Source organism: Helicobacter mehlei (genome assembly GCF_003660265.1).
In the GTDB taxonomy this organism is placed as follows: Bacteria; Campylobacterota; Campylobacteria; order Campylobacterales; family Helicobacteraceae; genus Helicobacter; species Helicobacter mehlei.
Map to the genome: position 1 here is coordinate 1 of NZ_QXQP01000008.1, position 57,671 is coordinate 57,671.

The following is a 57,671-nucleotide window of genomic DNA, read 5'->3' on the forward strand; positions in this document are numbered from 1 at the left end:
CTCCATCGATACAATTCCTTGCCTGTATTTAGACCCTAAGGACAAGCTCCAAGCACTTCGATCTAAAAATGCCCTTTGTTTGGCGTTGCAAGAACATTTAGAAAGGACTTTTTAAATGCGCTTAATTTTGGTGACTTTATTGCTTGTGGGCTTCATCCACGCATCGCCTGCCAAATGGCTTTCACAAATGGAAGTTTTACAAGCTAAGGTGTTGGAGCGCTACGCCATCTCTAGCGATGTGCTCTCTAGGCACGGATCACGGGGTTTAGAGGAAGAGCCTTTGAAGAGCTCTTTAGAGCAAAAAGCCCAAGAAATCCGCCAGCTAGCCCAAAATTTCATCCAAGAAATGCCCCTTTTAAAGGCTTTGAAACCTAATAAAACCCTCAAGATTTTAAGCCAAGTCCAGCTTTTAGAGTTGCTTAATAGCTCTATGCCAAAAGCCAGAAACAAGGCGGGTAAATACCAAGCCCTCAATAGCCCCCAAGCTAATCTAGCCTTGTTTTTGTCCCTGCTAGAAATCTATAGGCCCTTAGTGGCGTTGCAAGAACAAGGCGTGCATGTTTTAGAGGATTGGCAACATTTACCCCAAAAGCCCAAACCCCAAGATGATTTAGTTATGGAGCTTGCCTTTAAAGTCAATATACTCCGGAACCTAGGCAAGCAAACCATACAAGTGCCCCAATCTCAATTCGTGGCTTATGGACTTAGCGCAGAGTTGTGGGATCATCCTAATAAATTGCAAACATACGCCCCCCACGATCCCAAGCTAGACACTTCTTTAAAGCAAGTCCTAGCTTACCAGTTATCCCGATCTTGGAGCGATATTCAAGATTGGGGCTTTTATATCGATCAGGTCTTTGATGTGGATCGACCAAAAACACCTCAAAAACCCTTAAAATTATCTGCCATTGTGCAAAGACCTAGTGTGTGCTTTCTAGGCGCACTCCTAGACCCTTTGTCCCAACAAACCTGTCTTAATGCGCTTAAAAAGCCTCCAGCCAATCTCTATCACAACCTAAAAAGCTACTTGACAACCCAACGCCTTTTAAATGTGGAGAATACTCCTTGTATGTATTTAAATCTGCAGGACAAGCTCCAAATCTTTAAATCTGACAACGCAACCTGTTTGGTGTTGCAAAAACATTTGGAAAAAGGACTTAAATGATTCGCCTATTCCTCTTGGCTCTTTTGCTCTTAAATCTGCAAGCTAAAGAAGATGTATTGACCATCATGATTCAAATAGACAACCCCAAAGAATCCCAAGATACCCAGGAATTTTTCAAGGCGTTTAAGGCACTCCATACTTACATGCAAAAATCCTCTGTCAAGATAGACGATGACATAGACGACCCCAATAACCCAAATAACCCAGATACAGCATACCTACCCGCTTTGACTTGGGCGATGCGGCATTACACCGATGCCTCTATTCCCCTAGCTAAAGCTGTGGCTAAGCAAGTCCCCTTGTTTAAAGAGTTTAAACCCAAAAATGCAAGAGAGGAGCTTTTTTTAGCCCATGTGAGGGATATGGCCATGTTTAACGCCCTAGACCTCATAGTAGTAGATTTGCTTGAAAAAAAGGAGACATTTATTGCCCGCGAATTTTTACATATCAACGCATGGCTCTATGCCCCGCTTTTCAATGCCCACAAGCTAGGGCTAGATGTGATCGCCTATCTTAAACAACTCCATCGTCTCTTTTCTAAAAATACGGATTTGCGCCGTATAAACAATATCCGTGATTTTAATCGAGCAAGGATATATGAAGCAGACAGAAAAAACATTGTCCCCCATAAGCCTTTTAGAAAACACTTAGCCCAAGATATGCATGAAGCGCATATCCCCATGCAAATCTTTGCCCACCATGCAGACTATAGTTATTGGGTTGCGCTCGTTTTGGACAACCTTTTTGATGGGGGGATAGCTTGGGACCGGGTATCTGACACTTGTGTATTTAGGCGCACATTTTGGGATTTCATGGATAAAAACGCCCAGCGCATAGACCCCGAACATCTCTCTGATCTCTACACAGCACGGGTGATCTCTCTAGAGCGCAACGCCCCTTTTTACGATCTCTTAAGAAATGACGACCCCAAGATTTTAAAAGACACGCTCAAAGCCCACCCCACCATGTGCCTAAGCCCTAAATACTTAAGCCCACAATCTAAGCAAATCTGCCAACAACTCTTTCAAGCCCAAACCTACAACGCTAAAGACATCCAAGAGCAATTACACCTTGTGCGCCTTGTCTCCATTGATGAGAGCCCATGCGTGTATCTCAATTCCAGCGACAAGCTCCAGCTATTTAAAACCACCAACCCCCTATGTTTAGCCTTACAAACCAACCTACAAAAGGATTTACAATGATCCGCCTCCTGCTCTTAGCTCTCATAGGACTCAATTTACACGCCACAGAGTCGCCACAATCCCCAAACGCCCCCTTTTTAAAGGCGGCCACAAGTTTGTATGATTCGCTCGTAAATGCCCATAACAGTGCTCTGCAAGTTGCCCTTAAAGCGGAGTGTGATCCAAGCAAAATGGATCGATCCTTTATGACCCCACAAGTCGTAGCACGGCGTTACAAAACATGGATGAATCTAGCGATTGAAATGATCGACCATGTGCCCTTTATGCAACGCCTAAAAAGTCTCCCGCTTTACCCGCAAATTCGGGGCTTTGAAGCCTTGCACGCCTTTGCGATGGTGCGTGCTAAGATTACTGAAGTGGGTTGTGATGACGCACTATACAATGGCGCACCGCCTATCAAGCCCCTTGAAGCCCAAAAACTCTTCAACGCCTTGCAATACAACCTCAAATTTTTCTACTCCCTTTTAATCAATATCTCCAAACAGGGCTTAGGCCTAGAATCTTTCTTAAACCATTTAATTTGGTTTGGCTCTTCTTTTGATTACCAAAACACCCTGACCTACCACCTAAACTTCTCCTCAAAGGACTATAACACCAACTTCAAAGCCGTAGAAGACATGGTAGCCAAAGGCTCTTCGCCCACTATATTGCACCTTAAAACTCTAATGGCGGGTTTAGATAATTTCTTATTTGATAATGGCGATTATGATATTGCCTCGCAAGAAAAAAGAGCCTACTACAAACAGCTCCAAACCATTTTAGGCGTGAGCCTGTATGACATGCAACTTTTGAAAGATTATTATGCTTACCGCTTTGACATATGGCTAAAAGGTGTCCGCACGCTTAGCCCCTCTCAACCCCCCGCCCCTTTGGATCGCGTGGGTTTCTATGCATGTCTTAAGGACTCTACAACAGACACCCGGGCATGCCAAGCTTTATTGAAGAATCCCGATATGGATTTTTACAATTACTTCCGGCGTGTCCGCCTCATCACCTTTGGGGATGAGCCCTGCCTCTATCTCACCCCCCAAAACACGCTCCAAAATTTCCCCTCCAAAGACCCCCTTTGTAAAACCCTACAGGCAAACCCGCCCCAAATGGGCGTAGTCGTGCCCTCTAATGTGGCTAAAGCCTTTCAAGAGGCACAAGATGCCTTGATCCACATGATCAATGAAGCCCCCCATGACCTCAAGCCCTTTAAAGACCGCCTGCAAGCCATTTTGCAAGCCACGCCCCTAGCCGCCCTGCAAGGCCCTAAATGGCACCATGTGCTTGATTACGAACGCCTCCATCTTTTAGCTCTTTTGAGCGGTTCTTTGAACTTTACAGATTTTGACACGGATACATACTATTCTGGATCCGCTTCCGCCCCCATGTTGGCTTATAATTACCTCCACAGGATTGATTTCTTCTACACCCCCTTAATCAAAGCCGTGCAACTTGGCTTAGACCCTAGCGCGTATTTACACAATCTCAAACAATCCGCCCCACACAGCAACTACCCATGCACAAAAGACGATTCTTGCACACGCCCTAAGAATACCCCCAAGAGCCCATGGCTTGAAGATTTTAGAAGCGCCAAATCAGGCAGTTACTTTTTAAAGAGATATGAGTTTAATCCCTCTTCTCAAGATTTTATCTCTATCGACTGGACTTTGCCCCTATGGACGGCGGCATGGGATGAAAAGCGGGGGTATTTATTTTATGGGGATTTAGCCAAATGGTGGACTCCCAAAGAGGCCCCGCTATGGGATTTGCATTATAAAAAACGCATTGAGGCGTTTTTCACCAACCAAGACATTTACACAGACACGCTATTACACCCCGAAAAAGTCTCTGCCGATCGCTTGCGCACACACCCCACCGCCTGTTTGCAACCCCAGTATTTAAACAAGGAAGCTAAGGCAACTTGCTTGCAAATTTTTCAACAACACACCTACGACCCCAAACCCTTGCAAAAGTATTTAAAATCCTTGCGTTTAATCTCCATTGACAACGCCCCATGCGTGTATCTCAACTCTCAAGACAAACTCCAAGCGTTTGAATCTGATAAGACGATCTGTTTGGCGTTGCAAAAGAATTTAACAAAGGAATAAAAATGATCCGCTTGCTTCTCTTAGCCCTCTTGCTCTTAAATCTGCAGGCTAAAGAAAATGTATTGACCATCATGATTCCCATGGACAAACCCCAAGAATCCAAAAACGCCCCCTTTTTCAAGGCATTTAAAGCCCTCCATGACTACATGGATGAAGGCAATCAAAAAGCCGTAGGTGACCCTGATGCAGATGAGAGATGGGACTACATGAGCATTGCGTGGGGCATTTCAGAGTACATTGAAGGCGTGATCCCCCTAGCCCAAACAGCGGTCCAACAAATGCCCTTAATCCAAGAGTTTAAGCCCAAGAATAAAGCAGAAAGGCGGTTTTTGGCGCATTTGAAACAGCGAGAGATGTTGCGCGCGCTAGATAGTATCGGGGTGTATAATGCCTATGCTAATCACCCTAAAAGTGCCACACTCGCTAAAGTCTTCTTAGACACCGCCAATTTCCTCTATGCCCCACTTTTCAATGCCCAAAGGGCAGGGCTAGATATGATGAGCTACTTAAACCAGCTCCAGCATATCTTGGTCGCTAAAAAACAATGCCACCCCGCCCCCTTTGCCCCCAATGATTATTGCAATGATAGCAGCACTTGTGCGGGCTGTGCTCATGACATCATTGCAACCGCCTATGATGAAAACATTTCTAACGATAAACTCTTACAACAACTGCATACAGACATCAAAAACATGGCCGATGCTTATGGATTTTTCCAACAAAAGATCCATTCGCGCAGTTTGTGGGAACGCCTAACGCTCGCACACATCTTAGGTGATGATAAAGATTTAATCGTCGATGGCAAGCAAGAAGATGTTCCACCCTCCTATTATGTGGATGATGATTCTTATCAAGAGATGTTGCACAAATACCCAAAACGCATAGACCCTAGCCACCTCTCTACCCTCTATCTAGCCCGTCTCCTTGTGCTAAGCTACAACGCCCCCTTCTACACACATTTACAAAACAACCCCACCTCCATTCTAAAAGACCACCCCACCATGTGTTTAAGCCCTAAGTATTTAAGCCCCAAATCCCAGCAAACTTGCCTACAACTCTTTAAAGCCCAAACCTACAACACGAAGGACATTCAAGAGCAATTACACCTTGTGCGTTTAATCTCCATTGATGATAGCCCTTGTGTGTATTTAGACCCTAAGGACAAGCTCCAAATCTTTAAGTCTAATAATGCAATCTGTGTGGCGTTACAAAAACACTTGACAAAGGAGCAAAAATGATCCGCCTACTTTTCTTAGCTCTCTTGGTCTTAAGTCTGCAGGCTAAAACACCTCCAAGCCATAAAGATACCCCCTTTTTCAAGGCAGCTACAAGTTTGTATGACTCGCTACTCAAAGCCCAAAACAGCGCCCTACAAGCTGCCCTAAAAGCCCAGTGTGCGCCTAACGACATGGACCGCGTTGTGATCGCCCCCGAAGTGATCGCACAAAATTATAAAACATGGCTCACCCTAGCTGCTGCAATGATCGACCATGTGCCTTTTATGACCCGTTTAAAAAGCCTCCCCCTTTATGACCAAATCAGGGGTTTTGAGACTTTGCACGCCTTTGGCTTGGTGCGCGCTAAGATTAGTGGTAAAATGGATTGTAAAAAGGCACTCAAGCACGGCACACCCCCTCCAAAGCCCCTACAAGCCAAACAACTCTTAGATGACCTGCAACACAACCTGGAGTTTTACTACCCCTTACTACTCAACGCCTTTAAGCAGGGCCTGCCACTAGAGTCCTTTTTAGATAACTTAGATTGGGGTTTTGATTTCACATTCAGCGCAAAAGACTACCAAAGAACCATGTTAGGACAACTCCGCTTTGACTCTAAGGATGATGATCGCAATCTCAAAACCCTAAAAGATATGTTAAGCAAAGGCAACTCCCCCACTATCTTACGCCTCAAAACCCTAAGAGCGGGGGTGGATAACTTCCTTTTTAACTACTATGATTATGGCCTCGCCTGGCAAGAAGAAAAAGCCTACTACCAATATGCCCCCCAATTTTTAGGTTTGAGCTTGTGGGACATCAGCCGTTGGCGCAAATATTACGCCTATCGTTTCCAAACTTGGCTAGAGGGCATCCGGACTCTAAGCCCCTCTAAGCCGCCCGCCCCTTTGGATTGGGTTGGGTTTTATGGTTGTCTGAATGCCTCTAAGACCGACATTCCCGCCTGCAACGCTTTAATCAAGCAACGCAGTGCGTTTTTTTACTTTTTTTTCCGCGCTACCCGCCTGCTTGCTTTCCACGATCAGCCCTGCCTCTATCTCACCCCCCAAAACACGCTCCAAACCTTCCCCTCCAAAGACCCCCTTTGCCAAATCCTGCAGGCTAACCCGCCCCAAATGGGCGCACCTGTGCCTGCTGATCTCATCAATGCTTTTTACAAGGCACAAGAGAGCTTGATTACCATGATGGACACACCCCCCTATGCTGTTGCACCCTTTAAGCAAAGTCTGCAAGCCATTTTACAAGCCACCCCCCTAGCCACCCTACAAGGTCCCAAGTGGAATCAACTTCTCTCTTACGAACAGCTCCACTTGTTTGCCCTGCTAAGAGGCTCGGTGTATTATTTTCGCGCGAATCTAAACAAACACCGCCCTAAATTCATTTCTATCCCTATGTTAGCCTACCACTACCTCAATCTAATCCACTTTTTTTACGCCCCCTTAATAGAAGCCGCCAAACAGGGCTTAGACCCTAGTGCGTATTTACAAGCCATCCAAAGCACCCAAAAACCCCAAAACTCTTATAAAGAAGTGGGGGACTGCGATGAGCCTACCGACATACCAGAAAGTCCGTGGCTGACCGATTTGAGTATTGCTCAAGTGGGTGCTGACCTCACCAACCGCTATCAACAGGGCAATACGATACCCATGGTCGATTGGGAGCTACCCGCCCATGATGAAAAACACACATTTGCCTTTAATAGCGATTTGGCCAAATGGCTAACCCCTAAATCCGCCCCGCTATGGGATTTGCATTACATCAAACAGGTTGTGGCGTTTTTTTACAATGCAGACATTTACACCGATTCCTTATTGCACCCCCAAAAGCTCTCTATTAATCGCTTGCGTGAAAGCCCCAGTGCCTGCCTGCACCCCAAATACCTTAACAGCGTGGCTCAAGAAACTTGCCTAGATATCTTCCAGCAACGCACCTACGACCCAAAAGACCTACAACAAGCCCTACAATCCATGCGGCTACTCTCCATTGACGAGAGCCCATGCGTGTATTTAGACTCGCAAAACAAGTTGCAAACTTTTAAGTCCAGCAACCCCCTATGCCACGCCTTGCAGACAAATTTAACAAAGGACACCCAATGATCCGCCTACTTCTCTTAGCTCTCTTGGTCGTAACTCTACAAGCTAAAGAACCCCCAAACCAAAATGCCCAATTTTTCAAGGCGTTTAAGGTGCTTAAAACCTACTTTGTTCGCTCCCAAGATCGCATACATAAAGAGTATATGCAGACAAGAACGCCTGATAATATTGTAGGCTATAATGTAAAAGATTTGGCATCCATCACATCGTGTTACACAGATGCCGCCACCCCCCTAGCTAAAGCTGTAGCAGCACAAATACCCTTGTTTAAAGAGTTTAAGCCCAAAAACCAAAGAGAAGAGCTTTTCTTAGTCCATGTTAGGGATATGGAAATGCTCCATGTCCTAAATGTGCTCGATTCTCTCATCAATTGCTACAATTGCAAACCAAAAAAAGCCACAGCCCACATCTTTTTAGATGTGATCGCCTTTCTTTATGCGCCTCTCATTAACGCCCACAGGGCGGGGCTAGATGTGATCGCCTATCTCCAACAACTCCATAAGGAGTTTTCTCAAAAACAGCTCGATGGGAGCATTGACAAGATCAAAGAGTTCAATATGGCAAGACTTGATGAAAAACGAGAAAAACACATGATCCCCCGCAAGCCTTTTAGAAAACGCCTAGTCCAAGATATGGATCATGCAGAGAGACTGATAAGAATTTCTAGGCAAGAGTGGTATTTTTGGGCGCTCTCAGTTTTGGACACAAGATTGGGCGGTAACTTGGATGAAGACCGCGATAATCTTGTGTCCAGTTGTCGAGGAGGGCTAAGCAAGTTTTTAGATCAAAACGCCCAGCGCATAGACCCCGAACATCTCTTTGATCTCTACACAGCACGGGTGATCCCTCTAGAGCGCAATGCCCCTTTTTACGACCGCTTAAGAAATGACAACCCCAAGATTTTAAAAGACACACTCAAGGATCACCCCACCATGTGCCTAAGCCCCAAATATTTAAGCGCACAATCACAGCAAACCTGCCAACAACTCTTTCAAGCCAAAACTTACAACTCTAAAGATATTCAAGAACAATTACACCTTGTGCGCCTTGTCTCCATTGATGAGAGTCCCTGTGTGTATTTAGACCCTAAGGATAAGCTCCAAGCGTTTAAATCTGACAATGCGATCTGTTTGGAACTGCAAACACACCTAACAAAGGATGTTAAATGATCCGCCTACTTCTCCTAGCCCTCTTGGTGTTAAATCTGCAGGCAAAAGAAGATGTATTGACCATCATGATTCAAATAGACAACCCCAAAGAATCCCAAGATACCCAGGAATTTTTCAAGGCGTTTAAGGCACTCCATGCCTATATGCAAAAATCCTACACCAAGATAAAAGATGCGCGCGAAAATGTCCCATTAAATGACAACTACGACTATACTCTGGCTCAGATTATGGCAGGCTACACAGATGCCTCCATCCCCCTAGCCAAAGCTGTGGTTAAGCAAGTCCCCTTGTTTAAAGAGTTTAAGCCCAAAAACCAAAGAGAAGAGCTTTTTTTAACCCATGTTAAAGATATGGCCATGTTCCATGCCCTAGACCTCATAAACATGTCGCTTGAAGAAAAGGCTACATTTGTTGCCCACGAATTTTTACACATCAACGCATGGCTCTATGCCCCGCTTTTCAACGCCCACAAAGCGGGGCTAGATGTGATCGCCTATTTAGAGCAACTCCATCGCATTTTTTCTAAAAATGTTGATCTGCGTCGTATGAGAAATATCTTTGTTTTTCATGAAAAAGGGCTATATGAAGAACAAAGAAAAAACATTGTCCACTATAAGCCTTTTAGAAAACGCCTTATTCAAGATATGCATGAAGTGGATATACCCATGGACATCTTCGCCCTTCGTATAGGCTATCCTTCTTGGGTTGCGCTCGTTATGAACACCATCTTTGAGGGGGGGATATCTGCAAACCGGATACCTGACAGACGCACATTTTGGGACTTCATGGATAAAAACGCCCAACGCATAGACCCCGAACATCTCTTTGATCTCTATCTAGCGCGGGTGTTCCCCCTAAATCGCAACGCCCCCTATTACTACGACAGCTTACAAAATGATGACCCCAAGATTTTAAAAAACATGCTAAAAGACAACCCTACCATGTGTTTAAGCCCCAAATACTTAAGCCCACAATCTAAGCAAATCTGCCAACAACTCTTTCAAGCCCAAACCTACAACGCTAAAGACATCCAAGAGCAATTACACATTGTGCGCCTGATCTCTATTGATGATAGCCCCTGTGTGTATTTAGACTCTAAGGATAAGCTCCAAGTGTTTAAGTCTAGTAATGCGCTATGTGTGGCGTTGCAAGAACACTTAGAAAAGGGGCTTAAATGATTCGCCTGCTCTTTATCAAGATGTAGCTGACTATGTTAGGACATGCCTAGCGTGCTAGAGGCGATGGACTTGGATTGGGTCTAGTTTGCAGAACTCCCATGACTACCAAAGCCACAAAAAAACTCCCCTCAATAAAAAAGTCAAAGGGATCAAACCCGATCCCCAAAACAATATAAAAGCATAACAGACTGAGCAAGAATAGACTAATTAGGGGGTCTTGATCTAAGGTGCGTGCAAATGCACGCCACACCACAACCCAGAGTAATAAGAGTGCAAACAGTCCCAATAATCCCCTATGGGCGAGGGTATTGAAGATTTCATTGTCATAGCGTTCTTTGCAATCAATACTCTTAGGATCGCGATAAGACCGGGCAAGGGTTACGATCTCTGCAATGTGTTTACACTTGGTGCTGATGCTCATGCCAAAAAATGGGGAGAGACGCACAATCACCCATGCTTCTTGCCAACGCGCTAAACGCGATCCAATGCTCGAATCAGGGTTTTTGTCGGCATAAAGCTTGAGATCGTGGCTAAAACTCTCTTGTGCATTTCTGGGACCATGCAAGATTTTTTGATTCTCCAAAATGTGCACGGATACAAACATCCCGGCAAAAAGCGCGCTGATAACAAGCATATAGGGCAGACAACGCCAAGATTTTTGGCGGTATAAAATGAACAAAGAGAGGATTACAAATGTGGTACCAAAGGCGATAGAGGCACTGCGTGTCCCGCTCAACAAGACCACTACAAACCCTAAAAGCATCGCTATACTGAGTAATATCTTTTCTGAGAATTGTTTGGAATGCAACGCATAGATGTAGCAACCAAAAAGTGCGGCAGATGTTAGGGTTACAAAGCCTACAATTGTGCTAAACCCCACAACACGCGCCACATCAAAACCTATGCGTTGCACCAATGCAATCACGCCATTGAGCGTGCAAGCAAGTGCCATGCTATAAAAAAGATATCTCTGGTTTAAACATACCCGAACGCTACTTAAAAATACTAGACTCGCCACGCCTAACATATAGACTAGGGGCATGTTGAGCAGACGCAAATTTTCATGCCAGCTTTTTAAATCGCTTTCCACAAATAGATTAGGTAATGCAACAACTGCCATGAGCAAAAACGCACCTGCTAGCCACTTAGTGGGATTATCAAGCCTTAAGGGGAGTTTGTATTTCCAATAATAGCTGAGTGCCCCCACAGCCAGCACCACCAGCAGAATCTGGGGCATGGGTTTCTTAAAAGAAGCCAAGAAAAACAGCGCAAAAAAAAGCGTGGCGCACTGGCTAAGGGTGTGGGGTTGCATTACAAGCTAGCGGTTTTTGATCCCAAGTGCTTGGATGAGCTCCATGTAGCGATCGTGGTGGGTGCGTTTGAGGTACTGGAGTAGGTTTTTGCGGTGCCCCACGAGTTTTAAAAGTCCCAAACGGCTAGAGTGATCCTTGGGGTTGCTCTTCAAATGGGTGGTTAGATCGGCGATCCTGCGACTCAAAAGCGCAATTTGCACCTCACAAGAACCCGTATCTTGAGCAGAACGCCCAAAGCACCTCATAATCTCTTGTTTTTTCTCCGTATCCAAAGCCATAAGACCTCCTAATAGGAATTTGATAAGGTGGCATTATAACTTAAAACAAGTAAAATTTTACATGAAAAATTGTAAAATGGGCTGTTGGCCCAAAAATTGAAGTAAGGATTGATTGAAGAGGCGTGGCAAGCGATAAGCAAAAGAGCATTCTTAAAAAAACTTTCCCTTTTTTAAGGCAATTGAGCCAATCTAAGGATTTGACGGTTGTTGCCTTTGTGATTGCCATTTTGGGGATTATCATTGTCCCCTTGCCCCCCTTTTTGCTCGATTTTCTACTCACCATTTCGATTGCGCTCTCTGTACTCATCATCTTAATCGGGCTTTACATCACCAAGCCCACCGATTTTAGTGCCTTCCCCACTTTACTCTTAATTGTAACCCTTTATCGCCTCGCGCTCAATGTCGCCACCACGCGCATGATTTTAACACAAGGCTATAAGGGGCCCAGTGCTGTTAGCGACATCATTAGTGCCTTTGGTGAATTTAGCGTGAGTGGGAACTATGTCATTGGAGCGATTGTCTTTAGTATCTTGGTGCTGGTCAATCTTTTAGTGGTAACCAATGGCTCAACCCGTGTAACCGAAGTGCGTGCGCGTTTTGCACTAGATGCGATGCCGGGCAAACAAATGGCGATCGACGCGGATTTAAACTCGGGATTAATTGATAATGAAGAGGCTAAAAAAAGACGCGCAACTCTTAGTCAAGAGGCGGATTTTTATGGTGCCATGGATGGGGCAAGCAAGTTTGTCAAGGGCGATGCGATTGCAGCGATCATCATCACCTTGATCAACATCATTGGGGGCTTTTTGGTGGGGGTCTTCCAAAAAGACATGAGCGTCTCTTATAGTGCCTCCACATTTACCATTTTAACCATTGGCGATGGGCTGGTCGGGCAAATCCCAGCCCTCATCATTGCCACGGCTACGGGTATTGTCGCCACGCGCACCACCCAGCATGAGGAGGAGAATTTTGCTAGCAAACTCATCACACAATTAACAGACAAAAGTAAAACCCTCGTTATCGTGGGCTTTATCCTCTTGCTCTTTGCCAGTGTCCCGGGCCTACCCACATTTTCGCTCGCCTTTGTGGGGAGTTTGTTTTTATTCATCGCATGGCTAATTTCACGCGAGGGCAAGGACAATTTATTTGTCAAATTTGAGAAGTGGTTGAGCCAAAAAACTGGAGTCGATCTGGCCACTAGAGCCACTACTCAAACTGAACAAGCCCCCATCACCCGCCCCCAAAAGAGTGCCGAGGAGATCAAAAAAGAAGAAGAACAAGCTATTAATGAGGTGCTTAAAATTGAGTTTTTAGAGCTGGCTTTGGGCTACCAGCTCATCTCCCTAGCAGACACCAAACAGGGAGGGGATTTGTTAGAGCGCATCCGGGGCATTAGAAAGAAAATTGCCAGTGATTATGGCTTTCTCATGCCCCAAATCCGCATTAGAGATAATCTCCAGCTCCCCCCTACCCACTATGAGATCAAGCTCAAAGGGATTAGTATTGGGGATGGGAGCGTGATGCCCGATCGTTTCTTGGCGATGAATACCGGCTTTGCGGGCAAAGAGATTGAGGGTATCCCCACCAAAGAGCCCGCCTTTGGTATGGACGCACTTTGGATTGAGCCCAAAGACAAAGAGGAGGCGATCATTCAGGGTTATACCATCATTGACCCCTCCACGGTGATTGCCACCCACACGAGCGAATTAGTCAAAAAATACGCTGAGGAGTTCATCACCAAGGATGAGGTCAAATCGCTTTTAGATCGCTTAGCCAATGATTACCCCGCCATCATTGAGGAGGCAAAAAAAATCCCCACAGGGGTTATCCGCTCTGTCTTACAAGAACTCTTGCATGAGAAAATCCCCATTAGGGATATGCTGACTATCTTAGAGACCATTACCGACATTGCCCCTAGCGTGCAAAATGACATCACCATTTTAACCGAGCAGGTGCGCGCGCGCCTCTCAAGAGTCATCACCAATATTTTTAAATCTGAGGATGGGAGCTTAAAATTACTCACTTTAGGCACAGCCACCGAGCAACATTTACTTAACAAACTCAAAGATCAACCCTCTGGTAAGTTCTTGCTTTTAAACGCGACCGAGATGCAACAACTCATTGAGAATATCTCCGCCGAGTCGATGAAAATTTTACAACGTGGGGTTGCTCCGGTGATCCTCATTGTCGATCCCGAGTTGCGCCGCCCGCTCTCCTCTAAGATGGAGCAATTTAAAATTGACATCGTAGTTTTAAGCCACGCCGAATTAGACACCAATGCTAAATACGAAGTGCTAGGCACGATCAACATTAATTTTTAAGGACACTGATGCAGGTTTTTCATTTATCCCACATTGATTTAGATGGCTATGGTTGCCAATTCATTAGCCACCATTTTTTTGAGAACATCACCTACTACAATGCCAATTATGGGCGAGAGGTTTCAGCTAGATTGCATGAAATCGCTGATGCCTTGCAAGCACAAGCCAACCAGCACAAGCAGTTTTTGGTTTTGGTTACAGATTTGAATCTCAGCTTAGGCGAGGCGGAGTTTTTGCAAAAACAAAGCGATGGCTTACGCTCACAGGGTGCTGAGGTGCAACTCTTGCTCTTAGATCACCATATCACTGGCAAGGAGGCTGCTGAGACTTACCATTGGTATCATTTAGATGTGGATCGCAGTGCTTCTAAGATCACTTTTGAAACCCTCAAAGCCCAATATCCCCCCCTGCAAGATTTGACAAGCCTAGAATCGATGGTGGAGATGATCAATTCCATCGATATTTGGAAAGAGGGAGAATTTGGGTTTGAATTAGGCAAGGTGTGTATGCGCATGATTGCTGGGAGTTCTGAGCTTAACCGTTTTATGTTTGACACCGAACACCGCAACTATAAATTTGCCCTCTTGGAGCAAGCCCAAGACTATATTGCCAAGGAAAATGGCGCGGTGATCTTTGATAACGATCTTTTTAGGTTAAAAAAAATCGCCCTAGGGGGCAACCCCGATCAAGAAATCATGGACAACATTGCTTCTAATGCCCAAGTGGCGTTGTTATCCCAAAAAAAAGAGGAGTGTAGCGTTTATTGTGAAGGCAAGCGTGGGTTTTTAAGCTACTCCATGGGCGGGATTAGCGTGTTGGCGAATTTATTTTTGTGCCAAAATAGCGAATTTGACTTTTATATGGATGTCAATCCTAGGGGCAATGTGAGCTTGCGCTCCAATGGCAAATGCGATGTTAGTAACCTAAGTAAGCAATATTTTAATGGTGGCGGGCATAAAAACGCCAGCGGGGGTAGAATCGAAGGATTTAAAGAAAGTTTTAGCTATTATGACATCAAGGAGCAGGTGGAAAAGGCATTGAATAAAACAACGGAAACGGATTATGGCTTTTTTGGCAATCGTTTCCAATTTTAGTCCAATCGATATTCTAAAGGAGTCAATATGAGGTCGTGGTTTGCGTGTTTTTTGCTGACGATAGTTTTAAGTGGGTGTGTGAGCTATCAGATCAAGCCCGAGAATGTCTCCAGTTACAACAATGGGATTCAGGTTTTGACCTCTTCTAAGGCGCGTTCTAAGGTGCAAGTGGAGGTGGCACAAAAAAAACTCAAAGGGATTGATAACCCACCTTTGGTGCTGTATGTGGGGGCTCAGGTGATTGGGGGCGATCCGGTGGATTTTGATACTTCTCATATTTCTGTGAGCGAAAATGGCAAGAGTCTATCAGTCTTAAATTTTAACCAGATGATGCGTTCTAGCTATGACTTTGAGCCTGCCTTGCAGAAATTCAATATCGCCGTGCCCACCTCATCTGCTACAGATGTGATGGCACCCCCCATGTTTTACTACGGGCAGGGCGATTTCTTAGCCTATGACATGATGTTTGGCATGCCCTTTATGATGATGGATGATGCCCAAACGCAAGCCATCGAACAAGAGGAGCGCCAAGCCTTCAAGATCATGGCAATCAACTACCTCAAACGCTCCACCCTCAAGCCCGGAGGCAAAGCTAGAGGCGGGTTTGTTGTGATTAATTCAAAATACATTGTCCCGGGCACTCTTGTGGTGCAAGTCTTGCTAGAAAATGAACTCCATGCCTTTAAGATTGATATTACACAATAGGGATTTTTTTTGCAAACTTTAAAAAATTTACTCACCCAAATCCAAGAGGTTGGCGACCTTAAGGATTTAGAAACCTTGCGCCTCCAAGTCTTAGGCAAAAAGGGGGTGCTCACCCAAGAGTTTAGTGCACTTAAAAAGCTAGAGGGCAAAGAAAAAACCCAAAAGGCCCAAGAGCTCAACACCTTTAAAGAAGCCTTCGTCCGTGTACATGCCAGCAAAAAAAAAGAATTACAGGATTTGGAGCTAGAGGCTAAATTGCGCGCCCAAGCCATCGATCCCACTTTGGCTAATAGCACCTTGGGTTCTAGTCTAGGGCATCCTTTAAGTTACACCAAAGATCGCATCATCACCTATTTTACCCAACAAGGATTCAAACTGCATGTAGGCACGCTGGTAGAAGAGGAGCGGTATAATTTTGACATGCTCAACATGCCCGGCTACCACCCCGCACGCGACATGCAAGACACCTTTTATTTTAAAGATCATAAGTTATTACGCACCCACACCTCGCCCACCCAAATACATGCCATGCAGACCCAAAAACCCCCGATCAAGATGATTGGCGTGGGCCCCACTTTTAGGCGCGATTATGACACCACACACACCCCCATGTTCTCCCAAGTGGAGGGTTTGGTGGTGGATCACGCCCAAAAAGTGCATTTTGGGCACTTAAAGCAGGTTTTAGAGGACTTTTTGCATGATTTTTTTGGGGGTGTCAAGGTGCGTTGGCGTTCTAGCTTTTTTCCCTTCACCGAGCCTAGCGCAGAGGTGGATATTAGTTGTGTGTTTTGTGCCCAAGAGGGTTGTAAGGTGTGCAAACATACCGGCTGGTTGGAAGTGTTGGGGGCAGGCTGTGTACATCCAGCTGTCTTTAAACATGCGGGGTTAGAGAATGTGAGCGGGTATGCCTTTGGACTAGGCATTGAACGCCTCACCATGCTCACTTGTGGGATTAATGATCTTAGAAGTCTGTTTGAAACCGATTTACGCCTCTTGGAGGGCTTTTAATGCTCCTTAACACTGACACTCTACGCGATTTTTTGGAGGGGTCTTTACCCGATGTATCTACTCTGTGTGCGGATTTAAGCTATATTGGCTTGGAGGTAGAAAGTGCAACCCCCTTTAATCTGCCTGATTTGGTGGTGGTGGGTCAAATCTTGGAGTGCACCCAACACTCAGATGCCACCAAGTTACATGTTTGCCAAGTGGATATTGGCTCTAAAGTCTTGCAAATTGTGTGTGGGGCGGGTAATGTGGGTGTGGGGCAGTTTGTGGCTGTGGCACTGATTGGGGCGCATTTACCCGATCTCAGCATACAAGCAAGCAACTTAAGGGGTGTGGAGAGTTTGGGCATGCTCTGCTCGGCTGTGGAACTAGGTTTGCCTAAAACCAATGAGGGGATTTTGATCTTAGATAGCAGTATCAACCATGATAAACCCCTTAGGTTAGGTGCGTCTCTAAAAGACTTGCCCTTTTTTAAAGGCACGCTTTTAGATATTGCGCTCACCCCCAATCGGGGCGATTGCTTGAGCGTGTTAGGATTGGCGCGTGAGATTAGCGCGCTCTATCATTTGCCCCTCAAATCTCCCCCTAAGCTAACTATTGGTGCGTCCTTGGACATCCAAATTGCCTCAAATCTCTCCCCTTGCGCGCTTAATTACGCCTTGCTTGATTTGAAGCCCTCTATGCCTCTAGAGATTGCCCTCAATCTCGCCCTGCAACACAATCTACAGTCTGACCCCCTAGCCAATTTCTTAGAATATGCCACCTATCTTAGTGGCGTGCTCTTACATGCCTACCCCCATGTGCGCCTAGAAGTGGGTATCAATGGCGCGGGTTTTGTGTGCGTGGGCGATCACGCCCAAACCCTCTCTGTGTTGGGCGTTAGCCCCCCTAGCTTACCCACCAGTGCGCCCTATCTTATCGAGGCAAGTTTTATAGACCCTGAGCATGTGTGCCAGAGTCTGCACGCCCACCCTATGGAAAATAGCCCCACGCTGACTTATCGCTCTAAGCGCGGGAGTAATCCACAGGTGTTAGTGGGTTTGGAGTGGCTAGCTTTTTTGCTCCAACGCTTTGCACCCCAAGCTAGCTTGCAAGTGAGCCCCCCTAGCACGCCTACTCTGCCCACTAAAACCCTCAACTTTAGCCCCCAAGACATCGGGGATATTTTGGGGCAAACACCCAGCAAAGAACGCATACAAGAGATTTTAAATGCATTGGGTTTTGAGTTATGCGATCAAGACGATCAATTCCTAGCCACCATCCCCCCCTTTAGGCATGACATCAGCGCAATTCCTGACATCGCCGAAGAGATTTTGCGCATACAAGGCCTAGATGATCTGCCCAAGAGTCCTTTATTCATCTATGAAAGCACGGGGGCCAACCCCCATTACACACGCTATCTCTTTGAGCACCAAATAGCTATCAAAGCCCTAGCATGGGGTTTTAAGGAGGTGGTGCATTATCTTTTTGCTAAAAAAGAGCAATTAGAAGTCCTAGGTTACCCCACCCTGCAAGAAGACCTAGACTTATTCAACCCCATTAATAGCGATCTTGACACCCTACGCACCTCTTTAATCCCCGGACTCTTAGAAGCCTTGGGGCGTAATAAAAATTTGGGTTTTAAAAGTGTGGCGTTGTTTGAATTGGGTAGTGTCTATGACACCCAACGCACCGAACAACCCAGTTTGGCTTTTCTGGCTACTGGTTTGCAAACCCTCCCCCACTACCCCCACCCCAAGGGCTTAGAATGGGATTTTTATAGCTTTACTGCCACGCTTGCACGCATTCTAGGAGTCTTTGAATTGCACCCCATTAGCCCCCAACAACGCCAAGACCAACCCTATTTGAACACCACCTACCACCCCTACCAAAGCGCATGGATATTCCAAGAGGGCGTAAAAATCGGCGTTGTGGGTGCCCTTAACCCGATTTTAGTCCAAAAACATGATTTGCTAGAGGGTTTCATCGCTGAGGTCTTTAGCGCGCATCTAAACCCCAAACCCCACAAAATCCAGGAGTTTTCAAAACTCCCCACCAGCTTTAGAGATTTAACCATTTTAGTGGGCAAAGAATTACACTTCAGCGATCTCAAAAAGAGTATCCAACAAGCCCAAATCCCCCACCTAAAAGAAGTCTTTGCCCTAGATGTCTATTCTCAAAGCCCCCAAGAGATCGCCTTGAGTCTGCGTCTAAAAATCCAATCCCAAGAATCCCTTGTAGATAGCCAATTACAAGAAGTGGTGGATCGCGTGCTCCACATCCTAAGTACACGCTTTAAGGCTAGACTCAAATGATTGCAATTCAGCCAGCCAAGAGTTTTGATCTCAGTCTAGATCAACTCCCCCCAGATAAATCTTTGAGCCACCGCGCTTTTATACTAGCCTTGCTAACCAATAAGCCCTCTGTGGTGCATCACCCCCTATGCGCCAAGGATTGTTTGAGCACTCTAGCCACCAGCAAGGCTCTAGGTTTGGGTGTGCAAAAAAAACGACACACCTTCAAGCTCACCCCGCCCCGAGATTTTTTACGCTTTAGCGAGCCTACCAAGCCTCTAAATTGCCATAACTCGGGCACGACCATGCGCCTTTTTGCAGGACTGTTAAGCTCCAGCCAAACTCTCCGGCAACACTACGTCTTAAGTGGCGATTCCTCGCTCAACAAACGCCCAATGGGGCGTGTGATTGTCCCCTTAACTCAAATGGGCGCGCGCATTGATGGGCGCGCGCAAAATTCCCTAGCCCCTCTAAGCATTTTAAGCACGCCCTTGCATGGGATTAACTACGCAAGCCCCATGCCCTCCGCACAAGTCAAGAGCGCGGTTTTGCTAGCCACCCTGCAGGCGAGTAGTCCGACCACTTTTAGCGAGCCTTTTTTAAGTCGCGATCACAGCGAACGCATGTTAAAAGCACTGGGCGCAAATATCCAAATTAGCGATCAGCGCATCACCCTAGAGCCTTTAAGCAAACCCCTAGAGAGTTTTGAATGGGCTATCCCGGCTGACCCCTCCAGCGCATTTTACTTTGCCCTAGCGGTGGTCTTAGTGCCCCAAAGCCGTGTTTTGCTCCAAAATATCCTACTTAACCCCACCCGCATCGAAGCCTTTAAAGTTTTAGAGAAAATGGGTGCACATGTAGAATTTTACCCCAAAACCCAAGAGATCGAACCTGTGGGGGATATTTATGTGGAACACCGCTCCTTAAAAGCGGTACAAATCCAAGAAAACATCGCCTTTTTGATCGATGAACTGCCTGCTTTGGGCGTGGCTATGGCAGTAGCTAAGGGGGTTAGTGTAGTGCGTAATGCCAAAGAGTTACGCTTTAAAGAGAGCGATCGCATCACTACGACCTTAACCAATTTGCAAAAAATGGGTATTGAGTGCCACGCCCTAGAAGATGGTTTTGAGATCGTGGGTAGTAGTTTAAAGTGCCCCAAAGAGCCCCTAGAGAGTTTTGGCGATCACCGCATCGCTTTAAGTTTTGCCACCGCTTTATTAACCTGTGGTGGTGTACTCAAAAATGCCACCTGCATGGCGATCTCCTTCCCCCAATTTTTAGAAATCTTAGGGCGCATTGTCCCGCTTAAGGTAGCTGATGGAAGTTAAAATGGCTAAAAATTACGGCTTTTGCTTTGGCGTGAAGCGCGCCATTGAGATCGCCCAAAAGAATAAAAATAGCGTCTCTCTAGGACCGCTCATCCACAATCCCAAAGAGATCGAACGCTTGGAGCGCGATTTTAATGTCCGTGTGCAAGAAGATGTGGGTGCGATTAAATCGCAAAAAAGCGTGATTATCCGCACACATGGCATCCCTAAAGATGATTTGGCCTTGTTGCAAGATGAAGGTGTACGCATCATTGATGCGACCTGCCCCTATGTGATCAAACCCCAGCAGATTGTGGAAAAAATGAGCGCACAGGGTTACCAGATCGTGATCTTTGGGGATGCTAACCACCCCGAAGTTAAAGGCGTGATTAGCTACTCAAGTACGCCCCCCCTAGTAGTGGCTTCTTTAGCAGAATTGCAAACCCAAAAGCTAGGCAAAAGGGTCGCCCTCGTGTCCCAAACCACCAAACAAACCCCTAAACTTTTAGAGATTGCCAGCTTTTTGATCACTCATTGTGCCGAAGTGCGCATTTTCAACACCATTTGTAACGCCACCTTTGACAACCAAGAGGCGGTGCGGGACTTGAGCCAAGAGGTAGATATTATGGTGATTGTGGGGGGCAAGAGTTCTTCTAACACCAAGCAACTTTTCAATATTGCCAAAGAGTTTTGCGCTGATAGTTACTTGGTGGAGGATTTTAACGACCTTGATCCCACATGGTTTGTGGGCAAAACCCTCTGTGGTATTAGTGCTGGGGCTTCAACTCCTGATTGGATCATCGCCGATGTGAGGGAGAAGATTTTAGGATTTTAGGGTTGCATGGGTAAAAACCAAAATTGTTATCCAAAAAATTTATTTTAAGTGCCACGACCAGTACACAGGGAGATGAGGCTAAAAACAGAAGTGACTATCTCATAGCGCATCAAAAAATATTGTCCCAAGACTTTTTTATAGGCTTTGTGGATGGTAAAGGTAGGGCTTAATGGAGGTGGGGGAGCGCAAATGGGTCGTAACCGCTTATGACAATTCTATGAATTTAGCGAGCAAGAATCAAGGTCGCAACTCTGACTCTTTTACTAAGGGCGAGACTTTGCCCTTAAACTCTGAGGATAATCCTACATTTTTTGCCAACCCCTAGAATTAGATAACTGAGCCAAAAAAGCGGATTGTTTAAAGATGACCAAAGACCTTGTTTAAATGTGCGGTGTAATTTTTAAAGTATTGTTCTATCTGCGGGTCTTTGATAACATCATGGCAGATGAAGGTGGGTAAAGCCTGCATGCCTAAAAATTGGTTGGCTTTGTGCAAGTGCAAATACACCCCATCCACGCCCACGCCCCCAAAAAATTCCTCTTTGTTGGTGAAAGCCTCAGCAGGGGCGTTCCAAGTGAGTGAAAACATGTATTTTTTGCCCTGAATGAGCCCCCCTGTGCCGTAATTCTTGGTGGGGGCGGTGTGGCTACGCCCATCGTTTTGCCACAATTTCCCATGCCCTGCCATGAAAACCTCATCGATGTATTTTTTCACCACCCACGGCTCACCCATCCACCAACCCGGCATTTGCCAAATCAAGGCATTGGCGTTTAAAATCTTAGCCACTTCCTCCTCTAAGTCATAGCCTTGATCGATGTGGGTTTGCACCACGCTATGCCCCAAATCTTGCAACACCTGTACGGCATGGTTATGCAAAGTGGTGTTTAAACGCCCGTGTGAGTGCCCGAATGCTTTAGCCCCATTGAGCAACAAAATCTGCATGGTGATCCTTAAAAATGTGTTGTGAAGAAGAGTTGGCTAGGCATGTCCCCTCCATGTAGCCTACCTTAGCCCATCCCCTCCAAGAAAAGCCTAATTAGTCCTTATGGGGCAAATCATAGACTGGGCAAGCGGCCACACCCACGCTTGAGCGGGTGAATTTTTCTACATTTTCTTGAGCCTTTTTGGGATCATTGACCCAAGTTTTATAGAACTCAAAAGGGCATTCCACCACACCCTTATTGCCATCACCACTAGCAAAAACCCCGCTATAACCGCGGTGCAAGAGTTTAAAGAGTTGGTTTTGACTCTGATCGTACTTTCTAGCATCGCGGATTTGGTGCACAGAGAGTTGGGCGTATTGGAGTCCATTTTCCTCTTCTCCGCATTCGCCCAGAGTGCGCCCATCAAAACCGATGATGCTAGAGTGCCCAAAATAAGAATACACCCCATCAAAACCGGTCGCGTTTGCCACAGCCACATAACACTGATTAGCCCACGCCATCGCTTTGACCATTGTAATTTGCTGTTCTTTAGCCGGATACATGTAGCCCTGACAGCGCACGATGAGCTCGGCCCCTCTCATCGCACAATCGCGCCAAATCTCCGGATAGTTGCCATCATCACAGATAATCAAAGAAACCTTCAAGCCCTTAGGTCCCTCTACCACATAGGTTTTATCCCCCGGATACCAGCATTCAATAGGACACCAAGGCAAAATCTTGCGGTATTTTTGCACGATCTCGCCCTTGTCATTGATGAGGATCAAGGTGTTATAGGGGTTTTTCTTAGGATCTTCGTGTTTTTCCCCCGTCAAAGAAAACACGCCCCAAACTTTATTTTTCTTACAAGCTTCAGAAAAAATAGCACTCTCTTCCCCCGGAACACTCGCCGCAGTGTCAAACATCTCTTGTTTGTCGTACATAATCCCATGCGTGCTGTATTCGGGGAAAATAATTAGGTCTAGTCCGGGCAAACCTTGTTTGACCCCATGGATCACCTTGGCGATGTTGTGGCAATTCTCTAGTACCTGTGCCTTGGTGTGCAACCTGGGCATCTTATAATTGACCACCGCCACGCCTACAGTATCGGGGCTACTGCTAATATCTCCGTGTCTCATGCAATCTCCTTAGATTTAAATTAAATTAGAGCTTGGCACTCCGAGGGCGCACTCTACACCCCAATCTTAAATGATCTATTAATAAAAAATAATTACCATAACTTCTCCCAAGTTGTGCCCCCCACTTGATCCATCAATAAAATGCCCTGCGTGGCTAGCTCCTCTCTTATGCGATCGGCTAGGGCAAAATTTTTAGCTTGTTTGGCTTGCAAGCGCAACTGGATTTGCGTCTCAATATAGGTTTTAAGTGCCCCATCTACGCCCAGTTGGAAATAAAGCGTGGGGTCTTTGCCCCCTAATCCTAAAAGTGTTTCTACAAAGGCTAAATCTTGCAAAATTTCTTGGGCTTTTTGTTTTTTAATGGTCTTGAGCGCATTGTCCAAGCTTTCATTTAAAAGGCGTAGGTGTTCCTCCAGCACACTTAGAGCCTTAGAAATATTCAAATCATCTTGCATGCACTCTAAGAGGGCGTTGGCAAAGGGACTATGGGCATTATTTAGACTAGGTTGTGCCAACTCTAGAGCACGTTTCTTGAGGCGATAAAGCTTGTCTAGGCGTTTTTTATGCACAAGCAAATCCTCTTCGTTGAAGTGCAAAATCGCGCGGTAATGCGTGCCTAAGAGGTAATTACGCAAAATCTCCCCATCATAGACCTTGAGCGCGTCCTTGATGTAAAAACTATTGCCTAGACTCTTACTCATCTTTTGCCCCGAGATATTGACAAAACCATTGTGCATCCAATACTTGGCCAATTCTTGATCAAAGGCACAACGGGTTTGGCTCGCCTCGTTTTCATGGTGGGGGAAAAATAAGTCCGACCCACCCCCGTGGATGTCAATTTGATAGGGCTGTTGGCTGTAAGCCAAATTGGCAAAGATCATCGCCGAGCATTCAATATGCCAGCCGGGCCGCCCTTTGCCAACCGCGCTTTCATAGCCCACATCGGAGTCGCCCTTGTAAGCTTTCCACAGCGCAAAGTCCTTTTCATGGCGTTTATGGGGGTTATCCTCAATGCGGCTTAAGCTCTCTTGATCCAAACTATGTGCGCTCAAAGCCCCATAATGCGAATCGCGCGTGGTGTCTAAATAGATGTCCCCATTGCTGGTTTTGTAGGCACAACCCTTGTCCAAGAGGGTTTGGATCATCAGGGCCATGCTTTCTAAATGCTGGCTAGCCCGAGGCTCTAAATGGGCGCGTTGCACACCCAAAGCCTGCATGTCCTCTAAATAGCTAGCAATAAAATACTCGCTGAGGGTTTTGATATTGGTTTGTTCTTGGCGGGCTTTGTGGATAATCTTATCATCAATGTCGGTAAAATTTTTGACAATCTGCACGCCATATCCGCTAAGCTCTAGGGTGCGTTTGAGCAGATCAAAGGCGATAGCACTTCTAGCATGCCCTAAGTGAGAATAATCATAGACTGTAGGCCCACAGATGTAAATCTTAACCAAATCGGGCTGGATAGGCTCTAGAGGCACTTTTTGTTGCTGGTGGCTATCATAAATGTAGTAAGTGGGTTTCATGTTTTACCTTTGGATCGTTAAAATAGGAGTTGGAGGGCATCTTGTGTGTGCCAAGCCTCCAAGCACCACAGAAATAAGAGTAATGCTAGAGTTTCTAGGGCTAAAAAGCTGGCTAATTTTAAAAGAGCTTTGGGCGTGATCATGCCCAAAAAGCGCTTAAATCCAAAAGCCTTAATGTTTAAAAAGCAGAGCAAAAAGCCCGCTAGGGAGCTAGAGAGGGCTAGACCGCTAGCCTGCAAATAGGGCATTAAGCTTAAAGAACAAATAGTCCCAAAGATCAGAGAGTAGAGGGAGATTTTGGCGGCTTTGAGTTGCTGGTGGTGTGCGTAGAGCCAAAGTGAAAAGATTTTGGCTAGCCCAAAGGGCAAGAGACCCACCAAATACATTCTAAAAACTGCAGCACTTTGAATCACATCTTGAGCCCCAAATTGCCCACGCTCAAAGAGTAGGGAAATGATCAGCGGGCTTAAGAGCAATCCCCCTAAAGTGCAGAGCAAGAGCATAGCGGTTAAAAAATATAAAGCTTGTTGGAGGTGCTGGATGGCTACATCTTGTTGGGCGTTTTTAATGGCTTTGGCGATGGTGGGGAATAGGGCGGTGGAAATGGCAATGGCAAAGAGAGCTAGGGGGAGTTGGAAAACGCGGTTGGCATAGTAAAGATAGGAAATGCTACCAGTTGCCAAAAAAGAGGCTAAGAGCGTGTCAATAAAAGAGGAAATTTGGCTAGCCGAGTTGCCCAGCACGCTGGGGAAAAATTGCTTGAAAAAGCCCTTGAGATCGCCCTTAAGAGTGGCTTTTTTGCGCGCTTGGCTGGGATTTTTAAAACACAAGTAAATTTGCTCCAAGCCAACCCTAAAGAGTTTGCCAAAACCCAAGACATAGAGGGGGTAAAAATGCACCACCACCTGCCCTATCCCCCCAATCAGCACGCCATAGCTCAAATAATAGACCACTTCTAGCAAGTCTTTATCTTTGCCTAGCAAAAGTGCGGCAATCATGCCCAAATTAAGCAAGATGGTTTGGTATGCGCTCACAAAAAAGTGGTTTTTATATTGCAATAACGCCCCAAAAAAGGTGGCTAGAAAGACCAAGAGCAGGTAATAAAAATTGATCGCCACGATGTTTTGGGCTAGGGTAATGGTGCGTGCATCAAAACCATAGGCTAAAAGTTTGGTGAAAAAGGGCGCATACAAACTCACAAGTAAGGAAAAAAGCATTAAGAGCGCGCTAAAGATCACAAGCACGCTCACACTAAAAGCCCCCTTGTGCTTGCTGGCTATAAAGGCGGGCAAAAAGCTTTGGGTAAAAGCCCCCTCGGCAAAGATTCGCCTAAAAAGGTTGGGGAATTTAAACGCTACAAAGAAAATATCGCTATACAACCCGCTCCCCAAGATGGACGCACTCAATAAATCGCGCACAAATCCGGCAATGCGTGAGCACAAAATCCCCGAGCTGGTGGTCAAAAAGAATTTTTTAAGCAAAAGCACTCCGCTAATTTAATTTGGGGCAACCCTTGATTTGATTAATTACACTTTTAAGAGAATTATACTACAATCGCACACCATAATTGGCGGGATCAAGAGTAACATGAGTAACATAGCGATTTAAGCTAAGGGATTAATTTGGCGGGCGAGTTTTATTCTAAAGTGGTTGAAAATTGTGGGGACATCCAAGCAGAGCTGGAGAAAGTGGCTCAGGCTTATGATTTAGATGTTCATGATTTATGGTTCGATCTCTTAAAAGTGCATACTTTAGTGCGCTTTGAGGCGAAAGCTGAATACAAAGTTTTGGGGGGGGAGAATGCCAAACAAATTGATGATGATGTCTTTTTTGAAAATACTAGGTTAAGCGTAATCCAACGCTACGATATTTGTATTAAAAAAAGACTGTTCCGTTACTTTTTGGATTTGGAGGTTTCTGAGGAGAATGACAAACTCTTTGTTGTCTTTGAGAACCCCTGTTTGATTGTGAATAATGAGGGACTTTTTGATGAAATTTGCGACTACATCGAATCTTGGATGGCCCTCAATAAGATCATATTGCGCCAAATGAGTGCCCAGCACACGGCTTTTAAAAAAGAATTAGCCGATTATGCTACCCAAGACAAACAGCCCGGCACGATTTTACTTAAAAGTGCGCGTTATACTCCTAACAAGCCCGGTCTTCTGTGTTTTATCCTCAAAGAGAATTGGGAACGCAAAAATCAAGAAGAAGCCCCCCTCAATGCTATTTATGGCGCAGGAGAAGGCGAGGTTGTGCTAGAGTATATCAAGCCCGCTCAAGGTGTGAGCGGACGGGACCTCAAAGGGCAGATCGTCGTGGTCAAAGAGCAAGAGATTACCCCCTTTGCGCTGGAATATAGCAACGAAGCCTTTGATGTCCAAGATTTGCCCACCAAAGTGGTCTATTCCTCCAAAATTGCCCAATATGTGGCTTTGGTCGATGACAAACTCAAGAGTTTTACTAAAAACACCTACACCGAGATGAAAAGCACGGGCATGCCCATGTTTTTGGGGGGTGTAGAAAAAGGCCCTTCGCTCCATATTACCGCTAAAAATGAGATTGATAATGCCATCGAAACCAATTTGCGGGTGGAGGCTAAGGAGATTTTTATCAAGGGGAATGTGGGTAAAAATGTCAATTTAGTCGCTCAAAAGGTGGTGATCGAGGGGCAGTTACACGCGGATAGCAGTGTCGAGGCCGATGAGATCACGATCACCAATAATAAGGGTCTGTGCAAAGGCAAAAATGTGCAGTGCAAATATGCTGATAGAGGGACGATCATCGCCCAAAATTGCCAAATAGAGGCCAGTAGTGGTAGCCAAATCTTTGCCAAAGAGATTAACTTAAAACAGGTTAAATCTAACAATGCCTTTTATTTTTCCTCTCTTTGCTCGTTAGAAAATGTGGAAGGGAATGAGAATAAATTTTGTTTTTCAGCCTTTGCTGAACCAGAGAGCAAGCAGATTTTAGAGGAGACCAAAGAGTCGATGGTGATCTACAAAGAAAAGGCACAAAAAGTCATGGCGCAATACCAAAAGCTCAATATTTTTGTGCAAAAGCACCAACCCACTATCGATAAGATCCGGAACGCTGATGTCGCTACGCGCAAAGCCCTCATTGAGGAGGAGTCCATCAAACGGATTTACTACGATTTTATGGACTGCTTAAAAAGAGTTAAAATTTTGCACCTCTACATCTTAAAGATCCAAGACCTTAACCATAAGTTTTTAGATCAGTTGGTGCAAATTGAGGCGGGTATGAAGCAAGCCAAGTTGCATATTGATAGCCCTTGGACGGCTTTTAACACAATTAGTTGCATCAAAACTTACAGCGGGAGAAACCAAAGTATTTTGACCGAAAGTGGCGAGATGACGGATTTTCTCTTAGATGAAGAGGGCGACCGACTGGTAAGGGTCAATAGCCGCCAGCACATCAACAAGTTTTAGCTATGATTGCAGGTTTGGTTGGTAAGGTGTCCTCGCTCGCCCCCACTTTTGTGGAGCTAGAGGTGCAGGGCGTGATCTATGGGGTGCATATCAGTTTGCAAACTAGCCAGCAACTCCAAGAGAATCAAGAAGTGTTTTTACACACCACGCCTATTTTTCGCGAAGATGCACATTGGCTCTTTGGCTTTGCCCAACGCTCTGAGCAAGAAATTTTCCAACGCCTCATCAAAATTAGCGGGGTGGGGCCCAAAGTAGCCCTAGCCATTCTTTCGACTTACGACCCCCTAGAATTTGAAGCCTTGATCCAAGCTAAGGATTTAAAGGCTTTGCAAAAGGTCCCCAGCGTGGGCACAAAACTAGCAGGCAAGATCATGCTCGATCTAGCCGGCTATTTTGTAGAAAACCAACCTAGTCATGCCCCTAGCGCACCTTTAATACAGGCGGTGTTGGCTTTAGAGAGTTTGGGCTTTAAAAAGGGCGAGGCACTAAAAGTGTGCGCCTCCTTGCCTGCTGATTTGAGCACGAGCGAGCGCATCAAGCAAGCCCTCAAGCAACTCAAGTAGATCCTATGCAATGGCAAGTTGATAGTTGGCGCAAATTCCCCATTTTGCAACAACCCACCTATAAAGACTTACAAGCCCTCAAGCAAGTCGAGCAAACCCTCAGAAGCTACCCGCCTCTAGTCTTTGCTAAAGAAATCCGTTCCTTGCAAAGTGCGCTTAAAGAAGCTGGCTGTGGGCGGGCGTTTTTATTGCAAGGGGGGGATTGTGCTGAGAGTTTTAGCAGTTTTAGTGCTGATGGGATTCGCGATCTTTTTAAAATCATCTTGCAAATGAGCGTGGTTTTGGCATTTGGGGGGGGGTGTCCGGTGATTAAGGTAGGACGCGTAGCCGGGCAATTTGCCAAACCTAGAAGCCAAGAGAGCGAGACCATCGGGGGTCAAGAAGTCCCCATTTATCGGGGAGATATGATCAATGGGGTGGATTTGGAGGAGCGAGAAGCCGATGCAACCCGCTTGCTTAGAGCCTACCATCAAAGCGCAGCCACTTTAAACCTCTTGCGCGCCTTTGCTAAGGGGGGGCTAGCCGACTTGGCCGAAGTGCAACGCTGGAATTTGGATTTTGTGAAAAATAACGACTTTGGGCAAAAATACGCTAGCTTGGCGATGCAGATTACCCATGCCCTAGAATTTATGCAAGCTTGTGGGGTTAGCGATGTGCCTACTTTGAGGGAAACCGATTTTTACACCAGCCATGAGGCGTTGTTGCTCAACTATGAAGAGCCCTTAATTCGCCAAGATAGCTTGAGTGGAGGTTGGTATAGTTGCTCGGCACACATGCTTTGGATTGGGGAGCGCACAAGAGGTTTAGATCAAGCCCATGTGGAGTTTTTAAGGGGGGTGGGCAATCCCATCGGGGTTAAGATTGGTCCTAAGACCACTTTAGATCAGATGTTGGGTTTGTGTGAAGTGCTCAATCCGCAAAACCAAATGGGGCGTTTGAGTTTCATTGTGCGCATGGGGGCTAGTGCCCTCCCCCAAGTCTTCCCCCCCTTGTTAGAGGGTGTTTTAAAAGCCCAAAAAGAAGTGGTGTGGGTGTGTGATCCCATGCATGGCAACACGATTAAAACCGCTCAGGGGATTAAAACCCGTTGCTTTGAGGACATTCTCCAAGAGGTTAAGAGCTTTTTTGAGATTCACCAAGAGCATGGTAGCTGTGTTGGTGGGATTCATTTAGAGATGACGGGTCAAAATGTAACAGAATGCGTGGGGGGCTCGCAGGGCTTGAGCGAGGAAGGGTTGCAAAACCACTACTACACCCAATGTGACCCACGCTTGAATGCCACCCAAGCCCTAGAACTGGCTTTTTTACTCGCCCAAATGCTTAAAACTCGTGTGGTGCGCTCCCGCGCATTTTAGGGGTTTTTAACATTACTAGCTTTATAATATCCCCTATTCCCAAACCAAAGGATTGCAGATGAGACTGTGGCTGTTAGCTGGGGTGGTTGTGTTCTTTTTTGCCGCCTGTTCAGAGAGCAGGAGTCAGATTTTAGAGGATGAAAAGGACTACACGCCTTCAGAAAAAACTATCTGGCAACCCGAACAAAAATAAGAGGGGGTTTAAGGGGGCTCTTTGCGTTTAGATCAGTATTTGGTGTCTAAGGGCTTGTGTAATAGCCGCCAAAAGGCACAGGAGTTGATCTTGGAGGGGGGTGTGCGGGTGGCTGGACGCATTTTAAACAAGCCTAGTTTGGAGATCAAGGGGAATCTTCTTTTTGCATTGGAGCAAGATTTAAATCTATCCAAACGCATTTTTGTGAGCCGTGCGGGCAAGAAACTTTGGGCATACTTGGAGCACAATCCTCTAGGTTGTGCTAATAAGGTGATCTTAGATGTGGGATCGAGTGCGGGTGGATTTGCCCAAGTTCTATTGGAAAAGGGTGCGCAAAGGGTGGTGTGCGTAGATGTGGGGAGCAACCAGCTTGATCCTGTCCTCAGAGAGCACCCCCAAATTGAGTTGCACGAACATTGCGATATCCGTTGCTTTAAAACCCAAGAGACTTACGACCTGATCACTTGTGATGTGAGTTTTATTTCCTTGAGCCTAATTTTAAAAAGCCTAATCCCCTTGAGCCGTGCTTATTTATTGCTCTTTAAACCCCAGTTTGAGGTGGGCAGACAAGCTAAACGTAATAAAAAGGGCGTGGTGCTCAATACTGGGGTCACCGCCCAGCGTTTAAAAGCCTTCATTGGTGAGGCACAAGCACTAGGGCTTAGGGTGCAGCACATGCAATTATCCCCCATCAAGGGCAAAGAGGGCAATGCAGAAACTTTTATCTATTTCACACGCTAATATCACCAGTTTAGCGATTGGCAAATTTGATGGCGTGCATGTGGCACACCAGCGGCTATTAAAACGCCTAAGCCCCCCAGCAGGTGTCTTAGTGGTCGCCAGTCAAGAGCCCCAAAAAGTTTTGACCTCTTTGTCTCAACGGGCTTGCTTGCTCCAACAATATGCCCAAGAGGTGTTTTTTTTGCCCCTAGAGCGCGCGCGCGCCTTAGCCCCACAAGATTTTACCCAGCTTTTGGAACAAAAATTCCCTCACTTGCAAAAAATTATCGTGGGCTATGATTTTAAATTTGGCAAAGATCGCATAGGCGATGTCCATACATTGCACTCCCTTTTAAGCCCACACATCACCCTAGAGATCACTCCCGAGATTAAAATTAAGGGCATCTCTTTGCATTCTTACCACATCAAGGAGTGTATCAAACGTGGGGAGGTGGCTCTAGCGCATAAATTCTTGGGACGACCCTTTGTGATTGAGGGTCCAGTGGTGATGGGGCAACAACTCGGGCATAAAAAACTTTACGCTACCCTTAATTTGGCTCTTGAGCCTACGGAGCTCTTGCCTAGTTTTGGGGTGTATGCCACGCGCGTGGAATTTTCCCATGCGTGTTTTTGGGGGGTGAGTTTTTTGGGACACCGCTTGAGCACAGATGGCAAACTCGCCCTAGAAACCCATGTCTTGGATGCACAAATCCCCACCACGCCACACCATTTGCGCGTGATTTTTGTCAAAAAAATCCGCAACAACACCTTTTTTAAAGATTTGGAGAGCTTGAAACACCAAATTAGTTTGGATATGCTAAAGGCTAAGAGTATCTTAAAGTTGCAGTGAAACATGGCACACCTAAGTGATTCTAAAGAGTCTAGCGTGCGGGTTACCTGCCCTCTGCTTCTATGAGCTGGGTATGACTAGAAATCAAGCGAATATGGTACCAAAAGTCGGACTCGAACCGACACGGGGTCGCCCCCACCAGATTTTGAGTCTAGCGTGTCTACCAATTCCACCATTTTGGCACAAAAAACAAGGAACCAAGCCTTGCAACTTTTATGGTGCACTGGGCGAGACTTGAACTCGCACGAGTCGCCTCACCACCCCCTCAAGATGGCGTGTCTACCAATTCCACCACCAGTGCCCTACCCCCCCTCCCTTTCTGATTAAGCTAAGAACGGATTACTGTAAATCGCAATGATCGCAAAGACCAAAGTATAAATGACCTGTGCTTCAATCATCGCCATCGCAATGAACATGGTTGTCAAGAGCTTACCGCCCACGCCCGGATTACGCGCCGTGCCTGTGATGGCAGCTGCTGCGGCATTTCCCATACCAATGGCACCCCCGCAAGCAGCCACCCCCAAGCCCACGACAGCCCCCACGACAGAGTAGGACTTAATCATATCCACTCCGCTAAAATCTGCCCCAAAGGCCAGTCCTGCCATCGCACAAAAGAAAAGCACAAAAAACTTCATCACCAACTCCGATTTATTATTTTCCGTTATTCCAAGTTGTTCTTAGAAAAGGTGATTATCGCATGCTTAAGCTTAATTTTCAAGCCTTTAAGCCAAATCTAGGTCTATTTTATAGGTTTGGGCGTGGATTTTGATAATTTTGCAAGTAACCCCGCTCTCCTTGTGGAGAAAATCCGCACTAAGACCCCTTTGCTCCCAGCAACTCTTGTGTAACAAGCTCTCCCCTCCTCTGGGCAAGCGCACAAAAGCCCCAAAATCCACGATCTTTTTGACCTCTACCTCTACGATCTCGCCAACATAGTAGGGTGGGCTCTGTGGGCTCTCTTGTTGCACCAAGTCTAATATGAAATGTTTAGCCCCTAAAATACCCTCTGCATGCGTGCCCCGGATTTGGATTTGCCCGCTGGTTTTGTCTAAATCTATCTGTACTTGGAAGCGTTCGATGATCTCTTTGATTGTTTTGCCTGAAGGCCCGATCACCAAAGCGATTTTTTTAGGCGTGATGCTAAAGCTTTGTAAAGTGGGCAAGATTTGGGTATTTAACACAATGGACTCTCTAGCCTCTTGCATGCGATCCAAAATGGCAGAGCGTGCACTCTTAGCCTGCTCTAAAATCTCTTGGAGCCAATCTAGGCGGATACCTTGTAATTTAGTGTCCATCTGCATAGCAACAATCCCCTCTAAGCTCCCAGCAATTTTAAAGTCCATATCCCCATGCATGTCCTCTAGGGCACTAATGTCGCTCAAGATCACATGTTCATTGCCCTCTAAAATCAAGCCCATCGCCACGCCCGCAACAAGGGCATGCACGCCAACCCCGCTGGCACACAAAGCCAAAGACCCCCCGCACACACTCGCCATTGAGCTAGACCCGTTGGACTCTAGGATTTCAGAAACTAGCCGAATGGTTTGGTTTTTGTCCATAATGCTACTCTCTAGGGCGCGTTTGGCTAAGTTGCCATGCCCTAATTCGCGGCGGCTGGGCGCACCCAGCGGAGTTGCCTCCCCCACGCTAAAGGGGGGAAAATTATAATGGAACATGAATTTTTCTTTAGTGAGTGCTTTGTCATCTAAATGTTCGCGGATTTTGGCATCTCCTTCTAAGCCTAGTGTGCAAGTTACTAAAGCTTGGGTGTGCCCACGGGTAAAAAGTGCACTCCCATGGCAATTAGGTAGAATATTGGTTTCAATGTTAATGGGGCGGATGGTGTCTAGATCGCGTCCATCGGGGCGCTTGTGTTGCTCTAAAATCTGACTCCTAATGATTTGGGCCACATAGCTATTCAGGGCATTTTGAATCTCTTCGAAAACATAGCCATGCCCTTTTTGTTCTAAATCTAAAGCGATCTCATAGGTGAGCATGGCAAGTTCGGCATGCCGCTCGCTTTTAGCCATTTGGGCAGTGATTTCTAAAACTTGGAGATGAAAATGCTCCTGGATTAGGGCTTGTAATGCCTTGTCTTCTTTGGGCGCAAAACTTAGGGGCATGGTGGGGGGTTTTCTAAAGGGTTCAAAGTTTTGGGTGTATTTTTGGCAACTCTCTTGAATGCGTTGGTGGGCGCATGAAAGCACCTCTAAGAGCTGATCTTCTGGAAGGGAGTGGAGGTGTTGCCCGCATGCTTGCATTTCAATCATCAACAACGCCTCCACACTCCCGCAGACATACAAATCTAGAGTGCTCTCTTTCATAGCTGACACGCTGGGGTTAAAGATATAGTTATTAGCAATTTTACCCACACGCAGGGCACAAAGGGGGGTGTTGATGCCAATGTTAGCCAAATAAAGCGCATTGCTAGCCGCATTGAGCGCGCACACTTGCAAATCGCTTTGTTGATCGTGACTGAGTACTAAAAGGGTGATTTGGGTGGGGTAGGCGTAAGTTTTGGGAAAAAGGGGACGCAAGGAGCGATCGATGATGCGTGAAGTGAGAGTTTCAAATTCGCTCATCTTGCCCTCGCGTTTGCTAAAGCCCCCCGGGAAACGCCCAATGGCATAGGATCTTTGGCTATATTGCACACTTAGGGGTAAAAAATCCGTTGTAGCAGGGGTTTTATCCACCACCACAGCAGCTAAAATGACCGTCCCTTGATGCTTATACCACAGGGAGCTGGTGGCTTGGCGGGCAGTATAATCTGTTTTAAATTCTTCATTTCCAATTTGGATTGTGGGCATGGTTCTCCTTAGTTAATATTTTTCATTGAAGTGTTTAAAATATCTTCGATTTCTTTTTGTGTGATGCCAATGGGGGTTTTGTAGTAATGTTCGATCGAAACAAAATATTCGGGCCGATAGACGCTCACCACACCATCGCAAAGGGTTGCCAAACGCTCGGCAACATCTTTAGAGACAATGGGCGTTAAGACATAAATATTTTTAGATAATTTAGCTGTGCAGGTTTGAATCGCCAAATTAGCCGTAATGCCTGTTTCAATGCCATGATCGACAATGAAGACACTTTTATTCCCCAAAGATTTGATCGTATTGCCTTTTCTAAATTTGTAAATCCTAGATAAAATCTCTTCCTCATAGACTCGTTTAGCCTCGCCATAGACATAATCTAGGGTGATCTCGAAGGAATTGATGAGGTTTTCATTCATGATGATGTCCATGCTCTCGCTCACCAAAGCGATCTCACACTCTCTATTAAGTGGGGCATAAATAGGTGCGCTAAAGAGAAAATCTAGGGCTGTGCCTAATTTTTGGGAGAGCACATGGGCAAACTTGAGCCCGTTTAAGCTAGTGGCTAATACAATGGCATTTTTGGTGTCTAAGTGGCGAATCATCACTTCATTCACCAGTTGCAATAGAGCATCTTCTTGATTAGCAAACATAAAATCATCGACTAAATTTCCCATGTTACCTCTTGAGTTGCCGGTAGGTGATGTTGGTTTTTGTGATGGGGGAGAAGTCTAGGGTCAGCTTGATATAGTTGTTTTCATAGACACGCAAGGGATCATTAGGATTACTGGTTAAAACGGGTCTTCTTTGATTGACAAACTCCAAGCCCACCCCAAAACAACGAATCTTTTTGAAGAGCCCAATGCGCCAATTCAAAATCACATTGTTTTCAATGTCATACCCCACAGATGCATTTAGGGCAAACCATCTAAAATCATTGCTCAAGCCTGCCTTTAAATAGTTGGAAGTGTTTTGGACGATTTTGTTAATCCCATTGTCATTAAAATTTTTTTTCACATAGTAAGAGATGTTAGCACTCAAAAACTTACGGGTGTAGTTTGCGTTGATAGACACCTCATCGACGCTATTATAATACCACGAATAAAACAAAGTCCCGTAAATATCCAAGCCTTTTAAAGGCGAAAAGCCGATTTTGGTTTCCATCGGAGTGCGTGCAATCGAAATTTGATCATCAAAATCAAGGGACTGTGAGATGCGCCAATACAAGAGTTCCTGCCCACCCAAGCCATAGAGGTATTGTGTGAGATTCAAATAAAGTTGCTTGCTGGAGGGGTTACGCGCCACAATACTAGAGGGATTCCACACCGCATCGTAAATTTGTCCGCGGTAGTCATAATCGCTGAGGGTGTGCCCAGAGGCGGTGGCGACAAAGTTATTGCTAGCCTGCGCGCTCAAAACATACATTTGATTATTAAATAGCCCATCAGTATAGGTGTAGTAAGCCCCGCTGAGTATTGCTTGTAGCTGGATGGTGTGTAAAAACTTGTTGTATTCTCTGGCTAGATCGGTGTTCAGATAGAGTGCATAGCCACTTGAAAAATAATTCCCAAATTCTCTAGATACACCCTCAATATGGGGGACATAGCTATGTTTGGTGTTCATGATTGCCACATTCCCCATACTGACATTATTCCACAAGCCTACAGATAAGTATTTTTTAAATAAGGAGAATTGCACTCCTAAGGGCACAGAGATCGAATTTTGCACATACCCATAGCCCACCTGACGCACGATATTATTGAATTGGTAATCCAGGGAGTAAAGGAGATGTTTCCAACCCAAGGGGGCTAAATACTTGTGGTATTGCAAATTGGGTAAAGATTGGAAGGTGGTGTTATTATTGATCTTGTTAAGGTTTAAAAAGTATTTGAGATAAAAGCCGTAAAAGTGATTATTGGTTTGGACATAGTAGTTCCCACGGGACATGTGAGTCGCATCCGTGATGCGTTTATTGACCTTTTCAAAACGCACATAGTCCAGATCATTCATGTAAAGAAAATCCAAATAAAAGGCGTTGTCTAAGGGGTGGTGCAACTTAAAATACTTTTGTAAAGTTTGGCGGCTAGCATTCATAGCTTCAAACCCAAAGACATTTTGGTTTCTGAGATCGTAAAGCCTAGTGTATTTATCGTAGTTGTAAAAATAACGCATGTTGAATAAAAACTTATCTTGGTGGGAATTGATCACTCTGGCTTGGAAGTTGATTCCCAAGCCCCTTTTAGATCGAATCTGGGGGGTGAAAGTCATATCCCACGAATCTTTGGGCGCAACATAAACAGGCTGTAAATAAATAAAGCCGGCTAAATTGGAAGTCCCAAACTCGGGGTATAAAAGCCCGCTAGCACGCTTGGTGCTTGTGGAAACAAAAACATAGGGCAGATAAAGGACCGGAATGTTCCCCAGATAGATTTTTGAATTCCACAGCGATAAATGCGATTTGGTTGAATTAAAATGCCCCGAAGAGGCCCGGACATGCCAAATGGGGTTATCAATGCTACACCCGGAGGTGGTGAGATTTTTAATATGGTATTTGTCATTGTCGGCATGGGCAATGTCGGCACTAATCCAAATTCCGGTAACACTATCTTGTACGTAGAAAGGAAAAATGAGCTCGTATTTTTCATCCAGCCTGATTTTCACATGCTCGCTTTGCACCAAGAGCCCCTCACCCCGATACACGCGCACATGCCCTTCTAAAGTAGCTTCTTTTTTTTTGGTGTCATACACTACTTGATCGGCTAGGATATAGACATCGTAGTTGAGTAAAATCGCATGCCCGCTAGCCGTCACAACATTGTTCTTGGCTTCAACATGGTCGGCCATGAGTTCAAAAATCTTGTGGTTTTTCTTATCAAATTTTTGCACAGCCACTTGTTGCTTACTCTGTGCCAAGACCCACAGCAATACCAGAAAAAGAAAAAAGCGCAACACCACTCATCTAGTCACAATAACAAGGGTTTTGGCATGTTTATCATGGAAAATCCGCCCAAATTTATCTTTGGAAAAAAGGGCAATGGGGTAGAACAAGAACAACTCTTTGAACAACCAACGCTTCAATCTTGCACTCAAGGGGGGTTTATCCCAAGTTCTCAAGGCGACTACACGCAAATGGAACACAAATTTGCCAATGGTCGTACCCAAAAAGCCCATCAAGAGCATCTCATAAAGCCCATGCACCACCACGCATAAAAGTAAAAAACGCAAGGATAAATAAGACTCCAGCAACTGCCCTAAGTGCAACGCAGATAACCAACGCATGTTCAAATCCCATGCCAAAAACCCCACCCATAATAAATCCACCAGAAACGCTCCCACCCTCCAGCCAAAGGGTGCAATCACCAAATGCTCTTTATAGAGCACCTCTTCTATTTTTTGCTCATCCATGGTGATATGCCCATTAAAGTGCGCCAATATCCTCTCTAAATTGCATGCCTTCAAACTGCACTTTTTTAACCAAACCATAGGCATGGTTTTTAGCCTCTGTGAGAGATTTGCCCTTGCCTACACACACGCACACCCGCCCCCCAGAGACCACAAACAAGCCATTTTCTTGAGCGATCCTGCCTAGATCCAAATGCCCGGTTTTTTCATCAAAGGGATCGATGTAAATGCTCTGCCCTTGTGAAATTTTGTAGGGGTAATCTTTAGAGGCTAACACCACACCTAGGGAGTGTTGGTGGTGCAACTCCAAGTGCAAATTTTGTAAAGTGCCCGCAATGGTGGCTTCGCACAAATCTAAAAGAGGGGTTTTGAGCAAGGGTAACAATACACTGCACTCTGGATCGCCAAAACGTACATGGCACTTTAACAAATAAGGCTCTAATTGCCCCTCTGTTGGCACCACCATGATTTCTACAAACAACACACCCACAAAGGGCGTGCCCTGTCTGACCATCTCATCTAAAATGGGTGCAACAATGGTGGAGGCAATTTTTTGCCTGAATGCCTCATCGCAAAAATGAGTGGGGGCAAAGGCTCCCATCCCGCCCGTGCGGGGTCCATCGCCCGAGAGTTGTTTATAATTTTGGCATGGAGGCAATAATAAAAAATCTTGGTGGTGTGCCAAAGCCAAGATCGAGAGCTCAAAGCCCTCCAAAAAATGTTCCACCACAACTCTCGAGTGTTTTTCTTGCACAAAAAAGCGTTCTAAGGCTAGCTGGGCTTCTGGAGCGTTTTTAGCAATGACCATATTTTGGATTAAGTCATCTGGCCCAATTACAAGGGGAAAGTCACAGCTTTGCACCTGTTCTCTGGCTATGTTGTAGTCCTGTGCAATAAAAAAGGGAGAAGTGGGGATATTTAAATTCAAGGCTAAATTCTTGGTAAAACTCTTAGAGGCCTCTAGGATACTGGCTTTTTGACTAGGCCCAAAAACTTTAATTTCTGCTTGAATCAGTGCATCGCTCAGTCCCTCTATTAAAGGTTCTTGAGGTCCAATCACCACCAAGTCAATATGTTTATCTGTAGCAAAACGGATAATTTGAGTGTGATCTTCTAGTGCCACATTTTCGCCAATGCTCTGTGTACCCCCATTGCCCGGAGAAAAATAAATATCGCCTATACGGGCATCTTCTCTAAACTTGCGCCCCAAAGCATACTCTCTAGCACCACCCCCAATGATTAGAATCTTCTTTTTCATTCAGTCCCTATTTTATCAATCCACCCAAACGACCGTTACTATTCTTGCGTAGTTCAAAGAAGCTACAATCTAGGCTAAGAGGGTTCTCTTAGGTGGCAGATTCTACCAAAGAAAATACCAAATCACACAAAAACCACTACAATTAGCCTAATCTAATGAATAAAAGAACTTGCCAATGTTAGAAACACGCATCGCCCAGGCATCTTTACAATGCTAGAGTCCATTATAATTGAAATTTGCTTAAGCTTTCGCCATAAGAAACACGGCTCAAAATAAGACCCTCTGGAGCTAGGGGCATATGGTAGATATGCCTTTTAAGCCCAATTTGATCGCCTAAATCTAATAAGCTCATTTTGCCCAAACTACACGCCAAAGCTGCCCCCACCATCAAACGTACCTGTGCCCTTAAAAAGGCATTAGCCTCCACAACCACCACGACACAGGGTAAATTACAGATCGTATAGCCATAACAATATACCTTGTAAATTGTGCGGATCGTGCTTTTAGGATCGCTACCTTGTTTGCAAAAATACCCAAAATCATGCGTGCCCACAAATAAATCTAGGGCTTTTTGCAAATCATGCAAGCTCCCATGCGGGTGGGGGGCGATGTAGCGGGCCAAAAAGGGGTTAAGCACTTTGGGGGCTAGGACATAGCGGTAAGCTCTTTTGGATGCCCAAAATCTAGGGTGGAAATCCAGCGGGGCGGGGGTGATGGCTTTACAGACAATGTGGGGGGCAAGTTTAGCGGGCAAATAATGGGCTAATTTGGCACAATCTATAGGCAAGTGCGTAGCGAAGGAGATCACTTGGTGGCTGGCATGCACGCCCTTATCGGTGCGCCCCGCAGCTAGAATGGGGCTAGCAATCCCCAAGCTTAAAAGGGCTTGTTCTAGCTTGCCCTCCACACTTGGCAAGCCCTCTTGTTTGGCAAACCCACAAAAGGCACTGCCATCATAGGCGAGCACCACTTTAAAGCGTTGCATCAATAAAAACGCACAATCATGCGTCTATAGAGCGCATACGAACCTAGTAACCACACAAGGGGCAAAATAGCAACAAAAATCAAGGGGGCATCTTGGCTAATGACATGCATGCACAAAAAATAAATCCCCACAGCCAAGAGCACATAAATATAAGAAAGGTTTTTAGAAAAACGGGGGTTGGCAATCCCAAAAGTGAGGATAAGAAAAATGCTGGCTAGGGGGAAGAGCGCGACTAAAATGGCTTGGGTAAAACGCCTTTTTTGGTTTTTGTTTGCATCTTTGCCAAAAGCACTTTTCCAGTAGCCAATGTAATCATGGGAGTGCAAAAAAACTGGATTTTTGTTGCTAGAAGAGGCGATTCTATTTTTTAAGGCGAGCTGGCCAAACTGGACCTTGCGCAATTGATCTTTTTGGGCAAAATAGGCATTCCCGTGTTCGAGTTGGAGTTCAAATACACCTTGTTGGTTTTTGATCTGCCCTTGTTTGGCAATGATAAAACTCTCTAGGGCTAACCCTTTGTGTGAAAATAAAATCACATCATTAAAGAGATTCCCTTGATTGCTCCCAATATAAACCAGCCAATCGCCCAATTTCTGCCCAAATTCGCCCGGGTGGATATTCACATCGATCTTTTCTTTTTTGGACTGAATAAAGGAGTAATACGCGCTCTTAGAAGCGGGAACCAAAATTAAAGAGAAGACGAGCAAAACCAAGCTCACAAACACACACAAAGGTAGAAAGGCTTTCACCAAACTTTTAGGTGAGATACCCAAAGAAAAAAAGACCAAGAGTTCGTGGTCATAGGAGAGTCGTGCTAATCCAATGGCACACGCCCCAAAAAAGGTAATGGGGATGATGAAAAAGATCGTCCCGGGCAAGGAGTAGATGTAAAGTTGCACCAAATCCAAAAAACTCAATTTCACCACGAGAGTTACACTGGCAATGCCAATAAGCATCACAATAGAGGCGATGAAAAAGAGCACCAAAAAGAAAGAGAAAAACACTTGTGAGATGGCATAAAACATATAGGATTTAGCCATCTGCACTAAACACTCCTTGCGGGCTAAAGCCCCCGCTCAATCCCATCTAGAATGGGCACGAATAAGCAACGATCCAGCACCTGATCCACTACCAAAACCCCACCTTTTTTAATAAAACGGGTGATCTTTTGGGCTTGGTTGTCCAAAATGGGAGCCACTAAAATACCCCCTTCTTCAAGTTGATCGTTCAGTGCCGGGGGGATGCTACGCGTGCAGGCAGAAAATAAAATGCGATCATAGGGTCCATACTCACTCCAGCCTAGTTGCCCATCTCCTAGCTTGGTGTGGATATTGGTTGCTCCTAGTTTTCTAAAACGTTTCTTAGCCTCCACCAAGAGCTTTTCAATGCGCTCAATGCTAAAGACTCGCCTAAAGAGTTTGGAGAGCACCATCGCCTGATACCCGCTCCCACACCCAATTTCTAAGACACTATCAGCCCCTTGAGGCTTTAAAAATTGGGTCATCTTAGCCACGGTTAGAGGAGAGCTGATGAATTGATCGGCTCCCATTGGTAAGGCATCCAAACTATAGGCTAATTGCTTAGAGGGGACAAATTCCTCGCGATTGATCGCGCAAATGGCATTCTTGATGGACTCCTCTAGGCTAAAATGTTGGGCAATCGCCTCACACATGTGTGCGTTCTTAATTTGGAACACTAAAACCCTTCAAAACTCAAGCTACCCTTAGAGTAATTGCTCACTCTAGCTTCAAAGAAGTTCGATCGGTGGCTATTAAAATTAGCAAACTGATCCACCCATTTGAGGGGATTTTTGGTGTGATAAAGTTTAGGCAAACCCACAACGGCCAAGCGTGTATCTGCCAAGTATTCGATATATGCCCTAAGTGCCCTAGGGTTGAGATCCAAAATCTCGCCTTGTGTGATATACGCTCCCCAAGCACTCTCCAAATCCACCGCCTCTTTAAACATGGCGACCACCTCTTCAATGAGATCGGGGCTAAACAAATCTGGACGCTCTTTTCTCAAAGAATTGATCATGTTTTGGAATAAGCTCAAATGTGTAACCTCATCTCTTTGGATAAAGCGGATCATCTGTGCTGAGCCTAGCATTTTGCCCCCTCTAGCGAGCGCATAAAAAAAGCTAAACCCGCTGTAAAAATAAATGCCCTCTAAAATTTGGTTGGCAAACAAGACTTTTAACAAATTGCGTTCGGTGTGCGCATGTGCCAAATCCATATAAACTTGCGCCACACAGTCATTTTTATTTTTCAACGCCTCATCGGTGCGCCACATTTCATAAATCTCATCACTATTAGCACTAATGCTCTCCACCATGACCGCATAGCTATGGCTGTGCAACGCCTCTTCAAAGGCTTGGCGTACCAAGCATAAATTGATCTCTGGGCTGGTGATAAAGGGATTAACATTGTCAATTAAATTATTTGTCTGCAAGCTATCCATGAAAATAAGCTGGGCTAGTGCGCGATCGTAGCCGATTTTTTCTTGCTGGGTGAGCTTCAAGTAGTGGTTTTTATCCCCGTGCATGCTCACTTCTTCAGGAAACCAAGTATTGGTCAGCATCGTTTTCCAAAGCTTGGTAGCCCATGGGTATTTGATTTGGTTGAGATCAAACATGCTAGTGGGGTTGCCTCCAAAGATTTGGCGATCCTGTGCTCGCTCTGTGGAGTGGGGGTTATAGATTTTTTTACGGTCCAAGGTCTGTTTTTTCATAGATGCCTCTTATCATAATTTGGAGGAGCGATCATACTTTAAAGTAGCTGATCCCTACATAAATGGATTTTTTCAGTGATTTTTAAACTTGCGGGGGTAGAATAGTGGTTTTTATAAGCGGAAGTGGCGAAATTGGTAGACGCACCAGACTTAGGATCTGACGCCGCAAGGCGTGGAGGTTCGATTCCTCTCTTCCGCACCATCACCCTAAAATCTTTTGGCGCACCACCCAATCATAAAGTCTATCAGGCAAGCATTTTTTAGCCCACACCAATAAATGGGCGTGTTTGCCCACCAAATAACGCGTTTTGGGGCGGGGGGCTTGCAAGGCTTGCAAAATGCATGTGGCGATCACTTGGGGTTTTGTAGCCCTCTGGTAGGTTTGCTTGTAAAAGGTACTGGCTTTTTGGCACTCCACATCATAAGGGCTTTTAGGATCGGGGGTATAGGCGTTCAGCGTGCCCTGATCCCATTTGGTCTCAATCGCCCCGGGCTCAATGAGCACCACCTGCACCCCAAAAGGGATGAGCTCGGCGCGCAAACAATCGCTATAGGCCTCTAGGGCGTATTTGCTGGCATGGTACCAGCCTAAAAAAAGCGTGGTGGATCGCCCTGCACTGGAGGCAACATTGATGATCTTAGGGCTAAGATGGGCATTTTGGCGCAAGGTGGGCAAGAATAAAGAAGTGAGTTGGGCGATGCTAAACAAATTGACTTGAAAAAGAGCTTTGGCTTGCTCTAGGCTATGTTCCTCTAAACTCCCCAACAAACCATAACCGGCATTGTTAATCAACACACTAATTTGGGAGTCTTGATCCAAAATCTTTTGGACCACTTGCCTAACCTGCGCCTCATCACTCAAATCACAATCCAAGCGCACACAATTAGGGTGTTGCAACACCTCTAGGGTGCTCACCCGTCTAGAGATCGCATAGAGTTTATAACCTTTTTCTAGCAATAATAAGGCACATTGCAACCCAATCCCGCTACTCGCCCCGGTCAGCACCACGCTAGCCATGTTGCCTGCCCAAATATTGTTCCCATTCATAGGCACTAGAAACAATGTTTTTTAGGTCATCAAACTGGGGCTTAAAGCCAACCTCTAAGATTTTGGCATTGTCGGCAATCAAAGAGCTTGGATCGCCCACACGCCTAGGCGCGATTTGCACTTTGAAATCCACCCCGGAAACTTCCTTAACTTGCTTGATCACCTCCAGCACGCTATAACCCCGACCATAGCCCACATTGTAGATCGCATTTTTGTGGGTGTCTAGCAAAGTATTAAAAGCCTGCAAATGGGCGAGGGCGAGATCATCAATGTGGATAAAATCGCGGATACAAGTCCCATCGGGTGTGGGGTAGTCATTCCCAAAAATCTGCATAGAGGGGCGTTTGTGGGTGGCGCATTCACAAGCAACCTTGATCAAGTGGGTCGCATTTTGGGCGCGTTGCCCCAAACCAAAGGGGGTTGTGTAGTCATTAAAATGAGTCGCCCCCGCCACATTGAAATAGCGCAAAATCGCACATGAAAAATCCTCTGCTAGGCTGGTATCTAATAAAATGCGCTCCGCCATCATTTTAGAAGCACCATACGGATTGATAGGCTTTAGGGGAGCTTGCTCATTCACGGGATAATCGCTGGGTTCATAAACGGCCGCACTGGAGGAAAAAAGCAAGTGTTTGATGCCATGTTGGGTGCAAAGTTTGGCGAGTTTGAGGGTGTTGAGCGTGTTGTTTTCATAATAGCTCAATGGCATGCGCGTGGATTCTTCCACGCTGATTTTAGCTGCAAAGTGCAACACGCCTAAGATGGGGTACTTAGCTAAAAGCTGGCTTAGAGCTGGGCTATCTTGCAAATCTAGATGCACAAACTCCACCCGATTGGAGGCGTAATTTTGCGTAATTTTGCGTAATTTTGCGTAATTTTGCGTAATTTTGCGTAATTTTGCGTAATTTTGCGTAATTTTGCGTAATTTTGCGTAATTTTGCAAACTTTGCAAATGGATGTCAAACCCCGTACTCAAATTATCCACAATGAGCAGAGAATAGGGCGTGTACTCCAAAAACCAACGCGCTACACTCGAACCAATATACCCGCAAGCCCCAGTAAAAAGCAACATAGCAACCCCTAAAACATGACAATTTAACCCGATATTATCTAAAATCCACTAAAATAACGCCATTTTGAATCAAGGAGCTCCTATGGGAAACATGCAAGAATTAGTGATGGATACAACCGCTAGCGTGGGCGACCCTAGACAGTTGGTGATGTCTTTTTTAGTTACCCCTACGATGGTTAATTTCAATAATGTCATGCACGGGGGGGAGTTGCTCAATCTGCTAGATAAAGTCGCCTATGTGTGCTCCACGCGCTATTGTGGGTATAGCACGGTTACTTTGAGCGTGGATCGCGTGTTGTTCAAACACCCTATCCCCATCGGGACTTTGGTTACCTGTTTTGCCAGTGTGAATTATGTGGGCACCAAGAGTTGTGAGGTGGGAATCAAGGTGATCTGTGAGGATTTTAAAACCAAAGTCGCCACCCACACTAATAGCTGTTATTTCACGATGGTGGCCATGAAAGATGGCAAGACGATCGCTATGCCTCCCTTTACCCCCTGCACCGACAAAGAAAAAGAACGTTATGAAAGAGCGATTAGACGCAAGGAAGCCCTCAAGAGTACCCAAAAAGCGGCGTTGAAAAAATAAGGCAAATCCAAAAATCCAAAGTAACTAAAGCTAGGGATTGAGACGAATCCCTACCCCAAAGCGGTTGGAAAAGACATCATATTCATAAAGACCATCGCCATAGCCATTAAAATACTGCATGTAAAGCCCGACAAAACGGCTGATCCTAAAGGTATAACCAATACGGATCGCGCCATGCCAGCGTTTATAACGCCAATATTGCGTGAAAATGTCATAGATGCGCATTTCAAAATGATGCCGACCCCGCCTATAGTCGATCAAAGCATTCCCATAACCCATAAAATCGATCAAATTAGGGTTGGATTGGTTGTAAGGGATATAGGGCCAGTAAGCAACTCTAACTTTAAGCCCTCCCTTTTGCCATGTGAGCTTGAATACCGGGCGTTGCCCTGCACTCACTGAGCGGCAACCCCCATCAAGCCCCCCCTGCTGGACAATTATTTGCTTATTTTCTTCTGTAATATGAACGGGTGTTCCCGGAAAGGCATCAGTGGGATTCCCATTGCGGAAGGGTTGGTAACATTGCCTGCCCCCAATGCCATTGGAAATATGTTGCCAACCAATCCAAAACTCACTCAGATACCCCATCTTTTTGGTAAAAAAGGGGATATTGAGAGGATAGACATAAATAAGCTCGGGCATGTAATTGACCATGCGCATGGGCGCGCTTTGGGGGTTATTGTAAATTTGAAACCAGTTGGTTTGGGTGTAGGCTAAATAGAGCGTCCCAGTGGTGAAGAGAAAATGCCGGATAACCGGAATCCTAAAACTCACTTGGAATTTAAATTCAGTGCTTTGGTAGCGGTTAATGCTGGGGAAATACCACTGGTAAATGGGGGTAAAACTATGGTAAAAGGGCATAAAATAAGTCCCGCGGTATTCCATAATATCCAAGTATTTTTTGGCAAAGTCGCTTAAGATATTGACTTTTTTGGGCTTTCTGGGGGGTACGCTCCAAGAGTTTTTGAGGCCATAAAACCATGGCTTGTAAAAATCCGGGTATTGAGGACCAGTCGTATAACCCTTGTGGGCTAACTGCGAGGGACTTAGGCGGTTATTAGCCTCCTCACCCCCTAAAAAACAAAGATAAACACAGCTTGTTAGGAAAACCCGGCGCATGGGCTAACTTTTCTTAAGCTGTAAAAATAGAATGAGGATCATCACCACCGGTGCCACAAAGCGCACACCAAAAATCCACACCTGAAATCCCAAACGGGTTAAAAAGCGTTTGCTGGCTTTATAAATGCGTTTTTGATCCAAGACCCACCCTAAAAAAATTACCGAGAACAAACCTCCCAAGGGCATTAAGATAGACGAGACACTAAAATCTGCCCAATCAAAAATATTTTTACCCCCAAATGTGAGGAATGGCGCATATTGCTTGTGGATTGACAAGATCACCAAAATCCCCACAAAATAAATTCCTAGACCCACTAAAAAGCAAGCTTTGGCGCGACTCCATTTCAAATGATTCATCAAATAGAGTGTAACGGGTTCTAGCATGGACACTGTAGAGGTGATCCCTGCAAAGATCAAGGCTAAGAAAAATAAAAAGGCGATGATCGAACCGGCTAAACCCATTTGATAAAAGATCAAGGGCAAAGAGATAAAGACCAGCCCCACCCCCTGAGAGGGTTCCCCATTGAAGTTGAAGATGAAGGTGAAAATCATTAACCCGGCAATTAAAGAAATGGCAATGCCGGGCAAGACCACCCATAGCGAACTGCCTAACAAATTTTCATTAGACTTGGTAAAAGCCGCGTAGGTGGTGATCGTGCCCACCCCTAGACTTAAAGAGAAAAACATCTGTCCCAACGCATCTAAGAATACCCTTAGGTTAATTTTGCTGGCATCAAAAACAAACATGTAGTGCATGGCCTGCGAAAAGCTAGGTAGAGTCATAGCATAAACAAGCAAACCGATAAAAACCAAAAACAACAAGGGCATCAGCCACAAGCTCAACCGCTCGATCCCCTCTTTAATCCCCTTAGAAACAATCCAAACGGTCAGCCACAACCACACACTAAAGCCAAAAATCTGCCAAAACAAATCTTGAGAACTCAAGTGTGAAAACGCTTCTTGAGATATTGCCAAAGAGGAGGGTAGATTGAAGCTCACCTTAATTAAGTAGTAGAACACCCAGCCTAACACCACCGTGTAAAAAGACAGAATAAGAGGCCCTCCTAGCAAGAAGATCGCGCTAAATCCCCAAATTTTCTTGCGCTTGGTATCAAGGTGTTGGTAGCAAGAAACCACATCTTTACGCCCCAAGTTGCCAATGATCATATCAGCAAGCAACATTGCAATCCCCAAGCTTAAGGTCAAGCCTAAATAGAGCAGGACAAATGCCCCGCCCCCATTGCTCCCAGCCATGTAGGGGAAACGCCAAATGTGCCCTAGCCCAATCGAGCTCCCCAAAGTGGCTAAGATAAAACCTAACTTAGAAAAACCCATACTAGCCCTGCAAAATCTTCACAGCCCAAATCACTAAAATCACGATGGGTGCAATGAATTTTAGTAAGAAAACCCACACAGAAAACATCCACTTATTTAAAAAGTGCAAGCTCACCGCATAGAGTTTTGTCCTGCTCACCACCCAACCCACAAAAAGCACAGAAACCAACCCCCAAAAGGGCATTAAAATCGAGGTGGAAAAAAAGTCTGTCAAGTCAAAAAGATTCTTGCCAAAAAATCCTAAATGAGTCCCATACTTCGCATCCAAAGAGAAGATGAGCAGTACACCTATCACAAAGACCACCCCAGTAAGCCCCCATGTTGCCTTAAAACGCGGATAATTTTTATCCACTAAATACTGCACGGGGGGTTCTAAAAGGGCAATGGTAGAGGTGATCCCTGCAAAGGCTAGGGCACATAAAAACAAAACAGACACTACGCTCCCCATCACTCCCATTTTAGAAAACACCACAGGCAGGGATACAAAAATCAATCCCGCCCCTTGCGAAGGATTAGCCCCGTATTCAAACACAAAGGTAAAGATCATCAAGCCGGCCATCAAGGAAATTGCAATGCCGGGCAAAACAATCCACACCGCGCTTTTGAGCAAATCCTGCCTGCGGTGTGTGGAAGAAGCGTAGGCGATGTTGATCCCTATGCCCAAGCTCAAAGCAAAGAACACCTGCCCTAGCGCGCTCACAAAAACCTTTTGGTTGAACTCTGCTAAGCGAATCCCAAACATGAAGTCTAGGGCTTTTTTAAAGGAAACCTGCGTGGAGGCATAAATGAGCAAGCCTATGAAGATGATAAATAACAAGGGCATTAAGATAAAGTTGAGTTTCTCAATGCCATCTTTGACCCCCCTAGAAACCACCCAAGCACTCAGCAAGAGGGTTACTGCCAGCCCAGCTACCTGCGTGCCAATGGAATTACCTAAGAGATCAGTTAAAATTTGTTCAGAAGCCTTAATGTCTGTGGGTAAGTTAAAGCTCACCACAGCTAAGTAATAGAACACCCAGCCTAGCACGATCCCATAGAAGGTCAAGATGATGGGTCCGGTGAAGAGCATGAGCCCCGCATAACGCCAAGTTTTGCGCTCCGGGTGGGGGTCTAGCTCAGCAAAGGCAGCCGCGACATCTTTTTGGGTGCTCTGTCCTATCACCATTTCAGCAATCAACATGGTAAGCCCAATCGTGAGTGAGAGGATCAAAAAGAGAATCACAAACCCACCCCCGCCACTGGTGCCGGCCATGTAGGGGAAACGCCAAATGTGTCCGAGCCCTATTGAACTGCCCAAGGCAGCTAACACAAACCCTAGTTTTGAAAAGCTATTCACCAAAACTCCTTTCTCTTGATATTAAAAAAGTGCCCATTCTAGCACAAAAAAAATTAAGGTTTAATATATCTTTACAAAATCATGCTATTCGTAGAGATTTTATCCAAAAAAGGGAATCTATGCGTCTGCGGGTTTATTATGAGGATACCGATTGTGGTGGGATTGTTTATCATGCCAACTACTTTAAATATTGCGAGCGGGCTAGAAGTGAGGTGTTTTTTAAAGCGCACTTGATCCCCCAAGACCAAGAACACGCCTTTGTGATTCAGAGTCTGCAAGCCCAATTTGGCGCACCCGCTATGTTGGGCGATAGCTTAGAGGTCCAAACACAACTTCTAGCCCTCAAAAAGGTGAGTGTATCCCTCCAACAAGAAATCTTTAAGATCACCTCCCAAAAACCCGAATTGCTTTTTAGCATGCAAATTAAGATCGGCTTTATCCACCTCCCCACCAAAACCGCCACACGCATACCCCCTCACTTTGTAAGGCTTTTGCATGGACTCCAATAAGCTCCAAATCACCTACCCCACTCTTTGGGAATACCGCCTCATCACCGACAATCCTAGGGCCCTCCTAGAGGAACTCCCCCAAATTTTAGGCAGACAAGATTACAAGGCGGATTTAAACCACATGAGCGCGCATGGCAAATACACCAGTTTGCAACTCTGCTTAGAGGTGCAAAGCCAAGAGGAACGCGATCGTCTCTTTAGTGCCCTTAGCACCCATGCGTTTGTAAAGTGGGTGCTTTGAGGGTGGGCTTTTCTAGCGGTGGCAGGGTTAAAGAGAGATTAGAAATATCTAGGTAGTAGAAAATATCTTTGTTGTTTTCATAGCCCGTAATGATGAGTTGCCCCCCGACAAAAGCTAACGCACTGGGGTTGTTAATCGCATCAGGCAAACCATAAGCATCGATAATCTGCCCATCTAAGGGGTTGATCACCAAGAGGGCGTTATAGGCCTTACTGAGCGCAAATAAACGCTCTTGATAGAAAGCTAGTCCAGAAATATAAAACTCTGAGAGAGAACGCCCTTCTTTGAGGGGATTATTGCTTGAGGTCTGCACCACACGTTCAAAACTCAAGCCCAAATCTTGATCCAGCATGCCAATTAAGATCAACTGCTTGTAGCGTTTGTTAGGCACGGTGAGCATGTAGGTGTAAGTCCCATCACTACGGGCACTCAGCACATAGTAAGTAGAAGCACGGCTTGTTCTTAGGCGGTTACGCCCGATCTCATCAAAATGGTGTGCGCCTTGTAAGAAGTTAGGGAAATTATTTTTTGCTTGGGGGTTATAAGCCACATCCACACTGCTTTTATTAGCCCCCATCAAGCGGATCACATTCCCCACCATATTCGCCCCGACAAAATTCTCCACCGACACAGAATAATCCTTGTCCAACACCAAATGTACCAACACCTTGTTTAAATCTTGATTGACGATGTAAAGCCCCTCTTTTTGGGTGCTGATCAAAAAGGTATTTTTGAGCATGGCATTATTCCCCGCAAAGGTATCAGGCGAAAAGCTAAAGGGGGCGGGCTTGAGTGTTGGGGCGCACCCATCAGCCTCTTGTGTGTTGCCAAGAGGATTAGCAGGCATTGCAAGGGTGAGGCTAGAGGGGCTAGATGTCAAAGGTTGGAGGGGGTCAGATGGGGGGGTTGGGGGTTCTTTGGTGGCTAGAAAATTGAGATCGCTAATGGGCGCATTGAAGGGCAAGGTGCTAGGCTTGCTCTCTAGCAAGATCAAATGTTTATTAATCACCAGCGGGGCGTTTTGGTAATGGCGATCCCAGTTGTGCTTGTCATTGGCCAAGATGGGCGCATCCACCACTCTTTTACTGAGTAATCTAGGAAAGCCCATGTGCTTCCAGTTAGCCGTGCTCCAAATATTTTCATGCAAACGCCAAGAAAAGCGAATCGGATCGCCATGCCCTAAATAGGGAAAAGGGCCGGTGGAAATAAACGCCTGCACCATGTTAGAGAACACCACCACGCTAAAGATGGCAAAAGCCCACAGATTGGCACGGCTCAATTTGCGATAAGGCAGGCGTTGCCCGTAGAGATAAAGCCCCCCCTCTTGGCTTAAAAGGCTAAAATCGGGTGCAAAGAGCAACAACCCCCCCAAGATCAACGCCACCATCCAAAACACAAACTCAGCCCAAAATTGTGTGTGTAGTCCCAAAATAGAGAGGGCAAACCCCTGTCCGACATCCTCTAGGGCATGGTTGCCCATGTGGTAAAAGCTTTGGTAAAGCCCCCCTGCTGTGATCAAAATTAAAATGGCTAGGTATTTGGGTTTGATCCCATAACGCACGATAAACAAACCTGCCAAAGCGATATAAACCATGCTTTGGCGCTCCGCCCAACACTGGATACAAGGCGAATCGTGGTAAATAAAACCCAAGATCAAATTAGCAATCCCCACCGGTAAAGCCATGATGCCAATAATGGCTAGAGAGAATAAAAAGTAGAAGGTTCTAGGTTGTGCCATGTTTAACCGCTATTTTGGTGTGATAAGCCCCCATGCTAACATAAAAAAGCTTAACCCCCTAAGCCCTATGTTGTAGCGGGGGTTTAAGAACACATTTATTTTTGGCTATTGCTCCAGTTTGCCTTGATACCAAGCTGGGCAATCTTTGAGGCTTGCACAATCTTTAAACATGTCACCTAAGCCATGATGGACATTAGATACATCCCACTTATCTAAAGGTTGGTTAAAATCCTCGCAACCATAAAACATATGCCCCATATCTGTAACGCTAGACACATTCCAGCTATTCAGGGGCTGGTTAAAGATCGCGCACTTTTTAAACATGCAATTCATCTTCTCCACCTTCGATACATCCCAGCTAGAAATATCATGGTTAAACAGAATCGCGCGGTAAAACATGCCCTCCATGTTGCTTACATGCGATACATCCCAGTTTTCTAGCCCCTCAAAATCTTTGCGCATAAAGGCGGGGGCTTGATCCCCATGGGACGTGGCATGCGAAAACACGAAGCTTAAATCCGTGATTTGGCTAATGTCAATCTCCCCTAAATGCACGCTTTCATCGGCGGCTAATTTTTTAAGTTCCTCCTTGTTTTGGGGGCAATATTTTTTAGCATGCGGCACAGCCGGGTTCTCGCCCAAAGCGTGGCTCTTAAGGGTGGTTAGCACTTCCTCTAACTTGGTAACCCCCTTTTTTAACCCCTCAGAGACACTGGGGGGTATGTTGATTCTTTTGGCTCCGGCATGCTTGATCTGACTTAGCAATTCCTCTAATTTTTCTAACACCTTGTTCATGGACAACCTTTCCAAACTAGAATGAAGGGCATTGTAACACAAAGCCCAACATGCATGGCAAACATGCCACCATCTCAGTCCGGATACCAACGGGGGCGTCTAGCTAGGCTATCACAGCCAGAAAACATTGAATGTGCCTCTCTCACCTTAGAGATTCTCCAGCAATCAATGTTTTGGTTAAAACGGCTACAACCGCTAAACATCTGAGACATCTTTGTTACATTTGAAGTGTCCCAACTATCTAAAGGCTGGTTGAAACTAGAGCAATCCCTAAACATACAACCCATATTTTCTACGCTAGAAGTGTCCCAATCGTTCAAGGGCTGGTTAAAACGCTTACAGCCATCAAACATGCAAAACATATCTTTGACGCTGGAGACATCCCAATCCTCTAAGGGCTGATTGAAAGACTCGCAATGGCTAAACATGCCCCACATCTCCTCCACCCTAGAGACATCCCAATTATCTAAGGGTTGATCGAAGTTTTTACAATTTTCAAACATGCCATGCATGTTTTTAACATTGGACACATCCCAGTCGTTTAAAGATTGGTTAAAACGGGCATCCTCATCTCCATAGCTACTCATGGCAAACATCTCTCGCATAGTCTCTACACTAGAGACATCCCAGTTGTCTAAAGGCTGGTTAAAGCGAAAGCAATATTTAAACATGTATTCCATGTTTTTAACATTGGAGACATCCCAGCTATTCAAAGGTTGGTTAAAGTTTTCACACCTACTAAACATCCCCTCCATGTTTTCCACGCTAGAAACATCCCAACCATCCAAAGCCCCATTAAAATTGCGGCAACCGCTAAACATGCTATACATGTTTGTTACCCTAGAGACATCCCAGCGATCTAGGGGTTGGTTAAAATTTTGGCAATCATTAAACATGAGTCCCATATCATTGACTCTAGATGCATTCCAGCCATTCAAGGGTGCGTTAAAATTTTTACACCCTGCAAACATGCAATCCATGCGTGTTACACTAGAAACATCCCAACGATCTAAGGGCTGGTTGAAGTTGGCACAATAACCAAACATAAAAATCATATCTTGCACCCTAGAGACATCCCAGTCATTCAAAGGTTGGTTGAAGTTTTGGCAACCAAAGAATAAGAAAGTCATGTGCTCTACCTTAGAGACATCCCAACTATTCAAGGGCTGGTCAAAGTTTTCACACAGCCTAAACATCGCCTCCATGCTCTCTACCTTAGAGACATCCCAACTTGAGATGTCATGGTTAAAATGGATGGCTTTATAAAACATGGCTTTCATGTTGGTAACATGGGAGGTGTCCCAGTTTTCTAAGCCCTCAAAGTTTTGGCGGGTGAAGGGTTCGACTTCGTCGTCTTCGTACCCCCCCCCCCCCAGTGGTGTGCGAAAACACAAAACTTAAATCCGTGATTTGGCTAATGTCGATCTCACCTAAATGCACGCTTTCATCAGCGACTAATTTTTTCAACTCCTCTTTGCTTTGGGGGCAATATTTTTTAGCCATTTTAGGCGTAGCTTTGGTGGTGGTGGGGGCACTTAAAGCGGGATGCTCTTTTAGAGCCATTAGCACGCCTTCCAAATCAAAAACACTTTTTTCCAAACTTGCCAAGGAGTCCAAAACCTCCTTAGCGGTGCTGACCTGCTCTAGACTGGCTAGAGGCGTGTTGATTTTAGCTCTCAGGCGTTTAAGCAAAATCAATACTTTTTCTAACTCTGTATCGTCCTCTAAGCTGGCATAGTGGTTCTCTAGGGCTTGGCTTAGATGAGTCAAAGCTCCGACTAATGCGCTAAATTTGGCATGCAAGTCCTTAGCCTCAGCCCCCGCATCTAGTCCCTCCTCTAACATCCCCCTAGCTAAACGCCCCGCTCGCTTAGCACTTTTGACCTCTTGTTCTAACTTCTCTAAAACCTCTTGCATGTATCCTCCTAACAAATAAAATGAGAACTGCTCTAACATAAAAACACTTCCAGCGGATAATTTTTGTCCATCTTTTTAAGGTCCAAATACGCTTGGATGATCAAAAACTCATCTTTGGGGTGGGTGCTTAGGCGTTCTTTAACCTGCTCGATCATCTCTAAATCCAGCAAAACATACAAAAACCCCTTTTCGGCTAGCTCGTCTTTTTCAGCCAAAAGCTCAAAGAATTTAAACCAATCATCGGGAGATAAAAAGGCTTTAGAATCCAAAGCCATTTTACAATACTCTTGTTTGCTATAACCCACCGCCGTGCAAAAATCCACAACCTCTGCGCGATCTAGGGCGACTTTTTGTTGCCAAAAGGCATCTAAAAGGACTTGCAAAACGGATTTATCTAACAAATTTTGCGTCTGCTTCAACACCTTAGAGACTTCTTTAGGCGTGCCTTTTTTAATGATCTCCACAAGCGCATCGCGTTTAAGCTCTAGGCTAAATTGATCCTTTTTGATCACCTCGTTGGCATAGCGCAAATCTTGCGTGATTTTGTTGCGGATATTTTGGAGATAAAAAGGATGCTCGGCGTAAAACTCAAACTTCTTCATCTCCACCTCTTGTTTTTGCTCGATACTTTGGTAAATCCCCAAAAGCTGATCCACTTTTTCATGCCCACTTTTGGGTGTGTTCAAATCGGCTTGCAAAACAAAACGCCCCAAAATGGCGGAGAGTTTGTCAAATAAGGGGCTATAGTAATTTTCCTTGCTAAAGGTGTGTTTGCTCTCTTGGTCGATGATCTGGCGGGTAATTTTTTCAAAGTCGCGCCCTTCTTGGTAGCGTGCCCAGCAACCGCCCAAATAATTAGCCAGCACAAAGAACAAAGAACACACAAAAAACACCAACACCACCAACACCACCCAAAGTGCGATGGGGAGGTGGATGGCGTGCTTATTCCAAGTTAAAGCAAAACTGCCCGGACTCACACTATAGACACACCACCCCAGTGCCAAAACAAATAAAATCGTAAAAGAGCCATAGTAACGCAATTTCATGGGTTTCCTTTTTTTGTATGCTGTGTTTATTATACCCTAAAGTAGCTAACTCACTTATGGTAAGGGTGGTGGTTTAAAAGGCTCAAGGCTCTAAAAATTTGCTCGCATAAAACTAATTTGGCAATCTGGTGGCTCAAGGTCAAGGGGCTTAAAGAGAGAGCCAAACAGCGATCTAAAAAATCGGGGGCAAAGCCATATGCACCAGCGATAAAAAAATGCACACGGGGTTGCTTGGTTAGGATTTGGCTAAACTCTTGGCTATTGCAAAGTTTGCCCGCAGGGTGCATAGCAATACATAGGGCGTTAGGCTTAAGATAGGGGCTTAGGGTTTTGGTGTAGAGGGCTTGGGCACTCTTGGGCGTGCTGTTGTGCAGATTAGGGGGCAAGAGATCGACAACCTTTAGAGTAGTGTTGAATTGCTGGCATTGGCGTTGTTGGTGGGCTAGTAACGCCGTGATCAGGGGGTCTTTTTTGGCGATGGCATAGAGCGTGCAAGTCATCGATTTTCAGTTAGCATGCCCACTAGATCGCTAATCGTTTTTTTCAAGTCCTTTCTGTGGATAATCATGTCAATCAAGCCATGTTCTAAAAGAAACTCGGTGCTTTGGAAACCTTGGGGCAACTCCGCCCCGATGGTTTGTTTGATCACCCGTGCCCCCGCAAAGCCCACCATCGCCCCGGGCTCGGCAATGATGAGATCACCCAAGAAGGCAAAAGATGCGCTCACACCCCCAAATGTGGGATCGGTGAGCAAGGAGATAAAGGGCAACTTGGCTTCTGCTAGCCGATTGAGTGCGGCACTGGTCTTAGCCATCTGCATGAGCGAATAGGTGGATTCTTGCATCCTAGCCCCCCCGCTGGCACTCACAATCAAGAGGGCTTGGGAGTTGCTCACCGCACGCTGGATTGCCCGCACGATTTTTTCACCCTCCACAGAGCCTAACGACCCCCCCATGAAAGCAAAATCAAAGATCACAATCTGCATGCCAATGCCATTGACTGAGCCCTGCCCACTGATGACCGCACTAGGGCGGCCTGTTTTGGCTTGATATTTTTTCACCCGTTGCTTGTAACTCTCTTTATCCACGAAGTTGAGCGGATCAACTGGTTTTAACTCTTGGTCAAATTCGACAAAACTCTGCGGATCGCACAAAAATTCCAGCCGATCTTGTGCGCCCATGCGGAAATGGTAGTGGCACTTCAAACACACATGGTGTTTTGAAAAAACTTCTTTGTAATACATTAAGGCATTACACTTGGGACATTTGATCCAATGGCTGGGCATGTCCTGTTCGGAGGATTGCACCCTTGTTTTTTTCAAATTTTTTAAAAAGTCTGTAAAACCCATATTCACCCTTCAAACATTGATGGAGCTATTGTAGCATAAGTGGCGATCACTCCTCGATTAATTGCGTGATCTGCGCCTCCAGCATCGCCATCACTTGGAGTTGCCCGATGATCTCTTGAACTAAGGGGATGAGGGGGGCTAGTTGGGTACTTTTCTGGACATCTTGGGCGATGGCGATGTAACCTTGCAAGATACCCCCCAAGTAATCAAAAAGCAGGGTATTATTGTAATAATCTTGTAACACTTGGAACAAAGAAGCGTTTTGTTTGACAATGCTATTGATGACACCCATTTCTTTAAAATGTTCTTCTCGATTATCTAAACGCAAACGAATTGCAATGCTGTTGAGTTTCTCGTTAAATAGGGAGATGTTTTTGCGTACGCTGGCTTGGTAGATCGCCATTTGGTG

Annotated in this window: 53 protein-coding genes and 3 tRNA genes (1 of these 56 running past the window's edge); 25 read left to right on the plus strand and 31 right to left on the minus strand. The window is 45.5% G+C overall.

The genetic code is table 11. From position 1 onward, the window contains the following. Positions 1-115 precede the first annotated feature (115 nt). From EAO36_RS03810 to EAO36_RS03840, 7 genes are read left to right on the plus strand one after another with little or no spacing between them, the layout of a single operon-like run. Positions 116-1,165 (plus strand): hypothetical protein, encoded by a 1,050-nt coding sequence (locus EAO36_RS03810; protein WP_120955719.1) that lies wholly within the window; start codon positions 116-118, stop codon positions 1,163-1,165. Further along, a complete protein-coding gene (locus EAO36_RS03815) occupies positions 1,162-2,367 on the plus strand; it encodes a tRNA methyltransferase (protein WP_120955720.1) in 1,206 nt (401 codons plus the stop codon). Before EAO36_RS03810 ends, EAO36_RS03815 begins: the two co-directional genes overlap by 4 nt. Further along, entirely contained in the window at positions 2,364-4,463 is a 2,100-nt protein-coding gene (locus tag EAO36_RS03820) for a glycoside hydrolase (RefSeq protein ID WP_120955721.1), read from the plus strand. Before EAO36_RS03815 ends, EAO36_RS03820 begins: the two co-directional genes overlap by 4 nt. A 2-nt stretch (positions 4,464-4,465) precedes the next feature. Then, positions 4,466-5,701 carry a tRNA methyltransferase gene (locus EAO36_RS08695; RefSeq protein ID WP_235852361.1) on the plus strand — a complete coding sequence of 412 codons (1,236 nt, stop codon included), beginning with the start codon at positions 4,466-4,468 and terminating at the stop codon, positions 5,699-5,701. Next, complete coding sequence (locus EAO36_RS03830) at positions 5,698-7,794, plus strand: glycoside hydrolase (RefSeq protein WP_120955722.1); 2,097 nt, start codon at positions 5,698-5,700, stop codon at positions 7,792-7,794. The genes EAO36_RS08695 and EAO36_RS03830 overlap by 4 nt, the downstream gene beginning before the upstream one ends. Then, positions 7,791-8,960, plus strand: coding sequence for a tRNA methyltransferase (locus EAO36_RS08465; RefSeq protein WP_162983253.1), 1,170 nt, complete (start codon positions 7,791-7,793; stop codon positions 8,958-8,960). Before EAO36_RS03830 ends, EAO36_RS08465 begins: the two co-directional genes overlap by 4 nt. Next, positions 8,957-10,138: a tRNA methyltransferase gene (locus tag EAO36_RS03840; protein WP_120955723.1), complete on the plus strand. Its 1,182-nt coding sequence runs from the start codon at positions 8,957-8,959 to the stop codon at positions 10,136-10,138. Before EAO36_RS08465 ends, EAO36_RS03840 begins: the two co-directional genes overlap by 4 nt. A 46-nt stretch (positions 10,139-10,184) precedes the next feature. On the opposite strand, the gene EAO36_RS03845 is transcribed toward EAO36_RS03840, so the two are convergent. Beyond that, positions 10,185-11,375 (minus strand): O-antigen ligase family protein, encoded by a 1,191-nt coding sequence (locus tag EAO36_RS03845; RefSeq protein WP_235852362.1) that lies wholly within the window; start codon positions 11,373-11,375, stop codon positions 10,185-10,187. A gap of 81 nt (positions 11,376-11,456) precedes the next feature. Next, a complete protein-coding gene (gene rpsO, locus EAO36_RS03850; RefSeq protein WP_120955725.1) occupies positions 11,457-11,729 on the minus strand; it encodes a 30S ribosomal protein S15 in 273 nt (90 codons plus the stop codon). Between the two features lie 122 nt (positions 11,730-11,851). On the opposite strand from rpsO, the gene flhA reads away from it, so the two are divergent. The 8 genes from flhA (at position 11,852) to EAO36_RS08470 (ending at position 21,594) form a co-directional block, all read left to right on the plus strand. Then, positions 11,852-14,050, plus strand: coding sequence for a flagellar biosynthesis protein FlhA (flhA, locus tag EAO36_RS03855; protein WP_120948354.1), 2,199 nt, complete (start codon positions 11,852-11,854; stop codon positions 14,048-14,050). 8 nt (positions 14,051-14,058) lie between these two features. Beyond that, a complete protein-coding gene (locus EAO36_RS03860; RefSeq protein ID WP_120948355.1) occupies positions 14,059-15,144 on the plus strand; it encodes a DHH family phosphoesterase in 1,086 nt (361 codons plus the stop codon). A 27-nt stretch (positions 15,145-15,171) separates the two neighbouring features. Next, a complete protein-coding gene (locus EAO36_RS03865; protein WP_120948356.1) occupies positions 15,172-15,849 on the plus strand; it encodes a hypothetical protein in 678 nt (225 codons plus the stop codon). A 9-nt stretch (positions 15,850-15,858) separates the two neighbouring features. Beyond that, entirely contained in the window at positions 15,859-16,857 is a 999-nt protein-coding gene (pheS, locus tag EAO36_RS03870) for a phenylalanine--tRNA ligase subunit alpha (protein ID WP_120948357.1), read from the plus strand. Then, positions 16,857-19,148, plus strand: coding sequence for a phenylalanine--tRNA ligase subunit beta (gene pheT, locus EAO36_RS03875; protein ID WP_120955726.1), 2,292 nt, complete (start codon positions 16,857-16,859; stop codon positions 19,146-19,148). The genes pheS and pheT overlap by 1 nt, the downstream gene beginning before the upstream one ends. Continuing rightward, a complete protein-coding gene (gene aroA / locus EAO36_RS03880) occupies positions 19,145-20,455 on the plus strand; it encodes a 3-phosphoshikimate 1-carboxyvinyltransferase (protein WP_120948359.1) in 1,311 nt (436 codons plus the stop codon). Before pheT ends, aroA begins: the two co-directional genes overlap by 4 nt. After that, positions 20,445-21,269 (plus strand): 4-hydroxy-3-methylbut-2-enyl diphosphate reductase, encoded by an 825-nt coding sequence (locus EAO36_RS03885; RefSeq protein ID WP_120948360.1) that lies wholly within the window; start codon positions 20,445-20,447, stop codon positions 21,267-21,269. The genes aroA and EAO36_RS03885 overlap by 11 nt, the downstream gene beginning before the upstream one ends. Positions 21,270-21,438: 169 nt before the next feature. Beyond that, positions 21,439-21,594, plus strand: a complete 156-nt coding sequence (locus tag EAO36_RS08470; protein ID WP_162983087.1) for a hypothetical protein — start codon at positions 21,439-21,441, stop codon at positions 21,592-21,594. Positions 21,595-21,626: 32 nt separating this feature from the next. On the opposite strand, the gene EAO36_RS03890 is transcribed toward EAO36_RS08470, so the two are convergent. The 4 genes from EAO36_RS03890 to murJ form a co-directional block, all read right to left on the minus strand. Further along, positions 21,627-22,211: an NAD(P)H-dependent oxidoreductase gene (locus EAO36_RS03890; protein WP_120948361.1), complete on the minus strand. Its 585-nt coding sequence runs from the start codon at positions 22,209-22,211 to the stop codon at positions 21,627-21,629. A gap of 94 nt (positions 22,212-22,305) precedes the next feature. Further along, complete coding sequence (locus EAO36_RS03895; RefSeq protein ID WP_120948362.1) at positions 22,306-23,328, minus strand: aliphatic amidase; 1,023 nt, start codon at positions 23,326-23,328, stop codon at positions 22,306-22,308. A 92-nt stretch (positions 23,329-23,420) separates the two neighbouring features. Beyond that, positions 23,421-24,851 carry a cysteine--tRNA ligase gene (gene cysS / locus EAO36_RS03900; protein WP_120955727.1) on the minus strand — a complete coding sequence of 477 codons (1,431 nt, stop codon included), beginning with the start codon at positions 24,849-24,851 and terminating at the stop codon, positions 23,421-23,423. Positions 24,852-24,868: 17 nt separating this feature from the next. Next, positions 24,869-26,332, minus strand: coding sequence for a murein biosynthesis integral membrane protein MurJ (gene murJ / locus EAO36_RS03905; protein WP_120948398.1), 1,464 nt, complete (start codon positions 26,330-26,332; stop codon positions 24,869-24,871). A gap of 141 nt (positions 26,333-26,473) precedes the next feature. Here murJ and EAO36_RS03910 point away from each other — a divergent pair, with 141 nt between their 5' ends. The 6 genes from EAO36_RS03910 to EAO36_RS03930 are packed head-to-tail and all read left to right on the plus strand — an operon-like array spanning position 26,474 to position 31,981. Further along, positions 26,474-28,300, plus strand: a complete 1,827-nt coding sequence (locus tag EAO36_RS03910) for a DUF342 domain-containing protein (protein ID WP_120948364.1) — start codon at positions 26,474-26,476, stop codon at positions 28,298-28,300. Between the two features lie 2 nt (positions 28,301-28,302). After that, the gene (gene ruvA, locus EAO36_RS03915) at positions 28,303-28,863 is read left to right on the plus strand and encodes a Holliday junction branch migration protein RuvA (protein ID WP_120948365.1); all 561 of its coding nucleotides are present in this window, start codon (positions 28,303-28,305) and stop codon (positions 28,861-28,863) included. 5 nt (positions 28,864-28,868) lie between these two features. Next, positions 28,869-30,218, plus strand: a complete 1,350-nt coding sequence (locus EAO36_RS03920; RefSeq protein WP_120948366.1) for a class II 3-deoxy-7-phosphoheptulonate synthase — start codon at positions 28,869-28,871, stop codon at positions 30,216-30,218. A 58-nt stretch (positions 30,219-30,276) separates the two neighbouring features. After that, positions 30,277-30,411 carry an HP0135 family lipoprotein gene (locus EAO36_RS08915; RefSeq protein ID WP_268877242.1) on the plus strand — a complete coding sequence of 45 codons (135 nt, stop codon included), beginning with the start codon at positions 30,277-30,279 and terminating at the stop codon, positions 30,409-30,411. Between the two features lie 21 nt (positions 30,412-30,432). Then, positions 30,433-31,152 (plus strand): 23S rRNA (cytidine-2'-O)-methyltransferase TlyA, encoded by a 720-nt coding sequence (tlyA, locus tag EAO36_RS03925; protein WP_120948367.1) that lies wholly within the window; start codon positions 30,433-30,435, stop codon positions 31,150-31,152. Continuing rightward, positions 31,121-31,981: a bifunctional riboflavin kinase/FAD synthetase gene (locus EAO36_RS03930; protein WP_120948368.1), complete on the plus strand. Its 861-nt coding sequence runs from the start codon at positions 31,121-31,123 to the stop codon at positions 31,979-31,981. Before tlyA ends, EAO36_RS03930 begins: the two co-directional genes overlap by 32 nt. Before the next feature lie 95 nt (positions 31,982-32,076). Here the strand turns inward: EAO36_RS03930 and EAO36_RS03935 are convergent. From EAO36_RS03935 to EAO36_RS03990, 12 genes are all read right to left on the minus strand, one after another. Beyond that, positions 32,077-32,163: transfer RNA gene (locus tag EAO36_RS03935), tRNA-Leu, on the minus strand. Positions 32,164-32,197: 34 nt separating this feature from the next. Further along, positions 32,198-32,282: transfer RNA gene (locus tag EAO36_RS03940), tRNA-Leu, on the minus strand. A gap of 22 nt (positions 32,283-32,304) precedes the next feature. Continuing rightward, positions 32,305-32,616, minus strand: a complete 312-nt coding sequence (locus tag EAO36_RS03945) for a F0F1 ATP synthase subunit C (protein ID WP_034581476.1) — start codon at positions 32,614-32,616, stop codon at positions 32,305-32,307. A gap of 87 nt (positions 32,617-32,703) precedes the next feature. Then, on the minus strand, positions 32,704-34,788 hold the full coding sequence (locus EAO36_RS03950) for a polyribonucleotide nucleotidyltransferase (protein WP_120948369.1): 2,085 nt from the start codon (positions 34,786-34,788) through the stop codon (positions 32,704-32,706). Between the two features lie 8 nt (positions 34,789-34,796). Then, positions 34,797-35,471: a phosphoribosyltransferase gene (locus tag EAO36_RS03955; RefSeq protein WP_120948370.1), complete on the minus strand. Its 675-nt coding sequence runs from the start codon at positions 35,469-35,471 to the stop codon at positions 34,797-34,799. 1 nt (position 35,472) lies between these two features. Next, positions 35,473-37,746: an LPS-assembly protein LptD gene (locus tag EAO36_RS03960; protein ID WP_185962995.1), complete on the minus strand. Its 2,274-nt coding sequence runs from the start codon at positions 37,744-37,746 to the stop codon at positions 35,473-35,475. 3 nt (positions 37,747-37,749) lie between these two features. Continuing rightward, positions 37,750-38,226 (minus strand): RDD family protein, encoded by a 477-nt coding sequence (locus tag EAO36_RS03965; RefSeq protein WP_120955728.1) that lies wholly within the window; start codon positions 38,224-38,226, stop codon positions 37,750-37,752. After that, positions 38,213-39,454, minus strand: coding sequence for a phosphoribosylamine--glycine ligase (gene purD / locus EAO36_RS03970; protein ID WP_120948373.1), 1,242 nt, complete (start codon positions 39,452-39,454; stop codon positions 38,213-38,215). The genes EAO36_RS03965 and purD overlap by 14 nt, the downstream gene beginning before the upstream one ends. A 223-nt stretch (positions 39,455-39,677) precedes the next feature. After that, the gene (gene truA, locus EAO36_RS03975; RefSeq protein ID WP_120948374.1) at positions 39,678-40,439 is read right to left on the minus strand and encodes a tRNA pseudouridine(38-40) synthase TruA; all 762 of its coding nucleotides are present in this window, start codon (positions 40,437-40,439) and stop codon (positions 39,678-39,680) included. Beyond that, entirely contained in the window at positions 40,439-41,479 is a 1,041-nt protein-coding gene (locus EAO36_RS03980; RefSeq protein ID WP_235852264.1) for an LptF/LptG family permease, read from the minus strand. The genes truA and EAO36_RS03980 overlap by 1 nt, the downstream gene beginning before the upstream one ends. A gap of 23 nt (positions 41,480-41,502) precedes the next feature. Further along, the gene (locus tag EAO36_RS03985) at positions 41,503-42,135 is read right to left on the minus strand and encodes a protein-L-isoaspartate(D-aspartate) O-methyltransferase (protein ID WP_120948376.1); all 633 of its coding nucleotides are present in this window, start codon (positions 42,133-42,135) and stop codon (positions 41,503-41,505) included. Next, positions 42,135-43,169: a ribonucleotide-diphosphate reductase subunit beta gene (locus EAO36_RS03990; RefSeq protein ID WP_120948377.1), complete on the minus strand. Its 1,035-nt coding sequence runs from the start codon at positions 43,167-43,169 to the stop codon at positions 42,135-42,137. Before EAO36_RS03990 ends, EAO36_RS03985 begins: the two co-directional genes overlap by 1 nt. A gap of 117 nt (positions 43,170-43,286) precedes the next feature. Between EAO36_RS03990 and EAO36_RS03995 the strand changes: the two genes are divergently transcribed. Further along, positions 43,287-43,371, plus strand: a tRNA-Leu gene (locus tag EAO36_RS03995). Here the strand turns inward: EAO36_RS03995 and EAO36_RS04000 are convergent. Then, positions 43,372-44,187 carry an SDR family NAD(P)-dependent oxidoreductase gene (locus EAO36_RS04000; RefSeq protein ID WP_120948378.1) on the minus strand — a complete coding sequence of 272 codons (816 nt, stop codon included), beginning with the start codon at positions 44,185-44,187 and terminating at the stop codon, positions 43,372-43,374. After that, on the minus strand, positions 44,180-45,289 hold the full coding sequence (gene galE, locus EAO36_RS04005) for a UDP-glucose 4-epimerase GalE (RefSeq protein WP_120955729.1): 1,110 nt from the start codon (positions 45,287-45,289) through the stop codon (positions 44,180-44,182). The genes EAO36_RS04000 and galE overlap by 8 nt, the downstream gene beginning before the upstream one ends. Before the next feature lie 82 nt (positions 45,290-45,371). Here galE and EAO36_RS04010 point away from each other — a divergent pair, with 82 nt between their 5' ends. Continuing rightward, positions 45,372-45,878 carry an acyl-CoA thioesterase gene (locus EAO36_RS04010; RefSeq protein ID WP_120948380.1) on the plus strand — a complete coding sequence of 169 codons (507 nt, stop codon included), beginning with the start codon at positions 45,372-45,374 and terminating at the stop codon, positions 45,876-45,878. Between the two features lie 30 nt (positions 45,879-45,908). Here EAO36_RS04010 and EAO36_RS04015 read toward each other — a convergent pair whose 3' ends face one another. Genes EAO36_RS04015 through EAO36_RS04025 form a run of 3 tightly spaced genes read right to left on the minus strand, consistent with a single transcriptional unit; the run spans position 45,909 to position 49,671 of the window. Beyond that, positions 45,909-46,997, minus strand: coding sequence for a phospholipase A (locus EAO36_RS04015; RefSeq protein ID WP_120948381.1), 1,089 nt, complete (start codon positions 46,995-46,997; stop codon positions 45,909-45,911). A gap of 3 nt (positions 46,998-47,000) precedes the next feature. After that, on the minus strand, positions 47,001-48,332 hold the full coding sequence (locus tag EAO36_RS04020; RefSeq protein ID WP_120948382.1) for a sodium-dependent transporter: 1,332 nt from the start codon (positions 48,330-48,332) through the stop codon (positions 47,001-47,003). Between the two features lies 1 nt (position 48,333). Further along, a complete protein-coding gene (locus EAO36_RS04025; RefSeq protein ID WP_185962994.1) occupies positions 48,334-49,671 on the minus strand; it encodes a sodium-dependent transporter in 1,338 nt (445 codons plus the stop codon). A 116-nt stretch (positions 49,672-49,787) separates the two neighbouring features. Here EAO36_RS04025 and EAO36_RS04030 point away from each other — a divergent pair, with 116 nt between their 5' ends. Next, positions 49,788-50,177, plus strand: coding sequence for a YbgC/FadM family acyl-CoA thioesterase (locus EAO36_RS04030; RefSeq protein ID WP_120948384.1), 390 nt, complete (start codon positions 49,788-49,790; stop codon positions 50,175-50,177). Continuing rightward, the gene (locus tag EAO36_RS04035; protein WP_120948385.1) at positions 50,164-50,418 is read left to right on the plus strand and encodes an HP0495 family protein; all 255 of its coding nucleotides are present in this window, start codon (positions 50,164-50,166) and stop codon (positions 50,416-50,418) included. Before EAO36_RS04030 ends, EAO36_RS04035 begins: the two co-directional genes overlap by 14 nt. Here EAO36_RS04035 and EAO36_RS04040 read toward each other — a convergent pair. From EAO36_RS04040 to EAO36_RS04075, 8 genes are all read right to left on the minus strand, one after another. Then, positions 50,384-52,156 carry a disulfide bond formation protein B gene (locus EAO36_RS04040; RefSeq protein WP_120948386.1) on the minus strand — a complete coding sequence of 591 codons (1,773 nt, stop codon included), beginning with the start codon at positions 52,154-52,156 and terminating at the stop codon, positions 50,384-50,386. The two genes, EAO36_RS04035 and EAO36_RS04040, sit on opposite strands and share 35 nt — an antisense overlap. Before the next feature lie 105 nt (positions 52,157-52,261). Then, on the minus strand, positions 52,262-52,951 hold the full coding sequence (locus EAO36_RS04045; RefSeq protein ID WP_235852266.1) for a BspA family leucine-rich repeat surface protein: 690 nt from the start codon (positions 52,949-52,951) through the stop codon (positions 52,262-52,264). A gap of 74 nt (positions 52,952-53,025) precedes the next feature. Beyond that, the gene (locus EAO36_RS04050; RefSeq protein ID WP_120955730.1) at positions 53,026-54,345 is read right to left on the minus strand and encodes a BspA family leucine-rich repeat surface protein; all 1,320 of its coding nucleotides are present in this window, start codon (positions 54,343-54,345) and stop codon (positions 53,026-53,028) included. Continuing rightward, positions 54,269-54,868, minus strand: a complete 600-nt coding sequence (locus tag EAO36_RS04055) for a hypothetical protein (protein WP_120955731.1) — start codon at positions 54,866-54,868, stop codon at positions 54,269-54,271. Before EAO36_RS04055 ends, EAO36_RS04050 begins: the two co-directional genes overlap by 77 nt. A 32-nt stretch (positions 54,869-54,900) precedes the next feature. Then, positions 54,901-55,914 (minus strand): hypothetical protein, encoded by a 1,014-nt coding sequence (locus EAO36_RS04060; protein ID WP_120948389.1) that lies wholly within the window; start codon positions 55,912-55,914, stop codon positions 54,901-54,903. A 50-nt stretch (positions 55,915-55,964) separates the two neighbouring features. Further along, the gene (locus EAO36_RS04065) at positions 55,965-56,414 is read right to left on the minus strand and encodes a 23S rRNA (pseudouridine(1915)-N(3))-methyltransferase RlmH (RefSeq protein WP_120948390.1); all 450 of its coding nucleotides are present in this window, start codon (positions 56,412-56,414) and stop codon (positions 55,965-55,967) included. Next, entirely contained in the window at positions 56,411-57,262 is an 852-nt protein-coding gene (gene accD / locus EAO36_RS04070) for an acetyl-CoA carboxylase, carboxyltransferase subunit beta (RefSeq protein ID WP_120955732.1), read from the minus strand. Before accD ends, EAO36_RS04065 begins: the two co-directional genes overlap by 4 nt. A 46-nt stretch (positions 57,263-57,308) precedes the next feature. After that, positions 57,309-57,671, minus strand: the 3' portion of a protein-coding gene (locus EAO36_RS04075; RefSeq protein WP_235852267.1) for a hypothetical protein. It continues 93 nt past the right edge of the window; 363 of the gene's 456 nt are visible here — the last part of the coding sequence; the start codon falls outside the window, past its right edge — the gene reads right to left on this strand; its stop codon occupies positions 57,309-57,311.

Bases quoted from the DNA above. Each gene is read 5' to 3' on its own strand.
- EAO36_RS03810 (WP_120955719.1), top strand. From the start codon at position 116: ATGCGCTTAATTTTGGTGACTTTATTGCTTGTGGGCTTCATCCACGCA.
- EAO36_RS03815 (WP_120955720.1), top strand. From the start codon at position 1,162: ATGATTCGCCTATTCCTCTTGGCTCTTTTGCTCTTAAATCTGCAAGCT.
- EAO36_RS03820 (WP_120955721.1), top strand. From the start codon at position 2,364: ATGATCCGCCTCCTGCTCTTAGCTCTCATAGGACTCAATTTACACGCC.
- EAO36_RS08695 (WP_235852361.1), top strand. From the start codon at position 4,466: ATGATCCGCTTGCTTCTCTTAGCCCTCTTGCTCTTAAATCTGCAGGCT.
- EAO36_RS03830 (WP_120955722.1), top strand. From the start codon at position 5,698: ATGATCCGCCTACTTTTCTTAGCTCTCTTGGTCTTAAGTCTGCAGGCT.
- EAO36_RS08465 (WP_162983253.1), top strand. From the start codon at position 7,791: ATGATCCGCCTACTTCTCTTAGCTCTCTTGGTCGTAACTCTACAAGCT.
- EAO36_RS03840 (WP_120955723.1), top strand. From the start codon at position 8,957: ATGATCCGCCTACTTCTCCTAGCCCTCTTGGTGTTAAATCTGCAGGCA.
- EAO36_RS03845 (WP_235852362.1), bottom strand. From the start codon at position 11,375: ATGCCCCAGATTCTGCTGGTGGTGCTGGCTGTGGGGGCACTCAGCTAT.
- rpsO (WP_120955725.1), bottom strand. From the start codon at position 11,729: ATGGCTTTGGATACGGAGAAAAAACAAGAGATTATGAGGTGCTTTGGG.
- EAO36_RS03860 (WP_120948355.1), top strand. From the start codon at position 14,059: ATGCAGGTTTTTCATTTATCCCACATTGATTTAGATGGCTATGGTTGC.
- EAO36_RS03865 (WP_120948356.1), top strand. From the start codon at position 15,172: ATGAGGTCGTGGTTTGCGTGTTTTTTGCTGACGATAGTTTTAAGTGGG.
- pheT (WP_120955726.1), top strand. From the start codon at position 16,857: ATGCTCCTTAACACTGACACTCTACGCGATTTTTTGGAGGGGTCTTTA.
- aroA (WP_120948359.1), top strand. From the start codon at position 19,145: ATGATTGCAATTCAGCCAGCCAAGAGTTTTGATCTCAGTCTAGATCAA.
- EAO36_RS03885 (WP_120948360.1), top strand. From the start codon at position 20,445: ATGGAAGTTAAAATGGCTAAAAATTACGGCTTTTGCTTTGGCGTGAAG.
- EAO36_RS08470 (WP_162983087.1), top strand. From the start codon at position 21,439: ATGGAGGTGGGGGAGCGCAAATGGGTCGTAACCGCTTATGACAATTCT.
- EAO36_RS03890 (WP_120948361.1), bottom strand. From the start codon at position 22,211: ATGCAGATTTTGTTGCTCAATGGGGCTAAAGCATTCGGGCACTCACAC.
- EAO36_RS03895 (WP_120948362.1), bottom strand. From the start codon at position 23,328: ATGAGACACGGAGATATTAGCAGTAGCCCCGATACTGTAGGCGTGGCG.
- cysS (WP_120955727.1), bottom strand. From the start codon at position 24,851: ATGAAACCCACTTACTACATTTATGATAGCCACCAGCAACAAAAAGTG.
- ruvA (WP_120948365.1), top strand. From the start codon at position 28,303: ATGATTGCAGGTTTGGTTGGTAAGGTGTCCTCGCTCGCCCCCACTTTT.
- EAO36_RS03920 (WP_120948366.1), top strand. From the start codon at position 28,869: ATGCAATGGCAAGTTGATAGTTGGCGCAAATTCCCCATTTTGCAACAA.
- EAO36_RS08915 (WP_268877242.1), top strand. From the start codon at position 30,277: ATGAGACTGTGGCTGTTAGCTGGGGTGGTTGTGTTCTTTTTTGCCGCC.
- EAO36_RS03930 (WP_120948368.1), top strand. From the start codon at position 31,121: ATGCAGAAACTTTTATCTATTTCACACGCTAATATCACCAGTTTAGCG.
- EAO36_RS03945 (WP_034581476.1), bottom strand. From the start codon at position 32,616: ATGAAGTTTTTTGTGCTTTTCTTTTGTGCGATGGCAGGACTGGCCTTT.
- EAO36_RS03950 (WP_120948369.1), bottom strand. From the start codon at position 34,788: ATGCCCACAATCCAAATTGGAAATGAAGAATTTAAAACAGATTATACT.
- EAO36_RS03955 (WP_120948370.1), bottom strand. From the start codon at position 35,471: ATGGGAAATTTAGTCGATGATTTTATGTTTGCTAATCAAGAAGATGCT.
- purD (WP_120948373.1), bottom strand. From the start codon at position 39,454: ATGAAAAAGAAGATTCTAATCATTGGGGGTGGTGCTAGAGAGTATGCT.
- truA (WP_120948374.1), bottom strand. From the start codon at position 40,439: ATGCAACGCTTTAAAGTGGTGCTCGCCTATGATGGCAGTGCCTTTTGT.
- EAO36_RS03980 (WP_235852264.1), bottom strand. From the start codon at position 41,479: ATGGCTAAATCCTATATGTTTTATGCCATCTCACAAGTGTTTTTCTCT.
- EAO36_RS03990 (WP_120948377.1), bottom strand. From the start codon at position 43,169: ATGAAAAAACAGACCTTGGACCGTAAAAAAATCTATAACCCCCACTCC.
- EAO36_RS04000 (WP_120948378.1), bottom strand. From the start codon at position 44,187: ATGGCTAGCGTGGTGCTGACCGGGGCGAGTAGCGGGATTGGGTTGCAA.
- galE (WP_120955729.1), bottom strand. From the start codon at position 45,289: ATGTTGCTTTTTACTGGGGCTTGCGGGTATATTGGTTCGAGTGTAGCG.
- EAO36_RS04010 (WP_120948380.1), top strand. From the start codon at position 45,372: ATGGGAAACATGCAAGAATTAGTGATGGATACAACCGCTAGCGTGGGC.
- EAO36_RS04015 (WP_120948381.1), bottom strand. From the start codon at position 46,997: ATGCGCCGGGTTTTCCTAACAAGCTGTGTTTATCTTTGTTTTTTAGGG.
- EAO36_RS04020 (WP_120948382.1), bottom strand. From the start codon at position 48,332: ATGGGTTTTTCTAAGTTAGGTTTTATCTTAGCCACTTTGGGGAGCTCG.
- EAO36_RS04030 (WP_120948384.1), top strand. From the start codon at position 49,788: ATGCGTCTGCGGGTTTATTATGAGGATACCGATTGTGGTGGGATTGTT.
- EAO36_RS04035 (WP_120948385.1), top strand. From the start codon at position 50,164: ATGGACTCCAATAAGCTCCAAATCACCTACCCCACTCTTTGGGAATAC.
- EAO36_RS04040 (WP_120948386.1), bottom strand. From the start codon at position 52,156: ATGGCACAACCTAGAACCTTCTACTTTTTATTCTCTCTAGCCATTATT.
- EAO36_RS04045 (WP_235852266.1), bottom strand. From the start codon at position 52,951: ATGAACAAGGTGTTAGAAAAATTAGAGGAATTGCTAAGTCAGATCAAG.
- EAO36_RS04055 (WP_120955731.1), bottom strand. From the start codon at position 54,868: ATGCAAGAGGTTTTAGAGAAGTTAGAACAAGAGGTCAAAAGTGCTAAG.
- EAO36_RS04060 (WP_120948389.1), bottom strand. From the start codon at position 55,914: ATGAAATTGCGTTACTATGGCTCTTTTACGATTTTATTTGTTTTGGCA.
- EAO36_RS04065 (WP_120948390.1), bottom strand. From the start codon at position 56,414: ATGACTTGCACGCTCTATGCCATCGCCAAAAAAGACCCCCTGATCACG.
- accD (WP_120955732.1), bottom strand. From the start codon at position 57,262: ATGGGTTTTACAGACTTTTTAAAAAATTTGAAAAAAACAAGGGTGCAA.